The organism is Bradyrhizobium sp. MI1.7 (genome assembly GCF_055811795.1).
On sequence record NZ_JBVVPO010000025.1, the window covers coordinates 1 to 46,180 of the forward strand.

Here is a 46,180-nt window from a genome sequence, read left to right on the forward strand (position 1 = left end):
CCCCCCCCCCCCCCCCCCCTCACTTCCCCCCCCCCCCCCCCAAATCCAGGGTCTCTCCGCGGAAAGATTCTGGATTGCTTCGCTTCGCTCGCAATGACGGTTGAGGCGAGCCCTACTTCGCGGCTTCCGTGGCCATCACCGGGCGCACCGGATCGCCTTCGCGCAGGATCGCGCCGGCGCGGGCGACGACGATATCGCCTTCGTTGAGGCCGTCGCGAACCTCGATATTGCCGCCCGACATCAGCCCGATCTCAACCCGCTTGGTCTCGACGCGGTTGCGGCGGATCACCTGCACCACGGTGCCGGCGGTGGAATACTGCACCGAGGTCAGCGGCACCGCGACGTTGCAGCTCTGCCCGGTCTTGATCAGCGCGCGCCCGCTCGCGTTCAGCAGCAGCCGCTTCTGCGAGGAGATGCCGATATAGACCATTCCCTGCTGGATGTTCGGCTCGACGGTCGGTCCGATGCGGCGCACCTTGCCGTCGAGATCGCCCGCGCCGGCAATGCGCACCGTCGCCTGCTGGCCGACCGCGAGCTTCCGAATATCGGTGGTCGCGACCAGGCCGACCAGATCATATTCGCTGCGCGCCACGATCGTGAACAGCGCCTCGCCCTTGGCCGAGGCGAGGTTGCCGATCTGCGCGGTCGACGTCGCGATCACGCCCGCCACGGGGGCGGTGACCTGAAGCGTGCCGCCTTCGGGCAGCGCCAGCCGCGCCAGCACCTGGCCGGCCGTGGTGGTGTCGCCGGCTTCCGCCAGCACGTCCGTGACCTTCAGGCCGGGACGTTCCGGCCGCACGGAGGTCTCCTCGCGCGCGATGATCGTGCCGGTGGCCTCGACGATGTCGGAGAAGCAGGATTTTGCGACCTTCAGCACTGTGACCGCGGGCCCCTTGGGCGCGTCGTCATCGGCGGCGCGCGCGGGCTGGGCGGACAGCAGAACCAGTCCGGCGAGAGCAACGAGTTTTTTAGGAAAGGAACGCGCAGGCAATGAACGCATCGGTCATTCCGGTTGGGGCCTTGACGGCCTCATCGTTAGCAGAAGCAACCGCGGCGGACCATGGGCCGGCCGGATGAGAATGCCGCAGCGCAGGCGGCGCGATGCCGCTTGTTGGATTAGTCGTGGCAAGGACGAAGAGGTTCGCCGTCTCTTACCCTCCCCTGGAGGGGGAGGGTCGATCGCGCGCAGCGCGAGCGGGGTGGGGTGATCTCTCCACTCGGGCAGTGTGCGAGGCGGAGAGGCCGTCACCCCACCCCGCTACGCATTTCGCTTCGCTCAATGCCTAGCGACCCACGAGCGAGCTACGCTCGTCTCGGACCCCTCCAGGGGAGGGTAGGAAAGTAGCCTCACTGCAGCGTCAAGAACTCCACCCAGTTCGGCTTCTTGCCGGTGGGATAGGATTTCAGCTTGGCGAGCGCGCCGCTGCTCTGGTCGATAGCATAGACCGTCATGCTGTCGGAGAGCTCGCCGACTGCGGCGAGGTAACGCCCCGACGGATCGATGTGGAAGCCGCGCGGCTGCTTCTCCGTCGGCACGCTGCCGATCGTGGTCAGCTTGCCGCTTGTTGCGTCGACCTTGTAGCCGGCGAGCGTGTTGGTGGTGCGCTCGGAGGCGTAGAGGAAGCGGCCGTCCGGGGTGATGTGGATGTCCGCGGCCCAGGGCTTGCCAGTAAAGCCTTCCGGCAGCGCGGTGGTGCGCTGGATCTCGTCCCATGCGCCGCTCTTGGCCTCATAGCTGAACGCCGCGACGTCGCCGTTCAGCTCATGGACGAGATAGACGAACTTGCCGTTGGGATGAAACACGAAGTGCCGCGGTCCCGATTTCTCCGGCACCTTGGTCACCGGCGGATCGCTCGGCGCCAGCGTGCCCGCGACTGCATCGAACGCGAAGGTCAGCACCTGATCCGAACCGAGATTGGTCGCGAACACGAAGCGGTTGTCGGGCGAGGGCAGGAAGGCGTGCGCATTCAGCCCGGTCGGAATCACCTGCTTCGGCTCGCCGGCGACGCCGTTCGGGCTGAGCGGATTCAGCGCGACCCTGTTGCCGCCATAGGAGGCGCTGAACAGGAATTTGCCAGTGCTGTCGACGGCGATGTTCGCCATGCTGTCGGCAAGCGGACCATTGCCGAGAGGGCTGAGCTGGCCCGTCTTGGGATCGATCGCAAAGCTCACCGCGAGGAATGGTTGCGAGCGCACGCCGGCAATCAGCACGCGGTGGTCGGGTGTGATCGCGAGCGGTGTCGACGAGCCGGGCTTGTCGACGCCGGTGAAGGCGGCGGTCTGCACCGGTGTCATCTCGCCGCTCTCGGCCAGCTTGAACACGCTGATGTCGTTGCTGTCGGCGTTGCCGACATAGGCGAAGGTCTCGGCCATGCCGGGGCGGACTCCAGAAACGAGGGTGAGGAAGGCGAGGGTGGTGGCGATCGCAGCGCGTGGCGCGATGCGGCGTGTCGGTCTCGGCATGGGGCTCCTCCTTACAGCGTTACGGCCTTGTCGTTTTGTCCGGAGGATAGCGGGAGCCGTGCCGCCTTACCAAGTTCCGGTTGAAGATCGATCGATGCCGAAATTGTATCGGTCGCGCGGTGGCTACCGCACTGCGGCCGTCTGGCTGCGGGAGGGCAGATGCGGGCCGGACGCAGTGTTGGGTGCCCCGAGCAGGCCCCACACGGCCACCGCCAGCAGCGCGCAGGTCAAAATGGTCCAGGCGACCAATCGTTTCCGCATCAAGCCAAGTCCATCCGTTGTTTGAAACCCCGGGGCCCGCACATGATCGTGCACTGCAAACGGCGACGATCCTATGAACTCGTTCACAGGCACAACATCGCATCGGCATTGCGAACCAATGCCGCGGGAGTGCATTGACCCATATGCCGCGTGAAAATGACCTCGAAGGCAAGCCCGACATGGGCGGCAAGCATGGCGGCCAGAAAGGCCAGCCCAAGCCGCCGCCGCGCCCGCGCGAGGGTCCGCACGATGAGGACGTCGTGGCAAAGCGCCACACCGGCCAAACCGATCGCACGCTGCCGCCGACCAAACAAAAATAGCGCTGTATTTCGCGCCGGGAACATCAGCCTCGCCTTGCCGTTATGCTGATCCCGCAAGCGGACGAGGTCGAACCGGAGGCTGGCACGTGTTTTGGATCTATTGGAACACCGCTTGGTCGCTCATCATCAGCGGCATCATGTTCACCACCATCGTCACCCATCCCGACGCCGAGTTCGCCGAGATCCGGGCGGCAAAGCAGGCGAAGTGAGCCCGCGCGCCTGAGGCCCGATCTCCGGGGCTATGAACCGTTCGCGGGTAGCGATGGCTGCTCCGTCGGCGGCGTTGAAGACGGCTTTCGCGCCGCTCTGCTCGAGCGCTTCTTGACCGCGGGTGCCGGCAACGCCGCTTGAAGGGCTGCGTCAGCCGCTTGCTTGGCTTCGCGCGCCTCTCGAAGCCGCGCCATGTTCTTGCGAATCTCGATGGACTGCCTTTCGACGTCTGCCAGTGCAAGTGCTCCCTCTTCGGCGGCGAGGCGCCTGCGATTGGAGCGCGCGATGCTTTCGGGTGACAGCTCGGCGGATTTCCTGGCGCTCATGCTTCACTCCGTTGTGCAACCGGCAAAACCCGCTCGATCCGGGGATCGAACGGGCTGGCGCGCGACAATCGCGCGAACGCTTTCAACTCGGTCGATGTCTTTGGAAAAGGTGCCCGCGGGCGCATTCAACGAGGCACAGCGGCTGATCGAACGCCCCCGATATATGTCTCGTTCGATTTTCTGCAAGGACGGCAAGGCCGATTTGGCTCAGCCAGGCAGCTCCGGCGCCTCGATCGAGAGGCTTCACGCGATCCGGCCGACGTGCAGCCAAGGCTTTATCGATTGACAGGGCTGCACTGGAGTGGTCACGTGCCAGCGCGAAGTTGCATCGCTGTGACAAGCGCATCGACTTGTCCGAAGCTGGCGACGAATGTCGCAGCGCTATCCTCAAAATTCGCAATGAAGCTCCTGCGCAATTGGCTGCCATGCAGGGCGTGTCGCATTTGCAGCCCCAAGCGAGGAGGAGGATCGATTGCAGGTACTCGTCAGAGACAACAATATCGAGCAGGCACTCCGTGTTCTCAAGAAGAAGATGCAACGCGAGGGCGTCTTCCGCGAAATGAAACAGCGGCGTTCCTACGAAAAGCCCTCGGAGAGAAAGACTCGCGAGAAATCCGAGGCCGTTCGACGCGCCCGCAAGCTCGCGCGGAAGCAGGCAATCCGCGAAGGATTGCTGCCCGCGCCGCCGAAGAAGAAGCCTTTTGAGCGCAAGCCGCCCCTGCCGGATGTCAAGGCTCGGGTCCCTATAGCCTGAAGTCGATGCCTCGCAGCACGATGCCGGGCGGCGTGCCTTCGAACTCCGTCGCGCGATATTTGCTCGCCGCGCGTGCTTCGATGCGATCCCGCAGGCGAGTGAACTGGGCCTCACGTTGCTCGGGCCTGACCTGCGGGCTGGGCTCGAGGTAGTCCATCGCCGAGGTCGAGATTGCGCAAGGAATCTCCCTGGCACCGTCATGCATCGAGAACCGGACGATCATCCGATCGTATTCGTGGCCGATAAAGCGGCCGCTGGTCAATGTCATGGCTTACTCCGTCACCTGATTGCTGCTTGGCACGATGCCCCTCAAATCATCGCCGCCGATTCCCGGCTGGCCGGAACGTGGCGCACGTCGAGACTGCAGGCGGCCGTCGTTTGTCTCAGTCATCACCCGACAGCCGGACGAAATCGTCCAACAGCGCCGCCACCAGCGCGCGGTGGCGTGTGTCCTCGGCGGGCAGGCTCGCAGCATAGAGGTTGAGCAGATGGCGCGCCTTCACCGCCGCTTCCGGCCAGGACGTGGCGGGCACCGTCATCATACGGTTCTCGAGATCGGCCTCGCGCTCGCGCAGTTCCCTGACATTTGCCTCGACCTCCGCCAGCGCGCGGCGCAGGTCGGTCGCCTTCTGCGCGGCCATGCCCCGGTGCTTGTCGAGATCGACGGTGCGGTCAGTCATTCGCCACGCTCGCGTCTGCGGCCTGCGCGTTCGCAAGATCAACCGAGCCGATCGACAGCATCTCCAAGGTTCCGCGGGGGCCTTCGGCGGGCACGGTGATCATCGTGGCAACGCGGCGATAGGCCGCGAAGGTCAGGCCCTCGATCGCCTCCTCGTCAGTGACGACCTCATAGGCGCCGGCCGGCAACATGCGCTCGACGCCGCGGATGCGGAACGGATGCCTGAAGGTGACGGTTTCACGCCGCGAGCGGATGGTCATGCACGCCTGCCTTTCGCAAGTGAAGCCCCAACCGGTGCCGGCCGTCACGACCATGCGCGCTCGCCGCGGCAATAGCCAGTACTATCGTCGCCGGGCCGGCAAGCGACGATGTCACAGCAGCCATTGTTTCCGCAGCATTTTAACCCTCGCTATTGGCTCGGTGCGGGCGTAGGGTCGCTGCCATCACCGCACGTCTCAACGGCTTCGACCGGTGACTGAGGGGCACGTGTGCTCCCGCCGAAGGCTTCGCAGGAGCGTTCGATGGCGTGCGTTCGCTTCGCGGATCGGATCGTGCCGCCGGTGATGGTTCCGCGGTTTCTTCTGCTTCTCGTCGGCGCGGCCGCCATCTTCAATGGCTAGGGCAACAATTGTGCCGTATCTGGTCAGCGGGACCAACGAATACGGCAGCTCCAATCTCGGTCGCGGCAAGGCGACGTTCGCGCTGCGCCTCGCTCGAAAACTGCTGCGCGAAGGCTACATGGACGTCAGGGTCTGCACCCCTCGTGGACGGCTGCTGCAATCGGATGAGCTCGACGAGCTCGAACCAACGGAGAGCGACATGGCAAAGGGTCAGCAACGCGGTAATCGCGAAACCAAGAAGCCGAAGAAGGAAAAATCCAAGGTGATCGCGGCGGCGCCGAGCCGCAAGGAAGCCGCCTGGCAACCGGATTTCGGACCGGCGAAGAAGAAGTAGCGAGGCGTCGGCGAGGGATGGGGTGACTGGCCGCGCTAAGCCGCCACCGCCTGCGCCGACAACAGCTGCCTCAGCTTCGCCGCCGGCACGGCGGGGCTGAACAGCCAGCCCTGCATCTGGCTGCATCCGAGCTGCCGCAGCACCTCGCGCTGGGCTTCGGTCTCGACGCCTTCGGCCGTCGTCGCCATGTGGCGGGCGGCCGCCATGTGCACCACCGCCTGCACGATCGGAGAGGAATCCTCGGACTGGCCGATGTCGCTGATGAAGCTGCGGTCGATCTTGATCTTGTCGAACGGGAAGCGGTGCAGATAGCTCAGCGACGAATAGCCGGTGCCGAAATCGTCGAGCGCGATGCGTACGCCGAGCTCGCGCAGCTGCTGGAGGATCGTCAGCGCCTCCTCGTCGTCGCGGATGAGCACGGTCTCGGTGACCTCGAGCTCGAGCCGTCCGGGCGCAAGTCCTGACTCCGCGAGCGCGGCTGCAACCTTGAGCGCCAGCGTCCTGGCGCGGAACTGCACTGGCGAGACGTTGACCGCGATGTGGATATCGCCGGGCCAGCTCGCGGCCTCGGTGCAGGCCTGCTTCAGCACCCATTCGCCGATCTCGCCGATCAGTCCGGTCTCTTCCGCGACCGGAATGAAATCGACGGGCGAGATCATGCCGCGCTCGGGATGGCGCCAGCGCAGCAGCGCCTCGCAGCCGTTGACCACATTGGCCGCGAGATCGACCAGCGGCTGGTAATGCACCTCGAACTCGCCGCGGGCGAGGGCCTGGCGCAGGTCGAGCTCGAGCTGGCGGCGCAGCCGCGCCTTGGCGTCGTATTCGGGCACGAAGAGGCGGAAGGTGCGGCGGCCCTCGGACTTCGCGGCATACATCGCGAGATCGGCGCGCTTGAGCAGATCGTCGAGATTGTCGCCGTGATCGGGCGCGATCGCGATGCCGATGCTGGCATCGGTCGGGATCTCCTGGCCCTTGCAGTCCACGGGCGTACGCAGCGCTTTCAGGATATTTTCCGCCAGCGCCGTCAGCTCGGTCCGGTCGCTGGTGCCGGCCTTGACGATGGCGAATTCGTCACCGCCCAGGCGCGCAACGAGGTCGTTGCCGCTGACGCAGGCGCGCAGGCGGTTGGCGACCTGGCGGAGCAGCTCGTCGCCGACCTCGTGGCCGAGCGAATCGTTAACGCCCTTGAATTCGTCGACGTCGATGTAGAGGATCGCGAACGGCTGGCCCTGGGCAAGCTCCGCGATGCGGCGCTCCAGATGGCCGCGCATCAGCACGCGGTTGGGCAAGTCGGTCAGCGCGTCGTAATGCGCCATATGCGCGATGCGCTCGTCGGCGCGGATGCGTTCGGTGACGTCGTCGTGGGTCGCGAGCCAGCCGCCGGCGGCGCCGGGCTGGTTCTTGATCTCGATCAGGCGGCCGTCCGCGGTCTCGACGACGGCGCTCTGGGTTCGCCCGGTATTGCTCAGAATGTCGTCGCAATAGGACGCGACGTCACCGTGGAACGATCCGGTGTCATAGCGATGCTGGATCACGTCGCGGAAATAGGCACCGGGCTTCACCACGTCGGCCGACAGTCCGTACATCTCGATGTAGCGCCGGTTGCAGACGATCAGGCGCTCGTCCTGGTCGAACATCAACAGGCCTTGCGTCATGGTGTTCATCGCGGTGTCGAGCTGCTGCTTCTCCGCGGCGAGCCTGCGCGTCATCTGGCGGAAGATCAGGAACAGCGTGAGCACGAGCAGGCCGATCGACAGCACGGCGACGGCGACGAAGAATTTTGTCTGCGTCCGCCAGGTGGCCAGCGTCGCGTCCAGCGATTTGGTCGCGACCACGACCAGCGGCTCACCGGTCAGGAGGCGCGCGGCGACGATGCGGTCCTTGCCGTCGATCGGGCTGGCGAGCTGCGTCGTGACGAAGGTGCGCTCGAACACCGCCATCTGCTCGCGCGTGCCGTTGCGAAAATTCTGTCCGATCATCGTGTCGACATGCGGAACGCGCGCGAGCAGCTGGCCATTCTGGTGGTGCATCGCGATCGAGGATTCCTCGCCGAGCCCGGCCGAGGCGAAGAAGGATTCGAGCTGCTCCGGCGAAATGGCCCGCGACACCATGCCGAGGAATTCGCCGTGGGGACCGGAGACACGCCGCGCGAACACGATCGCAGCTCCGTTGCCGAGCCGGCCGGGCACGACCTCGATCTCTTCCTGCGAGGCCGGATCGTTCCTGAGGCGATTGAAGTAGCCGCGGTCGGCGACCGAAATATCGGCGACCGGCCAGCGCCGCGACGAGTTGATCAGCACGCCGTTGGAATCGAACACGTTGGCGCCGGCGACGTCGGACCAGCCGCTGGCCTTTGCGCGCAGCACCTCGTGCATGGCCAGCGTGGCCATCTCGCTGCGGAAGAGATCGGCGGATGCGATGCCGTGACTTTCAAGCTCGGCGATGACGCTCTTCTGGAGCACCGCAAAGTCGGCGAATTCGCGGTCGAAATGCCGGGCGAGCATGCGCACGGAGTTTTCCAGGCTGTCGCGGCCGCTCTCGATTGCATTTTGCCGGAAACGATCGACGGTGAGCGCGGTGCCGATGGCCATCGCGACCATCAGCACGAAGCCGCCGGCGATCAGCCACGTCAGCGGCGCGCCCTGCCAACGGCGGAGCAACGCGCGCATGCGCGTGGTCCATCGGATTGATGTGCCCATCCAGCCCTCCCGTGGGATGCAAGATGCAGCAAAACCGACAAGAGCCCGTTACCAGTAAGGGTTAGGAAAACATGAATCGGAACGGAATCAGAGGGTTGATTTCCCTCGATCGGCGGGAGCTCCGCTGGCTGGATTTACGGTGACGCGATTCCGGGGGATCACCGGCGGATTTCCCACCTCAAGGCTTCCGCATTCTTCTTGGCGAACGTCTCGGGCACGTCGAACTTTCCGGTCTCGAGATCATAGCGGCAATGCCAGCCGCCCAGTCCCTTCATGGCGACGTTCTTGGGATGATTGTCATATTCGCCCGACAGCGAGATCACGAGGTAGCGGTTGTTGGGCCAGTCCATGCCGAGCGAGCGATAGGCCTCTTCCGTACCCTCCATGAGATTGGCCGAGATGTGGAAGTCGAGCTTGGCGAACCTCTTCGTCTCCGGCCGGCCGTAGAAATAGGCCCAGGCGAGATCGCTGAGCGGCTTCTTCGTCGCGCTCGCGAAGGCGCCCTTCTCGACATGGTAGAGATAGAGGTCCTGCTCGCCCGAGCCGGTCTTCTGCATCCGCACCAGCCATTGCGAGTCGCCGGTGAAGCGGAAGCCGGCCCCGTAGCCCTGCTCGGGCTTCAGCTCCGTCATCTGCTCGCCGCGGCGAGCCCAGACCTGCCATTTGACGTCCCAATCCCCGCCGTCCTTCATGTACTGCTCGATCCTGGTGGCGCCATCGGGCGAGGTGAAGGCGAGGCCGGCATTGTTGGTGAGGATGTAGTCCGGCGGCGGGCCGGATGCGGCGAGCGCCGGAGAGGCGGCCAGTGTCAAGACAAGCGCCAGCCATGGTGCAGGACGGCAAAATGCGGTCACGGAAAAAAATCCTCAAGAAATGACCGCGATGCGGCCTCGGTGATTTGACGCCGTCGGTGCCCCGCCGGTTCATGCCGGGCGTGCCGGAACGAAAGGTGCATCATCCCAATGATCGACTTGCTGACGCAGCCAAATCGGCGCAATTTGCCGGCTTCGGTTGATTTGCGATCCAAGGGTTCATTGTCTGATGATCACCGCTTCCAAGGCCTTCATTGCATTCTGCCTGCTCGCGGTGGGCGGCACCCTGCTGGTGATCGGTCCCACCGAGCTGCGCCGCCTGCTGCCGGGCGGCGCGCAGACCGAGATCGCCGTCGCCGCCAAGCCGGAGGCAACGCCCGAAGCCAAGGCCGAGACCAAGCCAGAGCCGAAGCCGGACGAGCCAAAGCTCGCCGCCGCCGCGCCGCCTGCACCATCGGCGCCCCCAGCCTCCGCGCCGAAGGTCGATGCGCTGGCCGAGACGCAGAAGCAGGCCATGGCGCTGGCCGATCTCGTGCCGGCCAAGCCGCCGGCGGCCACGACCGATGCCGGCCCGCGGTTCGACGTCGCGCGCGTCGACGATCACGGCGAGGCGGCGGTGATCGCGGGTCGGGCCGCGCCGGGTGCACAGGTCGAGCTGCTGCGCGACGGCAAGCCGCTCGATACGGTTGTCGCCGATGCCTCGGGCCAGTTCGTGATGACCCCGCCGCAGCTTCCCGCCGGCTCCTATGAGCTGACCCTGCGGGCGAAAGCGCCTGACGGTACCGTGACGCAGTCGGGCCGCAGCATGCCGGTGACCATCGCCGAAGCCGCGCCGCCGCCCGCGCGCCCGGCACCGGCCGCGAAGCTGGAGCTGAAGCAGGCCGAGAAGTCCGACGACAAGTCTGATGTCGTGGCATCCCTGCCGTCGGCATCGGCGCGCCAGGCATCGGCGCATGACAGGCCCACGGTTCAGCCGAGATTTATCGGTGCACCGAAACCCAGGGTGATGGCGCGAGCGCCCGCGGCCACGACCGTTGCATCGGCGTCGCCGGCGGACGCCATCAGCGGCGCACCGGCCGAAGCAGGCGGCAACCGGGTCATCTCCCGCGGCGACAGCCTGTGGGCGCTCAGCAGGCTCGCTTACGGTGACGGCGCCCGCTACGCGGTGATCTACAACGCCAACCGGGGCAAGATCCACAACCCCAACCTGATCTATCCCGGCCAGACTTTTGTGGTGCCGCGGAAGGCGGAGTGAGACCGCATCGGCAACGCCGGTGCGCGTTGCGACGCTTTGCCCTCCGTCTCTCCGGAACATTCGGTTCCCCAGCGCGTCATTGTGATGCGTCGTAGTGCGCGCTTGCCGCTGGGAGGAGGCCAAGGTGGTCAGGTCCGCTTTCATGTCCGGACGCATGGGACTGGCGCTGGCGGGCGCTACTCTTGTGATTGCGGCAGTGCTGCTGCCGAATAAGGCCGAGGCACAGTTCGGATTGCGCGGTGGTCCGCTCGGTGTCGCGCGCTTTGCCGTGGGCCACGTGATCGGCATGACTCGCCTGCGCCATGCGCGCATGGCGGTACGGGGCGGCCGATACCGCTCCGCCGCGCTGAGGTCGCAGGATCCTCGCGGCGCCGAACGCGGCCAGCCGGCCAACCCCTACATCCTGCGTGCGGCGCTTACGGCGCAAGCTGCGCTGTCGGGCTGGCACGGTGGCCGTCGCCCGCAGGGCTGGTGGCGCCACCCCGATGGCAGCTATGGCTGGGCGGGCCCGGTGTTCTGGCCGTTCGCGCATGACGACCTCACCACCGCGATCATCCTGGGCGATACGACCAGCCTCTCGCTCTATGGCTATGGCGACATCTACGCCGCGATCTTCGCGCCCTATGCGGCCACGGAGTTCGCCGCCTACACAGCGCCGCAAGGCAGGCGCGCGCGAAAGGTCCCTTCGGTCGAGGCCGTTTGCGATGCCAGCGACACCGGCGGCCTGCCGGTCGACCGTATCGTCGCCCTGGTGCAGCCGAACGAATTGCAGCGCACAGCGCTCGATGAGCTCGCGACCGCCTGGGTCGCTGCGCGCGACACCATTCGCACGGCCTGCCTGACGCAGGTCCCCGCGACCGCCGCGGAGCGCCTCGGCCTGATGCAGACGCGCCTCGCGGCCATGATCAAGGCGACGGACGCAATCGCGCCGCCGCTCGCAAAATTCGTCGATCTCCTCGATGCCGGCCAGAAGGCAAAGCTCGACGCGCTGGCCAACGAGCGCCGTGCCGCGCTTGCGGCCGGCCAGCGCAAGGATGCGCAGACGCCAGCCGCGTGCGAGGCCGGCTACGATCCCCGCTATGATGTGCAGGCGCAGCGGCAATACGAGCAGCTCGTGCAGCAGCAATGGCCCGCCGGCGAGATCGCGTCCACGCTGAGGCTCGACGACACCGCTCGCGCCCGGCTTGAGGTGCTCCAGGACACTACGCTGCGCACCATGGAGACGCTCAGCGCCTGCCCGACCCATGCGGCCGCAACGCCGCAGGCCCGCCTCACGGCCGTGAAGGCGCGGCTGGAGACGATGCTGCAGGCAGTGAAGGGCGTCGGCGACGCGCTCGACGATTTCGAGGCAGACTTGAGCGACGAGCAGAAGGTCGGCTTCGAGGCGATCGGGCCGAAGCGCGGGGCGTGATCAGCCGCACGCCCAGTCGAACTTCATGTCCTTGAAGTCGAGCTGCGCGTTGCCGCCGCCGAAATTGTAGCCGCCGAAATATTCCTCGAACTCGATGTAGAACGGGCTCATCTCCGGCACCGCCTGGCACGGCCGCATGGTGCCGCCGAGATGGTTGTGCGCGTGATCCTTGCCCCAGTCATGCAGGCGGAAATTGTCGCGGCTCGGCACGCCGCCGACATAGTAATAGTAGGGCTGATAACCAGTCGGCGGGTTTTGTCGGGTGTGCTCGTCCTGCGGGCCCTTGCCGGCATTGGGATCGGTCGCGCGTGGCACAAGCGCGATCGCGCGGGTCTCGCTGAGATCGGCGCGCAGCTGCGCGGCAAACATCTTTTTTGCGTAAGGCGCGGCGGCCTCGAAGAAGGCACTGGCGCCGCCGACGTCGAGCCAGCGCGGCCGATCGGCTGTCGCAAGCGGAAGCGGTGCCGGCGGCGCCGCGAATGCGCCCTCATATTCGGCCTTGGTCAGCAGCAACGCTGCATATTCGTAGTCGAGAATATCGGTCATGCGCGAAAGCCGCGGATGCGCTGGTCGCGCCGCCACGGCCTCGCGAATCTCGGGATCATCGGGCGCACCGCCGTCATTGTGGTCGGGCGCGGTGGCGAAGAACGAGACCGCAACGATGTCCTCGCCATGCACGCGATAGTCTTCCGGCAGCTTCAAGGTGAAGCCGTGCATCAGCGGAAAGCCGGTGACGAGATCGAGCGGCCATTGCTCGCTGCTGATGCCCGGCGGCAGGCCATAGACCCAACCGTGATCGCGCGCACGATCAGCGGGACGGTCCAGCATCTGCAAATCATACGCGCGCGAAGGCAAGGCAAACGCCACGATCGTCTCCATCCGAAATCGAGCCTCGACCCCGAGGCGATCGTTAGTCGCAGGGAGAGGGATGTGGTTCGTGGGAGGGTGTGGGAGATGATACCATTCCGCCGGTGTTTTGCCCGACGTGTCAAACCACTCCCGCACCCGCGTAAGTCATTGATCTTGCGGACCCCGTCTACTGTGCATGGGGTTGTTTTCGACTTTTTTGTTGTTGGCTACCCTCTCCGCCGCGCTGCGGACGCATCCACCACGTTCTCCACCTGCTCGCGCCAGGACAAAATCTCCATCGCCAGCACCGGGTGATTGAACCCCTTGAGCACGAGGTCGTCGAGCGCGCGGGCTTCGACCCAGGGCTCGACGATGCCGTAGACGCGGCGGCTGACCACGATCTGGTTGGCCTTGGCTTCGTCGCAGAGACGCGAGGCGAGGTTGGTGACGCTGCCGATCGCGGCGTATTCCAGCCGCTGCTCGAAGCCGACCTGGCCGAGCGTGGCATAGCCGAGCGCGATGCCGATGCCGAAGCCGAGCGTGTGCCCGCGGTTGCGCCACTTCTCGGTCAGCGGGCCGATCGTGTCGCGCATCTCCACTGCCATCTGGACCGCGCGCCGCGTGTGGTCCTCGAACTGGATCGGCGCGTTGAACAGGATCATCACGCCGTCGCCGGCATATTTGTCGAGCGTGCCCTCGTATTTGAAGATCAGCTTGCCGAGCGCCGCGTGATATTCGCGCAGCACGTTCATCGCCTCTTCCGGCTCGGTCGCCTCGGTGAAGGCGGTGAAGCCGCGCAAATCGCAGAACAGCACGGTGACCTCGCGGCGATGGCTGTCGAGCAACGAGTCATGACCATCCGACGAAGCGATGAGCTGGGCGACCTGCGGCGCGAGAAATCGTTCGAGCCGCTTGATGCGGCTGATCTCGCCGAGCTGCTTCTCGACGCGCTCTTCCAGGGAGCGGTTCCAGTTGCGAAGCTGCTCGGTCTGCTCCTGGAGCTTTGCCGCCTGCTGCTGCACGGTGTTATGTGCCGCGGCGAGCTCGCGGCCCTTGTGATCGACCTCGGTAAACAGCCGCGCGTTGCGCATCGCCAGCACGGCCTGGTTCGCGAAGGTGCGCATCAGGCCGGTGAGGCTTCCGGCGAACTCGCCGCCGGCCCGGCGCAGCACCACCAGCGAGCCGAGCGTGCCCTGCTGGTCCACCAGCGGCACCACCAGCACCGAGTGGAAGCCGGCATCGACCGCGACGTCGCGCAGCGGCTGCTCGGAGGCCCGGTCGAGATCGGCAATCGCGATCGGCTCGCCGCTCTCGGCGGCATCGCTCAGGATGTTCGCGCCCTGCTGGATCGTGACATGCGCGCCGTCGGCCGATTTGTCGATGCCGTTGGATTCGATCAGGTTGAAGCGGCGCGTCTCGGCATCGAAGCCGTAGATCAGCACCGCATCGGCATGGGTGATCTCGATCGCGCGCGCCGCGATGGTCGGCAGCACGGCGTTGAGATCGAGCGAGGAGGCGACCGCGCGGCCGACCTCTTCCAGCGCCTTGAGCTCGTTGATCGACTGCGCGAGATCGCGGGTGCGCTCCTCGACCTTGGTCTCCAGGTCCGAATAGGTTTCCTGGAGCTGGCCGGCCATGCGGTTGAACTGGCCGGCGAGGTCTTCGAGCTCGTCGGAGGTGTGGACGTCGATGCGGTGGCTGAAATCGCCTTCGCCGAGCTTGTGCGCGCCGTCGCGCAGCGCCGTGATCGGGATGATCATGCGGCGGGCGAGCAGCGTGCCGGCGAGGATCGCGACCATCAGGCCCATGCCGATCAACAGCGCGATGCGCACGAGCTGGTCGCGGATCGGCATCAGCGCCTGCGTCGTCGGCTGCTCGAACATCACGTTCCAGCCGAGCTTCGGCACGGTGCTGGCGGCGCTCATCACCGCATGGCCGTTGAAGTCGGTGCCCGAGGTGTCGGGCTCGCGGCCGGGCGCAATCGCCGCCGCCACCTGCGGCAGCTTCGACAGGTCCTTGCCGACATCGGGCCCTTTCGACGACGTCGCCAGCACGCGGCCGCGCGGATCGACCACATAGGCGAACGCGGCCTTGCCGACCTGGGCGTCGGACAGGAAGTCGGAGAGGAAGCTGAGGTCGATTTCGGCCACGGTGACACCGGCATTGAAGCCGGAATGCGCCACCGAGATCGACATCATCGGCGTCCGGTCGGAGAACCAGGCCGGCGCGTAGCTGACGCCGCGGGCAACCGTGTCGGTGAAGCGCATGTCGCGGGAGAGGTCGGCGTTGCCGCCGGTCGTGGTCGACTGGCGCGAGACGCGCAGCACCTCGCGTCCCTCGCCGTTGAGCTGGAACAGCTGATTGACGACCGAGACCTGGTGCAGGAGCGATGCGTAGTCGGCGCGGCGCTTCTCGAGCGTGTCCTGGCTTGCCCGCGTCACCCAACTGATCTGGCGCTCGAGCTCGGAGATCGACTGCTCGATCCGCCGGGCGGCTCCTTGCGCCTTGTCGTCGAGCCCGTCGGTCAGCTGGGTCTTGGTGGCGCGATAGGAGATCCAGGTCTCCATCGCGCCGTTGACGGCGAGGACAAACACGACGAGGCCGACGAGGGAGACGACGTATTTGGCGAACAGGCCCTCGCGCAGAAACCGTGTCTTGTCTTTCGCTCCCGCCATCCAGATCCTCTCGCGCCGTCATCGACGCCGGCGCTACGGGCCGTACCGGTCCAGGCGCCCTTCTACCACAATTCGGGCCAGGAGACGGTCCTGCGACCAGTCGACCGGCCAGCGTGGTTACCCGCTGTCGACGCCGGGCTAGGCCGAAAGGGTCGTGAATTGTCGCGGCCTCATCCCTTCGGATGAAGCGGCGGACGGGGAGGCCGATGTAGGGATTGGCGTGGAGTCCAGTGCGTTGGTCGGCCAATCATCGATTAAAGAGCTGTCGCAGCACGTCGTTCATCGGCTGGCTGTCCTGCTGCACCACCGCCGGGTCGTCCTGGGTCGGGGGCGCTGGAGAGGCCTGCGGAGTGGGGGTGGACGGCGTTGCCGGCAGGCCGCGGCTGCGGCCGGTGCCGGTGCTGGTCCCCGCGCCGCTGGAGAGCCCCTGCTGGATCAAATTGCCGATCGCCTCGCCCAGCGGACCGCCGAGCGGGTTGTTCTGTCCCGGCTGCTGGGTTTGCGGATTGGCGTTGCCGCCGCCCGGCGCGGCGGTGCCGCCCAAGCCGAGGCTGCCCAGGATATTGCCGAGCCCGGCGCCGTCAGGGCCGAACAGGCCCTTGCCCATCTCGCGCAGCTTGGCATAGGCGGCATCCGGATTGTCCAGCATGCCGGCCATGTCTGGGTAGATCCGCGGCTGCGACCAGCTGCCCTGGATCATCACGGGAATGCCGAAGCCGACCGGCTCCGACGTGCGGCCTTGGCCTTCGGTCGTCATCACGAGCTTCGGCTCGACGCGAAAACCCATCATCTTGGTGTCGAGCGCGATGGTGCCGGCGCCGGTCACGCGCACCAGCGGTCCGATCAGATTGAGATCGGTCGTCACCGCCTGACCCTTGTCGATGCGGAAGGACGCCGAGAGCTGCGACAGATCCGTGCTCTGGGCCTCACTGTCCTGCCAGCCGGACAGCGTGCCCGATGTCAGCGAGCGGACCATCTGCGCGATATTGATGCCGCGGATGGCGCCGTCCTGGAAATTGACGAAGGCCGTGCCCTGCATGTTCGCCATCAGCGCGCGCTGGCTGGTGCCGGCGCTGCGCAGCGCGAGCTTGGCCTGCAGCTTGCCGTCGATCCGGTCGAACTCGGCAAGGCCCTGGAGCAGCGGCAATGCGCGCACGCCGACGAGATCGGAATGCATGGCAAAGCTCGGCGCACCGCTTGTGGCATCCAGGATCACCTCGCCCGAGACCTGGCCGTCATAGGCGCCGAGATTGGCGGTGCCGGCCTTCAGCACGCCGCCGGCGAGCTTCGCATCGAGCGCCAGCGGCGCGAGGCGCGTATCGCCGATCACGGCCTCGTTCGCGGAGATTCTGATCTGTGCGTCGACATAATTGAGCCCGGACACGTCGATCGGTGCATTGCTCCAGGGCTGTCCCGACGTGCCCTCCGGCGATTTCGCCACCGGAATCGCGAGCCGCTGGAAGTCGAGATCGACCTTGACCAGGGGCTTGCTCGCAATATCGACCGAGGCCCAGCCGTTGAAGGCGCCGTCGCCGAGCCTGCCGTTCACGCCGTTGATCATCACGACATCGCCGCTCAGCCGCATCTCGGCATGACCGGTGAGCTGGGATTTCAGCACATCGGGCATGTCGATGGCGAAATCCACCGGAATGGTCGGCCGGTCGGCCGGCGGCGCCGGCGTCGACGCCTTGATGTCGAACTTGGTCGGGTGATCGCCAACCCGCGCGGTGCCGGCGATGTCGACCTTGCGGTCGCGGCCAACGACGGCGTCGGCGTTGATGGCGCTGATGCGGCCCTCGACACGGTCGCGCACGCGCGCGAACGCGACTTCACCGTCGATGATCTTGACGCGGTCGATGGTCGCACCACCGGTGTCGAGCGCCAGCGGCTTCGACGCGGTGCCGGCATTCGGCAGTCGCTCACGCAGCAGCGGCTGGTGGAGCACGGGATGGGTGACGACGAGTTCGCTGATCTTCGGGCTGCCCGACCATACGCTCGAGAGCGACATGTCGGCCTGCACGCTGTCGACCGTCAGGCGCGTGATGCCGCTGCGGTCCTTCGGGTCCTGAAGCGTGAGATCGTTGAGCGTGACGTTCAGCGTCGGCCACAGGCTGATCTTCGTGGTGCCGTCGATGGACAGGCGATAACCGGTCGCGCTCTCGACCCGCGAGGCAATCGTCGTGGTCAGGAATCCCGAGGGAATCCCGATCACGAGGAGAAGCCCGATCACGATGATGACGGCGGCTATCGCCGCGCCGGCGAATTTCACTGCTCTCATGTCGACTTTCCAACGACGGACAATCGGCGGCGAATCCCGCAGATGACCGTCCTATGCATCCGTCCTTTGCGCCTGAGTTTATCCCCGGACGGGAAGCGGCTCCAAGCACGTAAAAATAGTCAGGGGGTGCTGCAAAGTTATGTGACTTATGACACACTTCCCCGGCGCGGTATTACGCGATCCTGATTTGATGGTTCCAAGCGATTTGCCAGGGAAACTGGCTAAGGAAATTCACAAGGACATTGAAATGAGCAAGCAGGCCGAATTTGCGGTCATCCTGAAGATGAACGCGATGTTCGCCGATCTCGGCGCAGACGAGCTCCAGCGGCTGTCGAATCTCTGCCACACCCAGCATCTGGGGAATGGCGAGGTGCTGTTCCAGAAGGGCGATGCGGGGGACGCGCTGTTCGGCGTGCGCCGGGGCCAGGTCCGTATAGAGACCGGCGTCTCCGACGGCAGCCGTCTGACCCTGAACTTCATGGGGTCGGGCGACCTGTTCGGCGAGGTCGCGGTGCTGGACGGCCAGAGCCGGACTGCGGATGCGACCGCAGGCGAAGCCAGTGAATTGTTCGTGCTGCGGCGCGAAGATTTTCTCAGCTTCCTCGAACGCGAGCCGAAGGTCGCAATCAAAATCATCGCGCTGCTGTGCCAGCGCATCCGCTGGCAGAGCGAGCGCATGGAAGAATCCATGCTGCAACCGCTGCCGGTGCGGCTGGCGCGGCGGCTCTGCGCGCTCGCCGCCGATTTCGGCTCGGAGGTCCACATCTCGCAGGAGCAGCTCGGCATCTTCGTCGGCGCGGCCCGCGAGAGCGTCAACCGCCAGCTTCAGGCGTGGCGCAAGGAGGCGATCCTCGATCTCCAGCGCGGCCGCATCCTGCTGCGGAACATGACCAAGCTGACGGCCATCGCGCGGAACGAGTAGGGGATCGGCTAAACCGCTTCGTCGTTCGGACGGCGCGACCGGTGCGCTTGAACGCTTCGTAGCGGAGACGATCTCCTGCGACGTCGGGTTCGCTGACGCCGCTCGCTGAACCAGCTTGAGCTGTCGACGTCCGTATCACGGCTACTCCGCCGCGGGGTGTACCATGCCCTTTTTATCCGGCGCCGTGCCGTGATGATCGGCGGTGTCGGCATCCTCGCTGTGCACGATCAGGCGCTTTGCGAATCGCCAGATCAGGGCGCCGAGATCGTCCATCACCATGAACATCGCGGGCACGAACACCAGCGACAGGATGGTCGAGAAGATCAGGCCGCCGATCACCGCGAGCGCCATCGGCGAGCGGAACTCGCCGCCGGCGCCGACCGCGAGCGCGCTCGGCGTCATGCCCGCGGCCATCGCGATCGTGGTCATCACGATCGGGCGCGCGCGCTTCATGCCGGCGTCGATCATCGCTTCCTCGCGCGGCTTGCCGGCGCGGATCGCCTCGATGGCGAATTCCACCAGCATGATCGCGTTCTTGGTGACGATACCCATCAGCATCAGGATGCCGATCCAGACCGGCGTGGTGAGCTGCTTACCGGTGATGAGCAGTGCGGCGATGGCGCCGCCGATCGAGAGCGGCAGCGAGAACAGGATGGTGATCGGCTGCAGGAAGGTGCCGAACAGCAGCACCAGCACGGCGTAGACCATCATCAGGCCCGCGGTGATTGCAGTGGCGAAGCCGTCGGACAGCTCGTTCAGGCTTTCGGCGTCGCCGGAGGGCGAGACCTTCACGCCCTTCGGCCGGCTCTTCATCACCGGCAGGTCGTAGATCTTCTTGGTCGCGTCGCCGAGCGCGGCGGAGCCGACGAGGTCGGCGGCGACGGTTGCCTGCCGCTCACGATCGTAGCGGTTGATGCTGGTCGGACCCTGGTCGAGCTTGACGTCGGCGATGACCGAGAGCGGCACGCCGCCCTTCTCGCCGCGCTCGCCGAGCGGCACGCGCAGCTGTTCGAGCGTCCTCAGATTACCGCGCGCGGCGTCCTCGAGCTGAACGCGGATCGGCACCAGGCGGTCGCCGACGTCGAACTTGGCGAGCGCGGGCCCGACATCGCCGATGGTGGCGACGCGGATGGTCTGCGACAGGCTTTCCGTGGAGACGCCGAGGCGCGCGGCGAGATCTGCGCGCGGCTCGATGCGCAGCTCGGGCCGCTCGAGCGTGGTTTCCGAGATCACGTTGGAGATCGTCGGAATCCGCTTCATCTGCGTCGCGAGCTCGCTGGCGACGTTGTTGACGATGTTGGCGTCGACGCCGGTCACGACCAGCGAGATGGCGCGCAGGCCGTTCTCGTCGAGGAACCAGAAGCGGATGTCGGGAACGTTCTCCAGCTCCTGGCTGATCGAGAATTCGAGCTCGCGCTGGGTGATGTCGCGGCTGTCCTTGGGCGTGTAGTTGATGATCAGAGAGGCGCGCCGGACTTCCTGGGTGCCCGGCGGGACGCGCCCGCCATCGACGAAGATGCTCTTCACCTCCGGCCGCTTGCGCAGGCGTGCGACGATGTCCTCGGTGACCTTCTCGGTGTAGGCAAGCTGGGTGCCCGGCGGCAGCTCGAGCGCCAGCAGCGAGCGCGCGCTGTCCTGCGCCGGCAGGAAGCCCTGCGGCAGCAGCGTGATGCTCCAGATTGAGGCGGCGAACACCCCGAAGCCGATCAGCACGGTGATGAAATGGTGCTTCACCGACCAGGCCACGATCCTGTGATAGGCCCGCAGCACGCGGCCGGGCGGCGGCTCTTCGTGCGCATGGTGCTTGAGGAAGTAGGCGGCCAGCACCGGCGTGACGAAGCGCGCCGCGAGCAGCGAGAAGAACACTTGCACCGAGACGGTGATGCCGAACTGCTTGAAGAACTGTCCGGCGATGCCCGACATGAAGCTCGCTGGCGCGAAGATCGCAATGATCGTCAGCGAGATCGCGATCACCGCGAGGCCGATTTCGTCGGCGGCCTCGAGCGCGGCACGGTAGGGCGATTTGCCCATGTTCATGTGCCGGACGATGTTCTCGATCTCGACGATGGCGTCGTCGACGAGAATACCTGTCGACAGCGTGATGGCGAGGAAGCTGACGAGGTTCAGCGAGAAGCCGAGAAGGTCCATCGCCCAGAACGCCGGGAAGATCGACAGCGGGAGCGAGATCGCGGCAATGATGGTGGCGCGCAAGTCCCGCAGGAACAGGAGCACGATGATGACGGCAAGGATGGCGCCTTCGAACAGGGTCGAGATCGCCGCGTGGTAATTGCCGTTGGTATATTCGACCGAGGTGTCGATCACCTTCAGGTCGACGTCGGGATAGGCGGCCTTCAGCGCGTCGATGCGCTTCTGCACGGCCTCGGCCACTTTCACATCGCTGGCGCCCTTGGATCGCTTGATGCCGAGCGCGACCACCGGCTCGCCGTTGAAGCGGGCGAAGGTGCGGCGGTCGGCGATGGTGTCGGTGACGGTGCCGAGATCGTCGAGCCGGACCTCACCGCCGCCGAACAGCGGGATCATGGTGCCGGCGAGATCGCCCAGTGTCTTCGCGCCCGCAAGCGTGCGGATCGCCTGGTCGTTCTTGCCGATCTCGGCGCGGCCGCCGGCGACGTCGACATTGGTGCCGCGCAGGCTTTGGCTGACATTGACCGCGGTCAGCCCCATCGCCTGCATCCGGTCCGGATCGAGCGAGACCAGGATCTCGCGCTCGACACCGCCGATGCGCTCGACCTGGGCGACGCCGCGCACGCCCTGCAGCGCGCGCTTGACCACGTCGTCAACGAAATAGGAGAGCTGCTCCGGCGTCTTGCCGGGCGAGATCGCGGCATAGGTGACGATCGGCAGGCCGATGACGTCGACGCGCTGGATCAGCGGCTCGGTGACGTTCTGCGGCAGGTTCGATCGTACCCGCGTCACCGCGTCCTTGACGTCGTTGAGCGCGCGGTCGGTGTTGGTTTCCAGCGCGAACTGGATGGTGGTCACTGACACGCCGTCGGTGATCGAGGAGGTGATGTGCCTGACACCCTCGACGCCGGAGACGGCGTCTTCAACCGTCTTGGTGACCTGGGATTCGAGTTCTGCGGGTGCGGCGCCGAACTGCGACACCACGACCGAGATCACGGGAATGTCGGCCGAAGGCAGCCGCGTCACGGCGAGCTTGGTGAAGGACACCCAGCCGAGGACCAGGAGGATGATCGAGAAGACGACCGACGGCAGCGGATTGCGGATCGACCAAGCCGAGATATTGAGAGCCATCAGCGTACCCGCGTGCGATCGAGTTCATCGGCGAACATGGTCTTGATCTGGTCGCCGTCATGGAGCGAAGACCCGGCGTCGGCCACGACGATTTCGCCGACCTCGAGGCCTTCCAGGATTTCCGTCGCGCTGTCGGACGACAGCCCGACCCGTACCTTGCGCGTCTCGACAATATTGTTTTTGACGACCTGAATGGTGAGATGGTCGATCGCGGTCTTGGGGATCGAGACGCCGCAGCTTCGCTTGGCGTCGATCGAGGCGCGGGCAAACACGCCGACCTTGAGCGATGGATTGTTGGTGACGCTGATGCGGACGCGGCCGAGCTGCGTGGTGCGGTCGATTTCGGGCGCGACCAGCCGGACCCGGCCGATCAAGTCGGGCGCGTCATCGCGGCTGATGCGCACGGTCGCGCCGGGATTGAGCTTGGGCATGTGCACCGCCGGGACCTGGGCGTCGAGCTCGATCTCGTTGTTGACGGCGATGCGGAACATCGGGCCGGCCTGCGGCGAGGCGGGCGCGCCGACGATGGTGCGCACTTCGGTGACGAGGCCTGGCGCGGGCGCCTTCAGCGAGATCGGGCCTTGCGGGCCGGGTCTTTGCGGCTGGCCGGGGATCTGCGGCGGCGCCGTCAGGCGCGCCAGCTCCTGATTGTCGGTGACCATGGCGCCTTCGGTGACAAAGAGGTCGGTGACCCTGGAGCCTTCCTGGTCGGCGACGACCACGGCCTCGCGGCGCGGCACGAAGAAGCCGGTCACCCGCACGAGGTCGGAGAAGCAGGCGTTGGTCGACTTCGTCACGATGACGAGCGCCTCGCTCGGCGTTTCCTTCGCCTCGGGGCGATGCCGATGCTCGAACAGATAATAGCCGACGCCGAGCGCAACGACGAACACCACGGTTCCGGCAGGCTTGAGATATTCGGAGGCGTTCATCGCCGGATTGTCCTGGCCTGGCTCACGGCCATCCGCACGAGGCCTGCTGAGAGCGTTTCCCTGAAATAAAGCGGCGTCCCACAAGGCTGCGGGACGCGCTTTTGAAGCAAGACTTTACACCACATCACGACTTGGCACTTCAAAGGATTTGGCACTTCAAAGGATTACGTCGTGCTCTCACTTCGATGCGGTGGTCTTGTTTTCCATGTTGACGACCTGGACGCGACGATTGACCTCCGCCATCGGCTGGGCCGGGTCCTTCAGCTTGCTCTTGCCGTAGCCGACGGTGACGAGATCGGTCGCGGAGATGCTGTACTTGTCGACGAGGTAGCGCTTGATCGAATCCGCGCGGCGCTCCGACAGGTCCTGATTATAGCCCTCGCCGCCGGCGGCGTCGGTGTGGCCGGCCACCACGAAGGTCGAGCCCTTCAGGTCGGGGCTGGTCAGCGCGCGACCGAGCGCCTGTACCGAGGCGAGCGACTTGGCGCTGATATTGGCCGAGTTGTAGTCGAACGTGATTTCAAGATCGATGTTCGGCTTGTCCTTGGCCACTGAGGCGATTTCTTCGCGCTCGGTCGACGAAAGTGAGCGCGTCGAGCGGCCGCGCACGGACTGGATCAGCTTGGTTTCCGTCGCACTGGGTGCGGGATCGGCCTGCGGGGCGATCGAGAGGCCGCGGGTCAACGGCTTCTTCGGCGGCGGCGCCAGTGCGCGGACGATCTCGTCCTCGGTGACGTTCTTGCTGTAGCCGTCGTCGCCCGCGAATGCGAGCGGGGTCGTCAGCGACAGAGCGACGCCGACCGTGATGATGGACAGCATCGCGCTAAATCCCTTTGCAGCCAATCTCATTGCCAGTCCCTCCTGCGCAGCTGACCGCGCGGTTCCAAAATTCCTGCAATGGCCCCCCCGGGAAAGGCCGCCTGCGGCATCCGTCCGTTAGTCTTCCCTGAGCCGCCGAGGGTTCGAGGCGTCTGCCGCCTCAACTCAAAAAAATACTAGCGTACTCCGTAGCTTGCGAACTCCTGAACAATGTTCGGGTCCATCGCCTTGGCATTGGCGATGTCGAGCGCGCCTTCCTGCGCCGAGCCGTTGCGCTGCTTGGCAATCCCGCGGCCAAAGAGCGAGGAGGTCAGGCGCGGGTTGATCTTCAGGGCTGCGTCGAAATCGGCGATGGCGTTCTTGACCGCTCCCGATTTCAGATTGACGAGCCCCCGGCTGTCCAGCGCATCGACGAAATTCGGCCGCAGCCGCAGCGCCTCGTTGCAATCCTTCAGCGCGCCCTGGAGGTCGCCGACCACGGTGCGGGTCCAGCAGCGGTTGTTCAGCGCCTCGACGTCCTTCGCGTTGATCCGAAGCGTCTCGTCGAAATCCTTGATGGCCAAATTGTAGGCGCCCTTGCTGGCATAGACCTGACCGCGCCGGTACAGCGCATTCACGTCATCAGGATTGGCGGCGATCTTGGCCGTCAGGCCCTTGATGGTCGGATCCTCCGCCAGCGCGGCCGCGCTCGGCCCGCTATCCATGCTCGGTGCGGGGGTGGTCTCGGCTGGTTTCACCGGCGGTGGCGCCGGCGGCAAGGCGGCCTCGACCTGCGGTTTCGGTGAGGGCGCCGGCGCCGGTGCAGGAGCAGGTGCTGGAGCAGGTGCCGCTGCCGTGTCCGCCGGCTTCGGCGGCGGAGGCGGTGCGGGCGGAGCCGGCGGCGGATTGTTGGCGACGACCGGCGGCGGCGATGGCGGCGGTGCCGTCATCGACGGGCGCGATCCGCCGGCGCCTGGAATGAACGAAAAATCCTCGGCGAGGGAAGAGGAGATCCACGGCACCTGTTCGCCGCGCGAGGCGCGGGTGACGCCCATCTTGGTGCGGTTCAGCGTCTCCTCGGCCATCAGGTCGGGGACGCGGATCTCCTTCAGGAGCTCCTGGACGAACAGGCTGTGATCGCCGCCCGCGTCCGAGACCACCGAGGCCAGTGCCGCCGAGTACATCACCAGCGTGCCGTTCGGCGCGATGACCGGCGTCAGGCCGGCCGAGAAGCTGCGGAACCGGCGCTCGAAGGGATTGCGCCTGGAGGCGTCGACCAGCGCGATCTTGACGCCCGCGCCACGGGTATTGAGCTCGCCGAGCACGGTCTCCAGGCTGAAACCGTCGCGGCGGACGTCGGATTCGGTCCAGATCTGCGCGTCGATCGGCAGCATGTAGCTCTGGCGCGCCGACTGGATGCCGAAACCGCTGAAGAAGATCAGCGCCACCGAGCCCGGCTTGATCTTGCCATAGAGCTTGTCGAACGCGCGGCGCATGCCGTCGCCGGTCAGGTTCTCGCCGATTTCAACGGAAAAGCCGTCGCGCTTGAGCTCGTCGGCGACGTCGCGCGCGTCGTTGAGCGGTTCCTTCAGCGGGGCGTCCGCGTCTGGATATTTGGCGTTGCCAATGACCAACGCATAACGGTCGCCGGCGGCCAGGGATGGCGCAACCGGGACGAGCGAAACGAGCAAGGGCAGAAGAAAAAGGAAGCGAATTTTCATAATCAGCGCGGTCCAGCCAAAAAGGCGCCGTTACCAGCTTGCGCCGCGGCGACCTTAACTTACGCAATGTGCATTATCAAACCGCGGAAGGGGGGCGTCAACCGCTTGGAGATTCGGCATTATCGCGACAATTGACCGCGATGCATGGGCGCGCCGGGAGGGGAATAAACGGACTGTCACGGTTGTGCTCGGCGCCATCTGGTTCGACTCTGCGGCAGGATGCTGGAGCGGCCGCGACAAAGAAGATGTGAGGGGTCTCACATAGCAGGCTGGACGCTGTCGCAGCCCTCCGGTGTTTGACCTTTGCTGCGGACAATGGCTTGGTGCGCTCGATCGTCCCCGAAGGTCCAACTCAGAAAAGAAAACCATGGGAAACGCCTACGAAATCTACGCCCTGCGTTATGCGACGATGTCGCCACGCACCCCCAACATGAACTTCCTTCAGCCCGACCCGCATGACAGCGCGGCGCAGGATCTCGACTATTTCGTCTGGCTGATCCGAGGGCAGGGCCGCGAGATCCTGGTGGACACCGGTTTCAACGCCGAGGAGGCGAGCGCGCGGGCGCGCAAGCTGACGCTCAATCCGGTCGATGCGCTGGAGCGCTTTGGCGTCGCGGCGTCGAGCGTTCGCGACATTATCGTGACGCATCTGCATTACGACCACGCCGGCAATCTCGATCGCTTCTCGAACGCGCGCTTCCATCTCCAGGAGCGCGAGATGGCTTACGCGACGGGACGCTGCATGTGCAACGGACTGCTGCGACATCCGTTCTCGGTCGAGCACGTCACGCAGATGGTGCGCCATGTCTATGGCGAGCGCGTCAATTTCTATTCCGGCGACGGCGAGATCGCGCCCGGCGTCACCGTGCACCGTGTCGGCGGCCATTCCGACGGCTTGCAGGTGGTCAAGGTCGAGACCGCGCGCGGGCCGGTGGTGCTGGCGTCCGATGCCGCGCATTACTACGCCAATCTGCAGCGCAAGAGCCCGTTCCCCATCGTCTACAATATCGGTGACATGGCGCAGGGCTGGGAGACGATCGAACGCCTCGCCGGACATCCTGACAGGTTCATTCCCGGCCATGATCCGATCGTGACGGAGATCTATCCGCGTGCCAGCGACAAGGTCGATGCCTGGGCGCTGCATTTGCCGCCGTCGCGGTCGTTTGCGAAATGACGGAATCCGGGGCGTGGCGTCAGCGAGTGCCGGCAGGATCCGCACAAGCAACGATATCGCGGGGAGATTTTCGAGCCGCTGCCTCCGGCGGAGAGAATACCGCCAGGTATCCTCCGTCCCCTGCGAGCTTATATGTGGCGACCTCGCGATAGCCGACGGCGGTCAATTCGCAGCGCAAGAGCTCAATTGGCGTGCCATGCTTCGACGTCGGAAGCTCAAGATCGACAATTCCGACCCGCGCATCCTGCTTTAGAGCGGCCGCGAGATTGTAGAGGAAGGCATAGGGTTGGGCTATCTCGTGATACATGTGCACGAGGATTGCAGCATCCAGCGAGGAAGCGGGAAGACGCGGGTCGTGTGGTTCGCCGAGGGCGAATTGCACATTCGTCAACTTCAGACGTTCTGTTCGCCTGGCGAGCTCGATGAGGTAATCCCGCGTGACGTCCTGGGCAACGACAGAGCCGGCGGGGCCGACGAGGTGCGAGAGCCTGACCGTGTGGTAGCCGCTGCCTGCTCCAATGTCGCCCACTGTCATACCTGGTTTCAGTTCAAGAGCACGCGCGATTTGACCGGCCTCATTGAGGGCGTCTCGGCGCTCTTCGGCGGCGCGGCGCGGGCTGACGATCCGTGCAACAGGGCGCTGTGGTGAGGGGAACTCGTTTGCAGCGACTCCGGGGGAAGCCAGATAACCTATGTCAGCGGCGTATGCGCGAGTTGCGGCAAACGCCGCAAGTAGCGCCGTTATAAAAGCCAGTGCCGTCACGGACCTGCCAAGCTTTCTCAATCGGCCTCCCAAAAGCCGACGTCTGCACCTCTATGAGTACGCGCCCTAATACGCCTCTTTCGCGTCCGCCTCTTCGCTGGTCTGGATCAGGTCGAGGCTCTGTTCGATCTTGCCGAGCAGGGCCGAGAGCTGCTTGCGCTCCTGCGCGGAGAGGCAGGCGAGGATCTCGTCTTCCCGCCGCAGCAATTGCGGGAACAGCTCTTCGTACAGCGCGCGACCCTTCTTCGTCAGTTGCAGGCGGAATTCGCGGCGGTCGGCTTCGTTCTCGACCCGCTCGATCAGCCCCTGGTGCAGCAGCGCGGTCACGGCGCGGCTGATGGTGGATTTGTGCGTGCGGGTGCATTGCGAGATGTACTGCGCGCTACAGGCATCGTTACGGAAGCCGAGCGTGGCGATCACGCGCCAGGCCGGAATGTCGAGGCCGTGACGCTCCTGATATTCGACCGCAAGCGCGGAACTCACTTCCGCTGCAAGCCGGTTGAGGCGGAACGGCACGAATTTGAACAAATCGAGCCGCGCATTCGGCCGCAATGAAGCCTCGTCGGCCTCACGTGCCTTCAGCGCCGCATCGCTGGATGTCCTCGCCAAGGCTTGCGCTCCGAATTCCAGTTGACGGCCGGCCGGCTCCGGTCCAAAATAGTTGCACGTGAGACTATCTAGCAGATCAGTCCTCTCTTGACCAGAGCCGAGGTTAGCGAATGGCGCAGGCCAATACGCAGCAGGCCAAAGCCCAGTTCGGCTATCGCCGCCACCCCGACCAGGACCGTCCCGGCCAGAGTGCGGCCGAGCATCCCGTGGTGGTCGTCGGCGCGGGGCCGGTGGGGCTGTCGCTCGCGATCGACCTTGCCCAGCGCGGCCAGCGCGTCGTCCTTCTGGATGATGCCGACCGGATCGGCGAAGGCTCGCGCGCGATCTGCTTCTCGAAACGCTCGCTGGAATATTGGGACCGGCTCGGCGTCGGCGACCGCATGGTCGAGAAGGGCGTGGTGTGGAGCGTCGGCCGCATCTTCCATGGCGAGTCGCAGCTTTACCAGTTCAACCTGTTGCCCGAGGACGGTCACAAGCGGCCGGCCTTCATCAATCTCCAGCAATATTACGCCGAGGCCTATCTGGTCGATCGCATCAGCGATCTCTCTGAGATCGATCTGCGCTGGCGCAACAAGGTGACGGCGCTTGAACAGCGCAACGATTCCGTCGCGCTGACGATCGAGACCCCGGAGGGCGCCTATCGCCTGCACGCGCAATATGTCGTCGCCTGCGACGGCGCGCGCTCGTCGCTGCGGCAGATGGTCGGCGCCGAGTTCGCGGGACAGGTGTTCGAGGATCAGTTTTTGATCGCCGACGTCAAGATGACCGCGGAGTTCCCGACCGAGCGCTGGTTCTGGTTCGATCCGCCGTTTCATGCCGGGCGCTCTGCGCTGCTGCACCGGCAGCCCGACGATGTCTGGCGCATCGACCTCCAGCTCAATCGCTATGCCGATCCCGTCGTCGAGAAGAAGCCGGAGAACGTGCGGCCGCGGATCGCGCGCATGCTCGGTCACGACAAGTTCGAGTTCGAGTGGATCTCGCTCTACAAATTCCAGTGCCGGAGGATGGATCGCTTCCTCCACGGCCGGGTGATTTTTGCGGGCGATTCCGCGCATCAGGTCTCGCCCTTCGGTGCGCGCGGTGCCAATTCCGGGCTAGAGGACGCGGAGAATCTGTCCTGGAAGCTCGACCGCGTGCTGCGTGGCACCTCGCCCGCGGGCCTGCTCGAGAGCTACCATGTCGAGCGGAGTCTCGCGGCCGACGAGAACATCCGCGAATCGACCCGCTCGACCGATTTCATGGCGCCGAACTCGCATCAGGAAGCGCGGCTGCGCAAGGCGGTGCTGTCGCTGGCCAAGGAGACCGAGTTCGGCAAGCGCATGGTCAATGGCGGGCGGCTCTCGGTGCCGTGCAGCTACGACTCGCCGCTGTCATCGCCCGATGCGGAGGCGTGGCGCGGCGGACCGTTGCCCGGCGCTTCCATGCTCGACGCGCCCGTTGGCGAGCAGGCCTATCTGACGGACGCATTTCGCCGGGGTGGAACTGACTTCACCTTGCTGTCGTTCAGCAATGGCGCGGCGCCCGATGGCGTCAAGGATATCCGCATCGGTGGCGAGGGCGGGCTTGCCGATCCCTCGGGCCTTGTCGCAAAGCGCTATGACGCCGCGCCTGATACAGCCTATCTGCTCAGGCCCGACGGCTACGTTGCGGCCCGCTTCCGCCATCCGACGCGTGCGGCGATCGCGGCCGCGTTGTCGCGGGCCCAAGGCTTGAATTGAGGATTCGCATGCCGCTTTCAACCAGCTCCAACTTCGCGCGGCCCGACGATGCCTTTCGCGCCATCGTCGAGGCGCACCGCGGCTTCACCGACGAGCAGAGCGCCGATTTCGACGCGGCACTGGTCCTGATCCTCGCCAACCATATCGGCGACATCGACGTGTTGCGGGAAGCGATCGTGCTCGCGAAGCGGCGCATGACCGACGGCCAGCAGCAACAACAGCAACAACAATAACCCAAAGACCTGAGGACGAATTGATGGCGAAGAACTTCGCATCCACCGGCGATCTCTCCGAAAAGAAGATCACCTTCTCCGAGATCGGCACCGATCTCTATGCCTTCACCGCGGAGGGCGATCCGAACACCGCGATCATCGTCGGTGACGACGGCTGCCTGGTGTTCGACGCGCAGTCGACGCCGGCGATGGCCAACAAGGTGATCGAGCGCGTCCGCACCGTCACCGACAAGCCGATCAAATATGTCGTGCTGTCGCACTACCACGCCGTGCGCGTGCTGGGCGCCTCCGCCTACAAGGCGCAGGGCATCGTGGCCTCGCAGGAAACCTATCGTCTGATCGAGGAGCGCGGCCAGCAGGATTGGGATTCCGAATATGGCCGCTTCCCGCGGCTGTTCCAGGATGCCGCGAGCATTCCCGGCCTGACCTGGCCGACGCTGACCTTCGAAGGCGAGATGTCGATCTATCTGGGCAAGCGCGAGGTGCGGCTGATGCAGTTAGGGGCCGGCCACACCTCCGGCGACATCGTCGCGTGGGTGCCGGATGCCGAAGTGATGTTCTCCGGCGACCTCATCGAATATCACTCGGCCTGCTATTGCGGTGACGCGCATTTGCGCGAATGGCCGCTGACGCTGAACGAGATCCGCAACTTCAATCCCAAGGCGATCGCGCCGGGCCGCGGCGATGCGCTGAAGGGCACGGCCACGGTGCGCGAAGCGATCGCGATGACGCGCGACTTCGTCACCTCGCTCTATGGCGCGGCCGAGGTCTCCGTCGCCAAAGGGCGCACGCTGAAGGAATCGATGGCGGCGACGCGCGAAGTGATGGACCCGAAGTTCCACAGCTTCGCCATCTACGAGCACTGCCTGCCGTTCAACGTGTCGCGCGCCTATGACGAGGCGTCGGGGATCGACGACCCCGTGATCTGGACCGACAAGCGCGACCAGGAAATGTGGGCCGCCCTGCAAGGAGGAGGATAGTCATGAACGTCAACACCTCGCCTGATCAGATCATCCGCAGTTCGGCGCAGGTCACGCCGGGCTACATGTCCGGCTTCGGCAACAGCTTCGAGACCGAGGCGCTGCCGGGCGCGCTGCCGATCGGGCGCAACTCGCCGCAACGCTGTGCCTACGGGCTCTACGCCGAGCAGCTTTCCGGCTCGCCATTCACCGCGCCGCGCGGCACCAATGAGCGCTCCTGGCTCTATCGCATCCGCCCCTCGGTGAAGCATTCCGGCCGGTTCGAGAAGGCCGATGCCGGCCTGTGGCGCTCGGCGCCCTGCCACGAAAACGATCTGCCGATCGCGCAGCTGCGCTGGGACCCGGCACCGATCCCGAAGGAGGACATGACCTTCCTTCAGGGCGTGCAGACCATGACGACCGCCGGCGACGTCAACACGCAGGCCGGCATGGCGGCGCATGTCTACCTCATCACCAAATCGATGGTGGACCAGCACTTCTACGATGCCGACGGCGAGCTCATGTTCGTGCTCCAGCAGGGCAATCTGCGCGTCGTCACCGAGTTTGGCCGTATCGACGCCGAGCCCGGCGAGATCGTGGTGATCCCGCGCGGCGTCAAATTCCGCGTCGAGATTCCGAACGGTCCCGCGCGCGGTTATCTCTGCGAAAATTACGGCGGCGCCTTTACGCTGCCGGAGCGCGGGCCGATCGGCGCCAATTGCCTCGCCAACGCGCGCGACTTCCTCACCCCGGTCGCGCATTACGAGGACAAGGACACGCCGACCGAGCTCTACGTGAAATGGGGCGGATCGCTGTTCAAGACCACGTTGCCACATTCGCCGATCGACGTCGTCGCCTGGCACGGCAATTACGCGCCCTACAAATACGATCTGCGCACCTTCTCGCCGGTCGGTGCGATCGGCTTCGATCATCCCGATCCCTCGATCTTCACGGTGCTGACCTCGCCGTCGGAGACCGCGGGCACCGCGAACATCGACTTCGTGATCTTCCCCGAACGCTGGATGGTCGCCGACAACACCTTCCGCCCGCCCTGGTATCACATGAACATCATGAGCGAGTTCATGGGCCTGATCTACGGCGTCTACGACGCCAAGCCGCAGGGTTTTGTTCCGGGCGGCATCAGCCTGCACAATTGCATGCTGCCGCACGGTCCCGACCGCGAGGCCTTCGAGCACGCCAGCAACGGCGAGCTGAAACCGGTCAAGCTGACCGGCACCATGGCCTTCATGTTCGAGACCCGCTACCCGCAGCGCGTGACAGCGCACGCCGCGACGTCGTCGACGTTGCAGGACAACTACGCGGATTGCTGGACGGGCCTGGAGAAGCGGTTCGATCCGAACAAGCGGTAGTCTTGCTTACCCTCCCCTGGAGGGGGAGGGTCGCTACGCATGCAGCGAAGCTGAATGCGTAGCGGGGTGGGGTGATGGTCTCTCCGCAAGGAACACTGCCCGTGTTGAGAGATCACCCCTCCCCGTCTCATATTTCGCTGCGCTCAATATGAGCCGACCCTCCCCCTCCAGGGGAGGGTGACAGAAGTTCAGCACCAGAATTCGTATGGCAGGAAACATGCCCCACCCCAACGACCCCAACCTCCGCTCCTTCATCGACGTCGATCCCGCCTCCGACTTCCCGATCCAGAACCTGCCCTATGGCGTGTTCTCGACCTCGGCCAATCCGACGCCGCGCGTCGGTGTCGCGATCGGTAACTACGTGTTCGATCTCTGGGCGCTCGAGCAGGATTGCCGTCTCGACGTCGGCCCGCTCGGCGTGTTCTCCGGCCCCTCGCTCAATCCGTTCATGACGCTGGGACCGAAGGTCTGGACGAAGACACGCGCGCGGATCAGCGAGCTGTTGCGCAATGATCATCCGGAGCTGCGCGACAATGAGGAGCTGCGCAACCAGGCCCTGGTGCCGATGCGCGATGCAAAATTGCATCTGCCGTTCGCAGTGTCCGGCTATACCGATTTCTATTCGTCGAAGGAGCACGCCACCAATGTCGGCGTGATGTTCCGCGGCAAGGACAACGCGCTGCAGCCGAACTGGCTGCACATGCCGATCGCCTATAATGGTCGCGCCTCGACCGTCGTGGTCTCGGGAACGAAGGTGAAGCGGCCGCGCGGGCAGTTGAAGCCGCCGAATGTCGAGCTGCCGAGCTTCGGGCCGTGCAAGCGGCTCGATTTCGAGCTGGAGATGGGCGTCGTGGTCGGCCAGCCATCGCCGATGGGCGGCATGCTTAGCGAGCAACAGGCCGAGGAGATGATCTTCGGTTTCCTGCTGCTCAACGACTGGAGCGCGCGCGACATTCAGCAATGGGAGTATGTGCCGCTCGGGCCGTTCCTGGCAAAAGCGTTCGCGACTTCGATCAGCCCGTGGGTGGTGACGCGCGAGGCGCTGGAGCCGTTCCGGCTGAAGGGACCGGAGCAGGAGCCGGTGCCGCTGGATTATCTCAAGCAGGCGAAGCCGCAGAACTATGATCTCGAACTCGGCGTCTCCCTGCGCGCGGCCGGCGCCAATGCGCCCGCCGGCATCAGCCGCACCAATTTCAAATACATGTACTGGTCCTCGGTGCAGCAGCTCATGCACCACGCCTCCAGCGGTTGCGCGATGAATGTCGGCGATCTCCTTGGGTCCGGCACCATCTCCGGCCCGGAGAAGAACCAGCGCGGCAGCCTGTTGGAGATCAGCTGGAACGGCACCGAGCCGGTGGAATTGCCCGGCGGCGCCAAGCGCTCGTTCCTGGAAGACGGTGACAGCCTCGTCATGCGCGGCTGGTGCCAGGGCAATGGCTACCGGGTCGGGTTCGGGGAGGTCGAGGGGACGATTTTGGCGGCGGAGTAGCCGCGCGTTCCAGTGTCGTAGTGTGGGCAAAGGCGCATTAGCGCCGTGCCCACCATTCTTCCGCAGTCGTGGTGGTCATGGTGAGCACGCTTCGCTTTGCCCACCCTACGGCCTCAACGGTGTTGAGAGCCTACCGCCTCTCCGGCGCCACGTCCTTGATCCGCGCGCAATGCGCGGCGACATCCTCCGGGCTGTATTTCAAATGCACCCGCTTGTCGGACGGCACGTGTTTGGTGACGCACACGCCCGGTCGCCATTCCTGCGTCGGCCTGATCGGGCGCGGCGCAAAACCGCCGCCGCAGTTCGGGCAGACGTTGGAGAGTTTCGTCTCCACGCAATCCGCACAGAATGTGCATTCATAGGAGCAGATCCGCGCATCCGTTGCATCAGGCGGCAGGTCGCGGTCGCAATATTCGCAGTTCGGTCGAAGCTGGAGGGCCATGGCTGAATCTCCGCAGATTGGCTTGATCATCGCAGACGGCGCGTGAAGCGCGAATGGCGTAGTTCCCTCGATTTCAGCCAGCCTTCAAATCCTTCAGCGGCAGCCGCGAGCTTTCCTTGAGCCTGTCGAGCACGATCGAGGAGCGCACATGCGCCACGCTCTGGTGCGGCATCAGCACGTCGTTGACGAGGTTGGAGAGACCCTTGAGATCGCGCAGCACGGCCTTGAGCACGTAATCGGCGTCGCCCGTCAGCGAATAAGCTTCCTGGATCTCGTCGATGCGGTTGACCAAGGCGCGGAAGCGTTTCGAATTGTCCGGCGAGTGGGTCGCGAGCCCCACCTGGATAAAGGCGATCACACCGAAGCCCAGCGCTTCGCTGGAGAGATCGGCGTGATAGCCCGAGATCACCTTCTCCTCCTCCAGCCGCATCCGCCGCCGCGAGCATTGCGAGGCCGAGAGACCCGCGAGATCGGCGAGCTCCTGGTTGGTGAGGCGGCCGTCGTCCTGGAGCGCGCCCAGGATCTTGAGGTCGAAGGCGTCTACGGAGATCATGCGTCATTTATCCATTTCATGCACGGATCGTGCATATGATAGCCAAAACGCGTCCCGTTTGCACGCTCATTGCACGCCCGGTGAAGGATAGTTCATGGCAGCAGCAATTGGAGAGCACCATGGGTCCGTTTCCGCACGATGCACCGCCGGCCACCGTCACCGCCGACAATCCGATGGGCACCGACGGGTTCGAGTTCGTCGAATATGCGCATCCCAATCCGGAAGAGCTGCACGCGCTGTTCAAGCTGATGGGTTATGCGCCCGTCGCCCGCCACAAGAGCAAGAAGATCACGGTCTATCGACAGGGCGACATCAACTATCTCGTCAACGAGGAGCCCGGCACCCACGGCTTCGACTTCGTCGCCGCGCACGGCCCCTGCGCGCCGTCGATGGCGTTTCGCGTGGTCGATGCGAAGGCGGCCTATGACCGTGCGATCGCGCTCGGCGCCGAGCCTGCCGATGTGTCGTCGGTGCAGAAGACGCTCGACGTGCCCGCGATCAAGGGCATCGGCGGCAGCCTGCTCTATTTCGTCGATCGCTACGGCGCCAAGGGCTCGGCTTATGATGCCGAGTTCGCGTGGCTGGGCGCACGCGATTCCAAGCCGGTCGGCGCCGGCCTGTTCTATCTCGATCACCTCACCCACAACGTCCATCGCGGCCGCATGGATGTGTGGACGGGCTTCTACCAAAAGCTGTTCAACTTCCGCCAGATCCGCTTCTTCGACATCGAGGGTCGCGCCTCCGGCCTGTTCTCGCGCGCGCTGACCAGCCCCGACGGCAAGATCCGGATTCCGATCAACGAGGACGCCGGCGAGTCCGGCCAGATCGAGGAATATCTGAATATCTATCGCGGCGAGGGCATCCAGCACATCGCCTGCGGCTGCCGCGATATCCACGCCGCCATCGAAGGCCTGCGCGAAGCCGGCCTACCCTTCATGCCGTCACCGCCCGACACCTATTTCGAGAAGATCGACGCGCGCCTGCCGAAGCACGGCGAGGACGTCGCGCGGCTCCAGACCAACAGCATCCTGATCGATGGTGAGGGCGTGGTCGATGGCGGTCAGACCAAGGTGCTGCTGCAGATCTTCTCCGCCAACGCGATCGGCCCGATCTTCTTCGAGTTCATCCAGCGCAAGGGTGACGATGGTTTTGGCGAGGGCAACTTCAAGGCCCTGTTCGAATCGATCGAGGAGGATCAGATCCGGCGCGGCGTGTTGAAGGTGGATACGGCGGCGTAGGTCGCTGCGTTCGGGCACACTGCCGTAGGGTGGGCAAAGCGCAAGCGTGCTCACCACTTTTATCAGGATTGTGGAGAGATGGTGGGCACGGCGCTTCGCGCCTTTGCCCACCCTACGCGATCTTTGCCGGGGCTAGATCTACCTCTTCCACGCAGCCGTCACCGCACCAATCTCCGCGCCCTCCGGCTCCCGCACCGCCGACGGCGTGCGTGAGAACCGCGGCGCGGGCGCGGGCTGCTTCACGCCGTGGCGCTCGAGGAAGACGTTGCGGGCGACCATGTGCGGATGCTCGGTCGCTTCCGACATGGTGAGCACCGGCGCGAAGCAGATGTCGGTGCCTTCCATGATCCTGCACCAGTCCTCGCGGGTCTTGCTCCTAAACACGGCCTGCAATTTCTGCTTCAGCGCGGGCCAGGCCTTGGGGTTCATCTGCGCGTCGAAGTCGGCATCGGTCAGGCCCGCGTGCTCGCGCAGCAGCGCGTAGAACTGCGGTTCGATCGAGCCGATCGAGACGAAGTGTCCGCAGGCACATTCATAGACGCCGTAGAAATGTGCGCCGCCGTCGAGGAAGTTCTGGTTGCGCCCCTCGCTCCAGCGGCCGATCGTCTTCATGTCGAAGAAGAACGACATCAGCGATGCCGCGCCGTCGCACATCGCGGCGTCCACGACCTGGCCCTTGCCGGACCTTTGCGCTTCGAGGAGGGCGGCGAGCACGCCGACGACGAGATAGAGCGCGCCGCCGCCGAAATCGCCGACCAAATTGAGCGGCGGCACCGGGGCTTCCTTGGTGCCGATCGCGGCGAGCGCGCCGGTGATCGAGATGTAATTGATGTCGTGGCCGGCCGCGTTGGCCAGCGGGCCTTCCTGGCCCCAGCCGGTCATGCGGCCGTAGACGAGTTTTGGATTGCGCGCGAGCACGACGTCGGGGCCGAGCCCAAGCCGCTCCATCACGCCGGGACGAAAGCCCTCGACCAGCGCGTCGGCGCTGGCAAGCAGGTCGAGCACCTCTGCGATCGCCGCCTTGTCCTTGAGGTCGAGCTCGATCACCTTGCGGCCGCGGCCCGCGACCGACTTCATGCTCTTCTTCGCACCGACGCGATCGAGCGTGACGACATCGGCGCCCATGTCGGCGAGCATCATGCAGGCGAATGGGCCGGGTCCGATGCCGGCGAATTCGACGACACGGAAACCCGAGAGCGGGCCGGAGGTGCGGACGGAGGAGGTGGGCGCTGGTTTATCGAGCACGTTGTTGTTTCCTCGGGTCGCCGGCGAATTCCGGTGGTCCGGCAATCGCCTTTGACGTTCCTCTTTGGGGGCGAGTTAATTGGCTGATTAACTTTTCTCGCCTTCATGTCCGCGAGGCAAGCGGTTTTCATGCATGGGCGCATAATAAAAGCGGCGCGCATTTCTGCGCGCCGCGGAAGATTTGTGTTGAGGCGCTAAGGCGCGACGCGCTGTCGCGCTTTATCGACGCGATCAGCCCGCGGCGGCCACCGCGCGCTGCGCCATCACCTTGACGAGGTTGGCGCGGTATTCGGCCGTGCCGTGGATATCGGCCAGCAATCCGCTCGCCGGAATGCTGACATTGTCGAGCGCCGACGGCGACCAGTTCGCCTTCAGCGCGGCTTCGATCGCGGGGACCCGCATCACGCCGCTCTGCGAGGCGCCGGTGGCGGCAACACGGATCTCGCCCGACTTCGTCTGCGCGACGAACACGGCGGTCAGCGCGAAGCGTGAGGCCGGATGCCGCATCTTTTCGTAGCCCGCCTTCGCCGGCACCGGGAACGACACTGCGGTGATGATCTCGCCGTCTTCCAGCGCCGTCGTGAACAGGCCCTGGAAGAAGTCCTCGGCCGAGATCGACCGCTTGTTGGTCTTGACGGTGGCACCGAGCGCCAGCAGCGCGGCCGGATAATCCGCGGCGGGATCGTTGTTGGCAATCGAGCCGCCGATCGTGCCGCGATAACGCACGGCGGGATCGCCGAGCACCGAGGTGAGATAGGCGATCGCGGGGATCGCCTTCTTCACGTCGGCATTCTGCATGATGTCGAAATAGGTCGTGCCGGCCTTGATGGTCAGCACGTCGCCCGAGAGCTCGACGCCCTGCAGCTCCTTGATCTTGCCGAGATCGATCACGTCGGACGGGCTGGCGAGCCGCTGCTTCATGACCGGCAGCAAGGTCTGGCCGCCGGCGAGGAATTTCGCCTCACTGCTCTTGCCGAACAGGGCGACGGCCTCGTCGACCGAGGAGGGGCGATGATAAGTGGTCTGGTACATCTTGTTGCTCCTCTCAGGCCGCGTGGATCGTGCGCCACACCCGGTCCGGGGTTGCGGGCATTTCCAGATTGTTCTTGCCGATCGCATCCGTGATCGCGTTGATCACGGCCGCAGAGGCGCCGATCGCGCCGGCCTCACCGCAGCCCTTGATGCCCAGGGGATTGCCCGGGCACAGCGTCGTGGTGTGGGAGAGGTTGAACGAGGGCAGGTCGTCGGCGCGCGGCATGGAGTAGTCCATGAACGAGGCCGTGACGGGCTGGCCGTTGGCATCGTAGATGGCGTGCTCGAGCAGCGCCTGCCCGATGCCCTGGGCAAGGCCGCCATGGACCTGTCCCTCGACGATCATCGGGTTGATCAGCCGGCCGAAATCGTCGGCCGCGACGAAGTTGACGAAGGAGGTCTTGCCGGTGCCGGGATCGACCTCGAGCTCGCAGATGTAGGCGCCGGCCGGGAAGGTGAAGTTGGTCGGATCGTAGAAGGCGCTTTCCTTCAGGCCCGGCTCCATCCCGTCAGGCAGATTGTGCGCGGTGTAGGCCGCGAGCGCGACCATCGGGAAGGCGATCGCCTTGTCCGTGCCGGCCACCTTGAACTCGCCGTTCTCGATGACGATGTCGCCCTCGGACGCTTCGAGCGCATGCGCCGCGATCTTCTTGGCCTTGGACTCCATCTTCTCCATGGCCTTCAGGATCGCGGTGAGACCGACGGCCGCCGAGCGCGAGCCGTAGGTGCCCATGCCGAACTGCACCTTGTCGGTGTCGCCATGGACGATCGAGACCTGGCTGATGGGAACGCCCAAGCGTTCCGCAACGAGCTGGCAGAACGTGGTCTCGTGACCCTGGCCGTGGCTGTGCGAGCCCGTCAGGATCTCGATGGTGCCGACCGGGTTGACCCGCACTTCGGCGGATTCCCACAGACCAACGCCGGCGCCGAGGCTACCGACGGCCTTCGACGGCGCGATGCCGCAGGCCTCGATGTAGCAGGACACGCCGATGCCGCGCAGCTTGCCGTCCGCCTTCGCCTTGGCCTTGCGGGCTGCGAAGCCGGCATAGTCGATCGCCTTCATCGCGGCATCGAGCGAGGCATTAAAATCACCGGTGTCATAGGCCATGATCACAGGCGTCTGGTGCGGGAACTGGGTGATGAAGTTGCTCCGGCGCAGTGCTGCCGGATCGACCTTGAGCTGCCGCGCCGCCGTCTCCATCAGCCGCTCGATCAAATAGCTCGCCTCGGGGCGGCCTGCGCCGCGATAGGCGTCGACCGGCGTGGTGTTGGTGTAGACCCCGACCACCTCGGCATGGATCGCCGGGATGTTGTACTGGCCCGACAGCAGCGTCGCGTAGAGATAGGTCGGGACCGACGAGGAGAACAGCGACATGTAGGCGCCGAAATTGGCGTAGGTCTTCACCTTCAAGCCGGTGATCTTGTTGTTGGCATCGAACGCCATTTCGGCATGGGTCACATGGTCACGGCCATGCGCATCGGTGAGGAAGGCCTCGGTGCGGTCGCCGGTCCATTTTACTGGACGGCCGACCTTCTTCGAGGCCCACAGCGCCACCATCTCCTCGGGATAGATGAAGATTTTTGAGCCGAAGCCGCCGCCGACGTCGGGGGCGATCACGCGCAGCTTGTGCTCGGGGGCGATGTTGTAGAACGCCGAGAGCACGAGGCGGGCGACGTGCGGGTTCTGCGAGGTCGTATAGAGCGTGAAGTGCTCTTCCGCCGCGTCATAGTCGGCGATCGCCGCGCGCGGCTCCATCGCGTTCGGGGCGAGGCGGTTGTTGGTGACGTCGAGCTTGACCACATTGGCGGCCTTGGCGAAGGCGGCATCCGTCGCGCCCTCGTCGCCGATCACCCAGTCATAGACCTGGTTGCCGGGGGCTTCGGGGTGAAGCTGGGCTGCGCCGGCCTTGATCGCGGCATGGATATCGGCGACTGCCGGCAGCTCTTCATAATCCACGACCACGGCTTCGGCCGCGTCGCGCGCGAGGTTCTTGCTGTCGGCGATCACGACCGCGACGGCCTGACCGACGAAGCGCACGGTTTCCGGCGCCATCGCCGGCCATGCGCCCATCTTCATCGGGCTGCCGTCCTTGGAGGTGATGGCCCAGCCGCAGATGAGATTGCCGACCTTGTCGTCGACGATCTGCTGTCCCGTGAGCACGGCGACCACGCCCGGCATGTTGAGCGCGGCGGATGAATCGATCTTCTTCACCTTGGCATGCGCATGCGGGCTTCTGATGAAATGGGCATGGGTCATGCCCTGCAATTTGATGTCGTCGACGTAACGGCCTTTGCCGGTAATGAAACGCTTGTCTTCCTTGCGCACGACGCGCGCGCCGATGCCTTCAACACCCATGTCTGGTCCTCCCGACCGGAAGTTTCTTTGACTGCGCTTTCCCTCGAAAGCGGCAGCGGTGGTTCTTTATTCGAGGCGCGCCGATTTACTCGGCCGCCTGCGAGACCTTCATGCGCCCGGCTGCGTCCAGCACGGCCTTGACGATGTTGTGGTAGCCGGTGCAGCGGCAGATATTGCCTTCGAGCTCTTGGCGCACGGTGGGCTCGTCGAGCTGGCCGCCATGGCGGTGCACGATGTCGATCGCCGACATGATCATGCCCGGCGTGCAATAGCCGCATTGCAGGCCGTGATTGTCGCGGAAGGCGGCCTGCATCGGATGCAGCTCATCGCCCTTGGCGATGCCTTCGATGGTGGTGACGCTGGCGCCGTCGGCCTGGCCGGCCAGCATGGTGCAGGATTTCACCGCCTTGCCGTCCACGTGTACGACGCAGGCGCCGCACTGGCTGGTGTCGCAGCCGACATGGGTCCCGGTGAGGTTGAGGTGATCCCGCAGGAGTTGGACCAGCAGCGTGCGGTCCTCGACGTCGACGGCAACGGCCTTGCCGTTCACCGTCAGTTTGACTGTAGACACGGAATATACCTCCCCGGATTGATTTTGATTGTTTCTAATTAGAGACCGCCGCCCCCTGACATTGCAACTAGGATTTTGGTCACGCCGGTCATGGAAAAGTTATCGATCCTGACGAGCGGGCAATGACTTGGGCCGGCGAAGCGGGTCGACCGCCGCAAAATGGTCGGCCCATGTGGGATGCCAGCCGTCATCCCATCCGGTCGGCTTTTGGCCGACAAAGCCGGAAATTGCGCAGGTGCGGCGAATTTACCGCCCTTTATCCATTCTGCCCTAGTTTTGCGCATCCGGCGGGGCGCCTCCGGATCACGGCTGAATAGAAAATGGGGGTTGGAATGTCCGGGCGTATCGCGTCGCCGTCGAAGCGTACAATATTTCCGACCCTCCGGTTCCGCGCCAAGATCATCCTCGGCTTCGCCGCGGTGCTGGTGATCTCCGCCGGCAGCATGGCTTTCTCTTATTTCGGTTTCGAGCGGGTCTCGGCCGGGGTCGGGTCCTACCGCAGCAGCGTCACCGAGGCCGATCTCGCCCGCAACATCGACCGCGAGCTGCTCGCCTACCGCTCGGCAGTCCGTTATTTCGTCGTCACCGGCAAGGAGGACGATGCCAAGGCAGCGCTGGACGCCGAGACCGGCCTGAAGAGCGCCATCGACCAGGCGGTCAAGAGTGCCCAGAAGCCGGCGCGGCAGGAGGGCCTCAACAAGCTCGCCAAGGAATTCTCCAACTTCTCCGCAACCTTCGCAAAGGTCCTCCAGGCCAAGCGCGACAGCGCGCTGCTGGTGCAGAACCAGCTGACGCGCCAAGCCAATCTCCTGAAATACAAGCTTGACGATATCGGCAACAATGCCTCCGATTCCGAGGCGCAGTCGATCGAGTTCGGCACCAAGCAGGTCAACGCCCAGTTCCAGACCGCGAGCGCGGCGGCGACCAATTTCGTGCTGACGTCCGACCAGGCGATCGCGACCAGCGCGCTGGCGCGGCTGAAATTCGTCGAGAATTCGCTCGGCGCGGTCTATTCCATGGACGACAAGATCGTCGCCGGCCTGAAGGACGCCAAGACCATCCTCGTGGCCTATCGCGAAGCGCTGGAGAAGCTGATCGCCAACGCCAAGATGGTGGATGAGCTCGTCACCGAGATGAGCGGTTCTGCCGGTGCGATCCTGCAAGGCGCCACCGCCATGAAGGCGGACCTCGTCGCCGAACAGCAGCGGCTGGATTCGGAGTCGGAAGCGACCATCGGACGGACCGAGCAACTGGTGCTGATGCTGGCCGTCGGCGGCACGCTGCTCGGCGCGATCCTCGCCTTTCTGCTCGGCACCGGCATCTCGCGTCCGATGATCGCGATGTGCAAGGCGATGCGCGAGCTCGCGTCGGGCAATTTCGACGTCGTGCTGCCGGGCCTCGGCCGCAGGGACGAGATCGGCGAGATGGCCGGCGCGGTCGAGGAATTCAAGGTTCAGGCCGTGGCCAAGGCCGAGCGCGACGCCGCCGCCAGCGAAGCCCAGAACAAGGAACTGGCCACCGCACGTCGTTCCGAGCTGATTCGCTTCGCCGATGACTTTGAAAGCGCGGTCGGTGCCATCGTGTCGAACGTGTCGGCTTCCGCTGTGCAGCTCGAATCGGCGGCGTCCACACTGACCCGAACCGCCGAAACCACGCAGACCCTGTCGAGCCAGGTCGCCGGTGTCTCCGAGCAGGCCTCGAGCAACATGCAGTCGGTCGCAACCGCGACGGAAGAGCTTTCGGCCTCCGTCGAGGAGATCGGCCGCCAGGTCCGCGATTCCAGCCGCATCGCGGAAGATGCGGTGGTTCAGGCCAAGGAAACCGACGGCCGGATCGGCAAGCTGTCGCACGCCGCCCAGCAGATCGGCGAGGTGGTCAAATTGATCACCGCGATCGCCGAGCAGACCAACCTTCTGGCGCTCAACGCCACCATCGAGGCGGCGCGTGCCGGCGAGGCCGGCCGCGGCTTTGCCGTGGTCGCCAGCGAAGTGAAGTCGCTGGCCAGCCAGACCGCGAAGGCCACCGACGAGATTTCCTCGCACATCGCGGGCATGCAGGGCGCGACGGCCGAGTCGGTCGCCGCGATCAAGGAGATCGGCGCCACCATCGGCAAGATTTCGTCGATCTCGACCTCGATCGCGAGCGCCGTGGAAGAGCAGGGCGCCGCGACGCAGGAGATTGCCCGCAGCGTCCAGACCGTCGCGCAGGGCACCCAGACCGCCGCCACCGACATCGGCCAGGTCAACCGTGGCGCCGCCGAAACCGGCTCGGCCTCGGAGGAGGTCCTGAATTCGGCCAAAACCCTGTCCAGCGAAAGCACCCGCCTGCGCGCCGAGCTCGACCGGTTCATGGGGAATATCCGGGCGGCATAAGGCTCGGCCGCGTCCGAAGCCGCTGCCGTCGCGTCACTCTCGGCTGTCGTCCCGCGAAGGCGCGTGAGCGCGGGGACGACAGCCGAGTGCGCATCTCCCCGCGTCACCTAACCGCAAGTTGCGACGCCATAAATTTACCGCCGCTTATCCTTTGCACTCTACCGTGCTCACGAGTCAGGAAGCGGGCTGCTTCCGGGCTGCGCCTGGTTTTCCGCGAATGGAATGGGGTGGGGAATGCCCGTCAAGTCGACGCCGAACACATCGAAGCTCTTCACCCTGCGTTTTCGTGCAAAAATCATCCTCGGCTTCGTGGCGGTGCTGGCCATCCTCGCCGTCAGCATGGCTTTCGCCTATTTCGGCTTCGAGCGGATCCAGGCCGCCGTCGCCTCCTACCGGGCCAGCGTGTCGGAAGCGGACCTCGCGCGGACCGTGGACCGCGAGCTGATCGCCTATCAGGGACTGGCGCGGGCCTATACGCTAACGGGCGCGACCGATGACGAGACCGCGGCCAAGGCCGCCGAAGAGAATCTGAAGGGCGCGATCGCCAAGTCGGTGGCGGCCACGACCGGCGCGGCGCGCCGCGAGCAGGTCGGCAAGCTCGAGGCCGAATTCCAGCGCTTCACCAAGGTGTTCGGTGAGATCATCACGTTGACCCGCGAGAACAACAAGATCGCCGCCGACGAGCTCAACAGCGTCGGCAACAAGATCCGCTTCAAGTTCGACGATCTCGCCGATACGGCCGCGCTGGCGGGCCTGAACTCGGTTCAGACCACCGCCAAGGACGTCACCTCGCAATATCTCGCGGTCTCCACCTCGGTCAGCGCCTTCGTCGCCAAGCCGGAGCCGAAGACCGCCGACGGCGTGATCGCCCGCATCAAGTTTTTGGAGACCCTGCTGGTCTCGATCTATGCCAATGACCAGAAGATCACCGACCGCGTCACCGAGATCGGCAACCTGCTGAAGCAGTACCGCACCTCTTTCTCGAAGCTGACCGAGAACGTGAAGATCATCGTCAAGTTGAACGGCGAGATGACCAAGACGGCGGCGGGCATTCTCAAGCTCTCGGCCGAGTTGCGGTCCGATCTGACCTCGGATCAGCAGCGCATCGAAGCGAGCGCCAACTCCACCATCACCGAGACCGAACGGCTGATGCTGATGATGGCGCTCGGCGGCCTCGCCATTGGCGCCGTGCTGGCCCTGATGCTCGGCAACGGCATCTCGCGTCCGATGATCGCGATGTGCAAGGCGATGCGCGAGCTTGCGTCCGGCAATTTCGACGTCGTGCTGCCGGGCCTGGGCCGCAAGGACGAGATCGGCGAGATGGCTGGCGCGGTCGAGGAATTCAAGGTTCAGGCTGTCGCGAAAGCCGAGCGCGACGCCGCCGCCAGCGAAGCCCAGAACCGCGAGCAGGCCGCAAGCCGCCGCTCCGAGCTGATTCGCTTTGCCGACGATTTCGAGAGCGCCGTCGGCGCCATCGTCTCCAACGTCTCGGCCTCGGCCGTGCAGCTGGAATCGGCGGCCTCCACGCTGACCCGCACCGCCGAGACCACGCAGAGCCTGTCGAGCCAGGTCGCCGGTGTCTCCGAGCAGGCCTCCAGCAACATGCAGTCGGTGGCAACCGCGACGGAAGAGCTCTCGGCCTCCGTCGAGGAGATCGGCCGCCAGGTGCGCGACTCCAGTCGTATTGCGGAAGCTGCCGTGGTGCAGGCGAAGGAAACCGACGGCCGCATCGGAAAACTCTCCCATGCCGCGCAGCAGATCGGCGAAGTGGTCAAGCTGATCACGGCGATCGCCGAGCAGACCAATCTTCTTGCGCTCAACGCCACCATCGAGGCGGCGCGCGCCGGCGAGGCCGGCCGCGGCTTCGCCGTGGTCGCCAGCGAAGTGAAGTCGCTGGCGAGCCAGACCGCGAAGGCGACCGACGAAATCTCCTCCCACATTACGGGGATGCAGGGCGCGACCGCCGAGTCGGTCGCCGCGATCAAGGAGATCGGCGCGACCATCGGCCAGATCTCGTCGATCTCGACGTCGATTGCGAGCGCCGTCGAGCAGCAGGGCGCCGCGACGCAGGAAATCGCCCGCAGCGTCCAGACCGTTGCGCAGGGCACACAGACCGCAGCCACCGACATCGGTCAGGTCAATCGCGGCGCCGCCGAAACCGGTTCGGCCTCGGAAGAGGTGCTGAACTCGGCCAAGACGCTGTCATCCGAAAGCACGCGCCTGCGCGCCGAGCTCGATCGCTTTATGGGCAATATCAGGGCCGCGTAAGGCTCGCCGCGCGTCAGGCGCTTGGCGCTTGAAGACCTCGCTATCGCCTCATACTCCGCTGTCGTCCCGGACAAGCGCGCCCGTAGGCGCGCGCCGATCCGGGCTCCCTTCTCCCCGCGGATTGTTGAGACGGGCGGGGGTAACTCCAAGTCTTCGCCAAACCACTCCCTGGGGTTTTGGTCCCGGGTATGCGCTT

41 protein-coding genes are annotated in these 46,180 nt (G+C 65.2%); 16 read left to right on the forward strand and 25 right to left on the reverse strand.

Translation table 11 applies throughout. The annotated features are described in order from the left end of the window. Positions 1-112 precede the first annotated feature (112 nt). The 4 genes from AC0L3X_RS22455 to AC0L3X_RS22470 all read right to left on the reverse strand — a co-directional run bounded on the left by AC0L3X_RS22455 (position 113) and on the right by AC0L3X_RS22470 (position 3,068). Positions 113-1,000, reverse strand: coding sequence for an efflux RND transporter periplasmic adaptor subunit (locus tag AC0L3X_RS22455; protein ID WP_063980484.1), 888 nt, complete (start codon positions 998-1,000; stop codon positions 113-115). 347 nt (positions 1,001-1,347) lie between these two features. Next, positions 1,348-2,463 (reverse strand): lactonase family protein, encoded by a 1,116-nt coding sequence (locus tag AC0L3X_RS22460; protein WP_063980485.1) that lies wholly within the window; start codon positions 2,461-2,463, stop codon positions 1,348-1,350. A gap of 123 nt (positions 2,464-2,586) precedes the next feature. Further along, complete coding sequence (locus AC0L3X_RS22465) at positions 2,587-2,724, reverse strand: hypothetical protein (RefSeq protein WP_175627410.1); 138 nt, start codon at positions 2,722-2,724, stop codon at positions 2,587-2,589. 83 nt (positions 2,725-2,807) lie between these two features. Next, positions 2,808-3,068 carry a hypothetical protein gene (locus AC0L3X_RS22470; protein WP_187387868.1) on the reverse strand — a complete coding sequence of 87 codons (261 nt, stop codon included), beginning with the start codon at positions 3,066-3,068 and terminating at the stop codon, positions 2,808-2,810. Positions 3,069-3,130: 62 nt separating this feature from the next. On the opposite strand from AC0L3X_RS22470, the gene AC0L3X_RS22475 reads away from it, so the two are divergent. Further along, positions 3,131-3,253, forward strand: a complete 123-nt coding sequence (locus AC0L3X_RS22475) for a hypothetical protein (protein WP_256376446.1) — start codon at positions 3,131-3,133, stop codon at positions 3,251-3,253. A gap of 30 nt (positions 3,254-3,283) precedes the next feature. Here the strand turns inward: AC0L3X_RS22475 and AC0L3X_RS22480 are convergent, their stop codons facing one another. Then, the gene (locus AC0L3X_RS22480) at positions 3,284-3,580 is read right to left on the reverse strand and encodes a transcriptional regulator (RefSeq protein WP_084794926.1); all 297 of its coding nucleotides are present in this window, start codon (positions 3,578-3,580) and stop codon (positions 3,284-3,286) included. Between AC0L3X_RS22480 and AC0L3X_RS22485 the strand changes: the two genes are divergently transcribed. Both AC0L3X_RS22485 and rpsU read left to right on the forward strand, forming a co-directional pair. Beyond that, positions 3,540-3,866 carry a hypothetical protein gene (locus tag AC0L3X_RS22485; protein ID WP_187387869.1) on the forward strand — a complete coding sequence of 109 codons (327 nt, stop codon included), beginning with the start codon at positions 3,540-3,542 and terminating at the stop codon, positions 3,864-3,866. The two genes, AC0L3X_RS22480 and AC0L3X_RS22485, sit on opposite strands and share 41 nt — an antisense overlap. Before the next feature lie 186 nt (positions 3,867-4,052). Further along, positions 4,053-4,334, forward strand: a complete 282-nt coding sequence (rpsU, locus tag AC0L3X_RS22490) for a 30S ribosomal protein S21 (protein WP_063980487.1) — start codon at positions 4,053-4,055, stop codon at positions 4,332-4,334. Here rpsU and AC0L3X_RS22495 read toward each other — a convergent pair. The 3 genes from AC0L3X_RS22495 to AC0L3X_RS22505 all read right to left on the reverse strand — a co-directional run bounded on the left by AC0L3X_RS22495 (position 4,324) and on the right by AC0L3X_RS22505 (position 5,273). Then, on the reverse strand, positions 4,324-4,602 hold the full coding sequence (locus AC0L3X_RS22495) for a DUF1488 family protein (RefSeq protein ID WP_028149308.1): 279 nt from the start codon (positions 4,600-4,602) through the stop codon (positions 4,324-4,326). The two genes, rpsU and AC0L3X_RS22495, sit on opposite strands and share 11 nt — an antisense overlap. A gap of 115 nt (positions 4,603-4,717) precedes the next feature. Continuing rightward, complete coding sequence (locus AC0L3X_RS22500) at positions 4,718-5,014, reverse strand: hypothetical protein (RefSeq protein ID WP_028149307.1); 297 nt, start codon at positions 5,012-5,014, stop codon at positions 4,718-4,720. Beyond that, a complete protein-coding gene (locus AC0L3X_RS22505) occupies positions 5,007-5,273 on the reverse strand; it encodes a hypothetical protein (RefSeq protein WP_063986001.1) in 267 nt (88 codons plus the stop codon). The genes AC0L3X_RS22500 and AC0L3X_RS22505 overlap by 8 nt, the downstream gene beginning before the upstream one ends. A 370-nt stretch (positions 5,274-5,643) precedes the next feature. Here AC0L3X_RS22505 and AC0L3X_RS22510 point away from each other — a divergent pair, with 370 nt between their 5' ends. Beyond that, positions 5,644-5,967, forward strand: coding sequence for a hypothetical protein (locus tag AC0L3X_RS22510; RefSeq protein WP_049807642.1), 324 nt, complete (start codon positions 5,644-5,646; stop codon positions 5,965-5,967). Positions 5,968-6,002: 35 nt separating this feature from the next. On the opposite strand, the gene AC0L3X_RS22515 is transcribed toward AC0L3X_RS22510, so the two are convergent. Continuing rightward, positions 6,003-8,666 carry a bifunctional diguanylate cyclase/phosphodiesterase gene (locus AC0L3X_RS22515; protein WP_283017921.1) on the reverse strand — a complete coding sequence of 888 codons (2,664 nt, stop codon included), beginning with the start codon at positions 8,664-8,666 and terminating at the stop codon, positions 6,003-6,005. Positions 8,667-8,824: 158 nt separating this feature from the next. Continuing rightward, positions 8,825-9,520 carry a hypothetical protein gene (locus tag AC0L3X_RS22520; RefSeq protein WP_231143775.1) on the reverse strand — a complete coding sequence of 232 codons (696 nt, stop codon included), beginning with the start codon at positions 9,518-9,520 and terminating at the stop codon, positions 8,825-8,827. Between the two features lie 187 nt (positions 9,521-9,707). On the opposite strand from AC0L3X_RS22520, the gene AC0L3X_RS22525 reads away from it, so the two are divergent. Together AC0L3X_RS22525 and AC0L3X_RS22530 are read left to right on the forward strand one after the other, a co-directional pair. Then, a complete protein-coding gene (locus tag AC0L3X_RS22525) occupies positions 9,708-10,733 on the forward strand; it encodes a LysM peptidoglycan-binding domain-containing protein (RefSeq protein ID WP_063980490.1) in 1,026 nt (341 codons plus the stop codon). A 142-nt stretch (positions 10,734-10,875) separates the two neighbouring features. Next, positions 10,876-12,144 carry a Spy/CpxP family protein refolding chaperone gene (locus AC0L3X_RS22530; RefSeq protein ID WP_063986002.1) on the forward strand — a complete coding sequence of 423 codons (1,269 nt, stop codon included), beginning with the start codon at positions 10,876-10,878 and terminating at the stop codon, positions 12,142-12,144. Here AC0L3X_RS22530 and AC0L3X_RS22535 read toward each other — a convergent pair whose 3' ends face one another. The 3 genes from AC0L3X_RS22535 to AC0L3X_RS22545 all read right to left on the reverse strand — a co-directional run bounded on the left by AC0L3X_RS22535 (position 12,145) and on the right by AC0L3X_RS22545 (position 17,946). Next, entirely contained in the window at positions 12,145-13,011 is an 867-nt protein-coding gene (locus AC0L3X_RS22535) for a hypothetical protein (protein WP_063986003.1), read from the reverse strand. A gap of 209 nt (positions 13,012-13,220) precedes the next feature. Next, entirely contained in the window at positions 13,221-15,668 is a 2,448-nt protein-coding gene (locus AC0L3X_RS22540) for an adenylate/guanylate cyclase domain-containing protein (RefSeq protein WP_354131689.1), read from the reverse strand. 247 nt (positions 15,669-15,915) lie between these two features. Then, entirely contained in the window at positions 15,916-17,946 is a 2,031-nt protein-coding gene (locus tag AC0L3X_RS22545) for an AsmA family protein (protein ID WP_354131688.1), read from the reverse strand. Between the two features lie 247 nt (positions 17,947-18,193). Here AC0L3X_RS22545 and AC0L3X_RS22550 point away from each other — a divergent pair, with 247 nt between their 5' ends. Further along, a complete protein-coding gene (locus AC0L3X_RS22550) occupies positions 18,194-18,868 on the forward strand; it encodes a Crp/Fnr family transcriptional regulator (protein ID WP_063980493.1) in 675 nt (224 codons plus the stop codon). Between the two features lie 141 nt (positions 18,869-19,009). Here the strand turns inward: AC0L3X_RS22550 and AC0L3X_RS22555 are convergent, their stop codons facing one another. From AC0L3X_RS22555 to AC0L3X_RS22570, 4 genes are all read right to left on the reverse strand, one after another. Further along, positions 19,010-22,144 (reverse strand): efflux RND transporter permease subunit, encoded by a 3,135-nt coding sequence (locus AC0L3X_RS22555; protein ID WP_063980494.1) that lies wholly within the window; start codon positions 22,142-22,144, stop codon positions 19,010-19,012. After that, positions 22,144-23,073, reverse strand: coding sequence for an efflux RND transporter periplasmic adaptor subunit (locus AC0L3X_RS22560; protein WP_071908567.1), 930 nt, complete (start codon positions 23,071-23,073; stop codon positions 22,144-22,146). The genes AC0L3X_RS22555 and AC0L3X_RS22560 overlap by 1 nt, the downstream gene beginning before the upstream one ends. 177 nt (positions 23,074-23,250) lie before the next feature. After that, positions 23,251-23,922 carry an OmpA family protein gene (locus AC0L3X_RS22565; RefSeq protein WP_473316763.1) on the reverse strand — a complete coding sequence of 224 codons (672 nt, stop codon included), beginning with the start codon at positions 23,920-23,922 and terminating at the stop codon, positions 23,251-23,253. Positions 23,923-24,068: 146 nt separating this feature from the next. Further along, entirely contained in the window at positions 24,069-25,592 is a 1,524-nt protein-coding gene (locus AC0L3X_RS22570) for a caspase family protein (RefSeq protein WP_354113739.1), read from the reverse strand. A gap of 367 nt (positions 25,593-25,959) precedes the next feature. On the opposite strand from AC0L3X_RS22570, the gene AC0L3X_RS22575 reads away from it, so the two are divergent. Continuing rightward, positions 25,960-26,766: an N-acyl homoserine lactonase family protein gene (locus AC0L3X_RS22575; RefSeq protein ID WP_063980498.1), complete on the forward strand. Its 807-nt coding sequence runs from the start codon at positions 25,960-25,962 to the stop codon at positions 26,764-26,766. A 19-nt stretch (positions 26,767-26,785) separates the two neighbouring features. Here the strand turns inward: AC0L3X_RS22575 and AC0L3X_RS22580 are convergent, their stop codons facing one another. After that, positions 26,786-27,550, reverse strand: coding sequence for a class I SAM-dependent methyltransferase (locus AC0L3X_RS22580; RefSeq protein WP_354131687.1), 765 nt, complete (start codon positions 27,548-27,550; stop codon positions 26,786-26,788). A 45-nt stretch (positions 27,551-27,595) separates the two neighbouring features. After that, complete coding sequence (locus tag AC0L3X_RS22585; protein ID WP_354131686.1) at positions 27,596-28,138, reverse strand: MarR family winged helix-turn-helix transcriptional regulator; 543 nt, start codon at positions 28,136-28,138, stop codon at positions 27,596-27,598. A 110-nt stretch (positions 28,139-28,248) separates the two neighbouring features. On the opposite strand from AC0L3X_RS22585, the gene AC0L3X_RS22590 reads away from it, so the two are divergent. The 5 genes from AC0L3X_RS22590 (at position 28,249) to fahA (ending at position 33,907) form a co-directional block, all read left to right on the forward strand. Further along, complete coding sequence (locus AC0L3X_RS22590; RefSeq protein WP_354131685.1) at positions 28,249-29,856, forward strand: FAD-dependent oxidoreductase; 1,608 nt, start codon at positions 28,249-28,251, stop codon at positions 29,854-29,856. A gap of 8 nt (positions 29,857-29,864) precedes the next feature. After that, entirely contained in the window at positions 29,865-30,089 is a 225-nt protein-coding gene (locus AC0L3X_RS22595) for a DUF2783 domain-containing protein (protein ID WP_014490505.1), read from the forward strand. A gap of 23 nt (positions 30,090-30,112) precedes the next feature. Next, complete coding sequence (locus tag AC0L3X_RS22600; RefSeq protein ID WP_085403648.1) at positions 30,113-31,069, forward strand: MBL fold metallo-hydrolase; 957 nt, start codon at positions 30,113-30,115, stop codon at positions 31,067-31,069. Positions 31,070-31,071: 2 nt separating this feature from the next. Then, positions 31,072-32,418 carry a homogentisate 1,2-dioxygenase gene (gene hmgA / locus AC0L3X_RS22605; protein WP_354131684.1) on the forward strand — a complete coding sequence of 449 codons (1,347 nt, stop codon included), beginning with the start codon at positions 31,072-31,074 and terminating at the stop codon, positions 32,416-32,418. Positions 32,419-32,635: 217 nt separating this feature from the next. Beyond that, entirely contained in the window at positions 32,636-33,907 is a 1,272-nt protein-coding gene (fahA, locus tag AC0L3X_RS22610) for a fumarylacetoacetase (RefSeq protein ID WP_473316765.1), read from the forward strand. Positions 33,908-34,037: 130 nt separating this feature from the next. Here the strand turns inward: fahA and AC0L3X_RS22615 are convergent, their stop codons facing one another. Further along, a complete protein-coding gene (locus AC0L3X_RS22615; RefSeq protein ID WP_028149287.1) occupies positions 34,038-34,349 on the reverse strand; it encodes a DUF1272 domain-containing protein in 312 nt (103 codons plus the stop codon). A gap of 73 nt (positions 34,350-34,422) precedes the next feature. Beyond that, the gene (locus tag AC0L3X_RS22620; protein ID WP_038959069.1) at positions 34,423-34,902 is read right to left on the reverse strand and encodes an Lrp/AsnC family transcriptional regulator; all 480 of its coding nucleotides are present in this window, start codon (positions 34,900-34,902) and stop codon (positions 34,423-34,425) included. Between the two features lie 119 nt (positions 34,903-35,021). Between AC0L3X_RS22620 and hppD the strand changes: the two genes are divergently transcribed. After that, on the forward strand, positions 35,022-36,140 hold the full coding sequence (gene hppD / locus AC0L3X_RS22625; protein ID WP_354131682.1) for a 4-hydroxyphenylpyruvate dioxygenase: 1,119 nt from the start codon (positions 35,022-35,024) through the stop codon (positions 36,138-36,140). A gap of 138 nt (positions 36,141-36,278) precedes the next feature. Here the strand turns inward: hppD and AC0L3X_RS22630 are convergent, their stop codons facing one another. The 4 genes from AC0L3X_RS22630 to AC0L3X_RS22645 all read right to left on the reverse strand — a co-directional run bounded on the left by AC0L3X_RS22630 (position 36,279) and on the right by AC0L3X_RS22645 (position 41,344). Beyond that, positions 36,279-37,385: a CaiB/BaiF CoA transferase family protein gene (locus tag AC0L3X_RS22630; protein WP_354131681.1), complete on the reverse strand. Its 1,107-nt coding sequence runs from the start codon at positions 37,383-37,385 to the stop codon at positions 36,279-36,281. Between the two features lie 231 nt (positions 37,386-37,616). After that, positions 37,617-38,417, reverse strand: a complete 801-nt coding sequence (locus tag AC0L3X_RS22635) for an FAD binding domain-containing protein (RefSeq protein ID WP_028149283.1) — start codon at positions 38,415-38,417, stop codon at positions 37,617-37,619. Between the two features lie 13 nt (positions 38,418-38,430). Continuing rightward, complete coding sequence (locus AC0L3X_RS22640; RefSeq protein WP_063980503.1) at positions 38,431-40,773, reverse strand: xanthine dehydrogenase family protein molybdopterin-binding subunit; 2,343 nt, start codon at positions 40,771-40,773, stop codon at positions 38,431-38,433. An 85-nt stretch (positions 40,774-40,858) separates the two neighbouring features. Then, complete coding sequence (locus AC0L3X_RS22645) at positions 40,859-41,344, reverse strand: (2Fe-2S)-binding protein (RefSeq protein WP_063980504.1); 486 nt, start codon at positions 41,342-41,344, stop codon at positions 40,859-40,861. A 332-nt stretch (positions 41,345-41,676) separates the two neighbouring features. Here AC0L3X_RS22645 and AC0L3X_RS22650 point away from each other — a divergent pair, with 332 nt between their 5' ends. Next, positions 41,677-43,716 (forward strand): methyl-accepting chemotaxis protein, encoded by a 2,040-nt coding sequence (locus AC0L3X_RS22650; RefSeq protein WP_231143781.1) that lies wholly within the window; start codon positions 41,677-41,679, stop codon positions 43,714-43,716. A 234-nt stretch (positions 43,717-43,950) separates the two neighbouring features. Continuing rightward, a complete protein-coding gene (locus AC0L3X_RS22655; RefSeq protein ID WP_063980506.1) occupies positions 43,951-45,984 on the forward strand; it encodes a methyl-accepting chemotaxis protein in 2,034 nt (677 codons plus the stop codon). The last annotated feature ends 196 nt before the right edge of the window (positions 45,985-46,180 follow it).

Bases quoted from the DNA above. Each gene is read 5' to 3' on its own strand.
- AC0L3X_RS22455 (WP_063980484.1), bottom strand. From the start codon at position 1,000: ATGCGTTCATTGCCTGCGCGTTCCTTTCCTAAAAAACTCGTTGCTCTC.
- AC0L3X_RS22460 (WP_063980485.1), bottom strand. From the start codon at position 2,463: ATGCCGAGACCGACACGCCGCATCGCGCCACGCGCTGCGATCGCCACC.
- AC0L3X_RS22465 (WP_175627410.1), bottom strand. From the start codon at position 2,724: ATGCGGAAACGATTGGTCGCCTGGACCATTTTGACCTGCGCGCTGCTG.
- AC0L3X_RS22470 (WP_187387868.1), bottom strand. From the start codon at position 3,068: ATGTTCCCGGCGCGAAATACAGCGCTATTTTTGTTTGGTCGGCGGCAG.
- AC0L3X_RS22485 (WP_187387869.1), top strand. From the start codon at position 3,540: ATGCTTTCGGGTGACAGCTCGGCGGATTTCCTGGCGCTCATGCTTCAC.
- AC0L3X_RS22480 (WP_084794926.1), bottom strand. From the start codon at position 3,580: ATGAGCGCCAGGAAATCCGCCGAGCTGTCACCCGAAAGCATCGCGCGC.
- AC0L3X_RS22495 (WP_028149308.1), bottom strand. From the start codon at position 4,602: ATGACATTGACCAGCGGCCGCTTTATCGGCCACGAATACGATCGGATG.
- AC0L3X_RS22500 (WP_028149307.1), bottom strand. From the start codon at position 5,014: ATGACTGACCGCACCGTCGATCTCGACAAGCACCGGGGCATGGCCGCG.
- AC0L3X_RS22505 (WP_063986001.1), bottom strand. From the start codon at position 5,273: ATGACCATCCGCTCGCGGCGTGAAACCGTCACCTTCAGGCATCCGTTC.
- AC0L3X_RS22515 (WP_283017921.1), bottom strand. From the start codon at position 8,666: ATGGGCACATCAATCCGATGGACCACGCGCATGCGCGCGTTGCTCCGC.
- AC0L3X_RS22525 (WP_063980490.1), top strand. From the start codon at position 9,708: ATGATCACCGCTTCCAAGGCCTTCATTGCATTCTGCCTGCTCGCGGTG.
- AC0L3X_RS22530 (WP_063986002.1), top strand. From the start codon at position 10,876: ATGTCCGGACGCATGGGACTGGCGCTGGCGGGCGCTACTCTTGTGATT.
- AC0L3X_RS22540 (WP_354131689.1), bottom strand. From the start codon at position 15,668: ATGGCGGGAGCGAAAGACAAGACACGGTTTCTGCGCGAGGGCCTGTTC.
- AC0L3X_RS22545 (WP_354131688.1), bottom strand. From the start codon at position 17,946: ATGAGAGCAGTGAAATTCGCCGGCGCGGCGATAGCCGCCGTCATCATC.
- AC0L3X_RS22550 (WP_063980493.1), top strand. From the start codon at position 18,194: ATGAGCAAGCAGGCCGAATTTGCGGTCATCCTGAAGATGAACGCGATG.
- AC0L3X_RS22555 (WP_063980494.1), bottom strand. From the start codon at position 22,144: ATGGCTCTCAATATCTCGGCTTGGTCGATCCGCAATCCGCTGCCGTCG.
- AC0L3X_RS22560 (WP_071908567.1), bottom strand. From the start codon at position 23,073: ATGAACGCCTCCGAATATCTCAAGCCTGCCGGAACCGTGGTGTTCGTC.
- AC0L3X_RS22565 (WP_473316763.1), bottom strand. From the start codon at position 23,922: ATGAGATTGGCTGCAAAGGGATTTAGCGCGATGCTGTCCATCATCACG.
- AC0L3X_RS22570 (WP_354113739.1), bottom strand. From the start codon at position 25,592: ATGAAAATTCGCTTCCTTTTTCTTCTGCCCTTGCTCGTTTCGCTCGTC.
- AC0L3X_RS22575 (WP_063980498.1), top strand. From the start codon at position 25,960: ATGGGAAACGCCTACGAAATCTACGCCCTGCGTTATGCGACGATGTCG.
- AC0L3X_RS22590 (WP_354131685.1), top strand. From the start codon at position 28,249: ATGGCGCAGGCCAATACGCAGCAGGCCAAAGCCCAGTTCGGCTATCGC.
- AC0L3X_RS22595 (WP_014490505.1), top strand. From the start codon at position 29,865: ATGCCGCTTTCAACCAGCTCCAACTTCGCGCGGCCCGACGATGCCTTT.
- AC0L3X_RS22600 (WP_085403648.1), top strand. From the start codon at position 30,113: ATGGCGAAGAACTTCGCATCCACCGGCGATCTCTCCGAAAAGAAGATC.
- hmgA (WP_354131684.1), top strand. From the start codon at position 31,072: ATGAACGTCAACACCTCGCCTGATCAGATCATCCGCAGTTCGGCGCAG.
- fahA (WP_473316765.1), top strand. From the start codon at position 32,636: ATGCCCCACCCCAACGACCCCAACCTCCGCTCCTTCATCGACGTCGAT.
- AC0L3X_RS22615 (WP_028149287.1), bottom strand. From the start codon at position 34,349: ATGGCCCTCCAGCTTCGACCGAACTGCGAATATTGCGACCGCGACCTG.
- AC0L3X_RS22620 (WP_038959069.1), bottom strand. From the start codon at position 34,902: ATGATCTCCGTAGACGCCTTCGACCTCAAGATCCTGGGCGCGCTCCAG.
- hppD (WP_354131682.1), top strand. From the start codon at position 35,022: ATGGGTCCGTTTCCGCACGATGCACCGCCGGCCACCGTCACCGCCGAC.
- AC0L3X_RS22635 (WP_028149283.1), bottom strand. From the start codon at position 38,417: ATGTACCAGACCACTTATCATCGCCCCTCCTCGGTCGACGAGGCCGTC.
- AC0L3X_RS22640 (WP_063980503.1), bottom strand. From the start codon at position 40,773: ATGGGTGTTGAAGGCATCGGCGCGCGCGTCGTGCGCAAGGAAGACAAG.
- AC0L3X_RS22650 (WP_231143781.1), top strand. From the start codon at position 41,677: ATGTCCGGGCGTATCGCGTCGCCGTCGAAGCGTACAATATTTCCGACC.
- AC0L3X_RS22655 (WP_063980506.1), top strand. From the start codon at position 43,951: ATGCCCGTCAAGTCGACGCCGAACACATCGAAGCTCTTCACCCTGCGT.